This window comes from Nocardia sp. NPDC003963 (assembly GCF_053605105.1).
Window position 1 is genome coordinate 1 of record NZ_JBSGIP010000008.1, and the last position, 57,671, is coordinate 57,671.

51 protein-coding genes (1 of these 51 running past the window's edge) are annotated in these 57,671 nt (G+C 68.1%); 21 read left to right on the forward strand and 30 right to left on the reverse strand.

The features are described 5' to 3' along the window. Positions 1 to 97 precede the first annotated feature (97 nt). Positions 98 to 283: a YegP family protein gene (locus ACWEWT_RS16685; protein WP_452559826.1), complete on the reverse strand. Its 186-nt coding sequence runs from the start codon at positions 281 to 283 to the stop codon at positions 98 to 100. A gap of 140 nt (positions 284 to 423) precedes the next feature. Between ACWEWT_RS16685 and ACWEWT_RS16690 the strand changes: the two genes are divergently transcribed. Continuing rightward, positions 424 to 1,350, forward strand: a complete 927-nt coding sequence (locus ACWEWT_RS16690) for an LLM class flavin-dependent oxidoreductase (RefSeq protein WP_452559828.1) — start codon at positions 424 to 426, stop codon at positions 1,348 to 1,350. Between the two features lie 39 nt (positions 1,351 to 1,389). On the opposite strand, the gene ACWEWT_RS16695 is transcribed toward ACWEWT_RS16690, so the two are convergent. Beyond that, positions 1,390 to 2,241, reverse strand: coding sequence for an alpha/beta fold hydrolase (locus tag ACWEWT_RS16695; protein WP_452559830.1), 852 nt, complete (start codon positions 2,239 to 2,241; stop codon positions 1,390 to 1,392). 53 nt (positions 2,242 to 2,294) lie between these two features. Here ACWEWT_RS16695 and ACWEWT_RS16700 point away from each other — a divergent pair, with 53 nt between their 5' ends. Continuing rightward, on the forward strand, positions 2,295 to 2,915 hold the full coding sequence (locus ACWEWT_RS16700; protein WP_452559831.1) for a TetR/AcrR family transcriptional regulator: 621 nt from the start codon (positions 2,295 to 2,297) through the stop codon (positions 2,913 to 2,915). 91 nt (positions 2,916 to 3,006) lie between these two features. On the opposite strand, the gene ACWEWT_RS16705 is transcribed toward ACWEWT_RS16700, so the two are convergent. From ACWEWT_RS16705 to aztA, 5 genes are all read right to left on the reverse strand, one after another. Then, positions 3,007 to 6,348 (reverse strand): carboxyl transferase domain-containing protein, encoded by a 3,342-nt coding sequence (locus ACWEWT_RS16705; RefSeq protein ID WP_452559833.1) that lies wholly within the window; start codon positions 6,346 to 6,348, stop codon positions 3,007 to 3,009. Between the two features lie 94 nt (positions 6,349 to 6,442). Further along, entirely contained in the window at positions 6,443 to 7,720 is a 1,278-nt protein-coding gene (locus ACWEWT_RS16710; RefSeq protein WP_452559835.1) for an acyl-CoA dehydrogenase family protein, read from the reverse strand. A gap of 8 nt (positions 7,721 to 7,728) precedes the next feature. After that, on the reverse strand, positions 7,729 to 8,730 hold the full coding sequence (locus tag ACWEWT_RS16715; RefSeq protein WP_452559837.1) for a phosphotransferase family protein: 1,002 nt from the start codon (positions 8,728 to 8,730) through the stop codon (positions 7,729 to 7,731). Further along, positions 8,727 to 9,023: a DUF6285 domain-containing protein gene (locus ACWEWT_RS16720; RefSeq protein ID WP_452559839.1), complete on the reverse strand. Its 297-nt coding sequence runs from the start codon at positions 9,021 to 9,023 to the stop codon at positions 8,727 to 8,729. The genes ACWEWT_RS16715 and ACWEWT_RS16720 overlap by 4 nt, the downstream gene beginning before the upstream one ends. A 228-nt stretch (positions 9,024 to 9,251) precedes the next feature. Beyond that, positions 9,252 to 9,923, reverse strand: a complete 672-nt coding sequence (gene aztA, locus ACWEWT_RS16725) for a zinc ABC transporter ATP-binding protein AztA (RefSeq protein ID WP_452559841.1) — start codon at positions 9,921 to 9,923, stop codon at positions 9,252 to 9,254. A gap of 60 nt (positions 9,924 to 9,983) precedes the next feature. Here aztA and aztB point away from each other — a divergent pair, with 60 nt between their 5' ends. The 3 genes from aztB to aztD are packed head-to-tail and all read left to right on the forward strand — an operon-like array spanning position 9,984 to position 14,153. Further along, positions 9,984 to 12,029: a zinc ABC transporter permease AztB gene (gene aztB / locus ACWEWT_RS16730; protein WP_452559843.1), complete on the forward strand. Its 2,046-nt coding sequence runs from the start codon at positions 9,984 to 9,986 to the stop codon at positions 12,027 to 12,029. Further along, the gene (gene aztC, locus ACWEWT_RS16735; protein ID WP_452559845.1) at positions 12,026 to 12,943 is read left to right on the forward strand and encodes a zinc ABC transporter substrate-binding protein AztC; all 918 of its coding nucleotides are present in this window, start codon (positions 12,026 to 12,028) and stop codon (positions 12,941 to 12,943) included. Before aztB ends, aztC begins: the two co-directional genes overlap by 4 nt. A gap of 58 nt (positions 12,944 to 13,001) precedes the next feature. Continuing rightward, positions 13,002 to 14,153 carry a zinc metallochaperone AztD gene (aztD, locus tag ACWEWT_RS16740; protein WP_452559846.1) on the forward strand — a complete coding sequence of 384 codons (1,152 nt, stop codon included), beginning with the start codon at positions 13,002 to 13,004 and terminating at the stop codon, positions 14,151 to 14,153. A gap of 142 nt (positions 14,154 to 14,295) precedes the next feature. Here aztD and ACWEWT_RS16745 read toward each other — a convergent pair whose 3' ends face one another. Further along, complete coding sequence (locus ACWEWT_RS16745) at positions 14,296 to 16,404, reverse strand: hypothetical protein (protein WP_452559847.1); 2,109 nt, start codon at positions 16,402 to 16,404, stop codon at positions 14,296 to 14,298. 337 nt (positions 16,405 to 16,741) lie between these two features. On the opposite strand from ACWEWT_RS16745, the gene ACWEWT_RS16750 reads away from it, so the two are divergent. Beyond that, a complete protein-coding gene (locus tag ACWEWT_RS16750) occupies positions 16,742 to 18,106 on the forward strand; it encodes a TerD family protein (protein WP_452559849.1) in 1,365 nt (454 codons plus the stop codon). Between the two features lie 123 nt (positions 18,107 to 18,229). After that, positions 18,230 to 19,033, forward strand: coding sequence for a FadR/GntR family transcriptional regulator (locus ACWEWT_RS16755; protein ID WP_452559850.1), 804 nt, complete (start codon positions 18,230 to 18,232; stop codon positions 19,031 to 19,033). Here ACWEWT_RS16755 and ACWEWT_RS16760 read toward each other — a convergent pair whose 3' ends face one another. The 13 genes from ACWEWT_RS16760 to ACWEWT_RS16820 form a co-directional block, all read right to left on the reverse strand. Then, complete coding sequence (locus ACWEWT_RS16760; RefSeq protein WP_452559852.1) at positions 19,034 to 19,936, reverse strand: acyl-CoA thioesterase; 903 nt, start codon at positions 19,934 to 19,936, stop codon at positions 19,034 to 19,036. Next, the gene (locus ACWEWT_RS16765; RefSeq protein WP_452559853.1) at positions 19,933 to 20,334 is read right to left on the reverse strand and encodes a DUF427 domain-containing protein; all 402 of its coding nucleotides are present in this window, start codon (positions 20,332 to 20,334) and stop codon (positions 19,933 to 19,935) included. Before ACWEWT_RS16765 ends, ACWEWT_RS16760 begins: the two co-directional genes overlap by 4 nt. Next, positions 20,334 to 20,993, reverse strand: a complete 660-nt coding sequence (locus ACWEWT_RS16770) for a carboxymuconolactone decarboxylase family protein (RefSeq protein WP_452559855.1) — start codon at positions 20,991 to 20,993, stop codon at positions 20,334 to 20,336. Before ACWEWT_RS16770 ends, ACWEWT_RS16765 begins: the two co-directional genes overlap by 1 nt. Before the next feature lie 96 nt (positions 20,994 to 21,089). After that, positions 21,090 to 21,641 (reverse strand): nuclear transport factor 2 family protein, encoded by a 552-nt coding sequence (locus ACWEWT_RS16775; RefSeq protein ID WP_452559856.1) that lies wholly within the window; start codon positions 21,639 to 21,641, stop codon positions 21,090 to 21,092. A gap of 25 nt (positions 21,642 to 21,666) precedes the next feature. After that, positions 21,667 to 22,548, reverse strand: a complete 882-nt coding sequence (locus ACWEWT_RS16780; protein ID WP_452559857.1) for an SDR family NAD(P)-dependent oxidoreductase — start codon at positions 22,546 to 22,548, stop codon at positions 21,667 to 21,669. After that, positions 22,541 to 23,071: a nuclear transport factor 2 family protein gene (locus ACWEWT_RS16785; RefSeq protein WP_452559859.1), complete on the reverse strand. Its 531-nt coding sequence runs from the start codon at positions 23,069 to 23,071 to the stop codon at positions 22,541 to 22,543. Before ACWEWT_RS16785 ends, ACWEWT_RS16780 begins: the two co-directional genes overlap by 8 nt. Before the next feature lie 15 nt (positions 23,072 to 23,086). Continuing rightward, entirely contained in the window at positions 23,087 to 24,523 is a 1,437-nt protein-coding gene (locus ACWEWT_RS16790) for an aldehyde dehydrogenase family protein (RefSeq protein ID WP_452559861.1), read from the reverse strand. Then, complete coding sequence (locus ACWEWT_RS16795) at positions 24,523 to 26,229, reverse strand: thiamine pyrophosphate-binding protein (RefSeq protein ID WP_452559862.1); 1,707 nt, start codon at positions 26,227 to 26,229, stop codon at positions 24,523 to 24,525. Before ACWEWT_RS16795 ends, ACWEWT_RS16790 begins: the two co-directional genes overlap by 1 nt. Then, the gene (locus ACWEWT_RS16800) at positions 26,226 to 27,146 is read right to left on the reverse strand and encodes an SDR family NAD(P)-dependent oxidoreductase (protein WP_452559864.1); all 921 of its coding nucleotides are present in this window, start codon (positions 27,144 to 27,146) and stop codon (positions 26,226 to 26,228) included. The genes ACWEWT_RS16795 and ACWEWT_RS16800 overlap by 4 nt, the downstream gene beginning before the upstream one ends. Before the next feature lie 29 nt (positions 27,147 to 27,175). Then, the gene (locus ACWEWT_RS16805; RefSeq protein ID WP_452559866.1) at positions 27,176 to 28,999 is read right to left on the reverse strand and encodes a flavin-containing monooxygenase; all 1,824 of its coding nucleotides are present in this window, start codon (positions 28,997 to 28,999) and stop codon (positions 27,176 to 27,178) included. A gap of 42 nt (positions 29,000 to 29,041) precedes the next feature. Further along, on the reverse strand, positions 29,042 to 30,415 hold the full coding sequence (locus tag ACWEWT_RS16810) for an aromatic ring-hydroxylating oxygenase subunit alpha (protein WP_452559868.1): 1,374 nt from the start codon (positions 30,413 to 30,415) through the stop codon (positions 29,042 to 29,044). Between the two features lie 123 nt (positions 30,416 to 30,538). Further along, complete coding sequence (locus tag ACWEWT_RS16815; RefSeq protein WP_452559870.1) at positions 30,539 to 31,384, reverse strand: SDR family NAD(P)-dependent oxidoreductase; 846 nt, start codon at positions 31,382 to 31,384, stop codon at positions 30,539 to 30,541. Positions 31,385 to 31,391: 7 nt separating this feature from the next. Then, on the reverse strand, positions 31,392 to 32,999 hold the full coding sequence (locus ACWEWT_RS16820) for an SMP-30/gluconolactonase/LRE family protein (RefSeq protein ID WP_452559872.1): 1,608 nt from the start codon (positions 32,997 to 32,999) through the stop codon (positions 31,392 to 31,394). 715 nt (positions 33,000 to 33,714) lie between these two features. Here ACWEWT_RS16820 and ACWEWT_RS16825 point away from each other — a divergent pair. Continuing rightward, the gene (locus ACWEWT_RS16825) at positions 33,715 to 34,380 is read left to right on the forward strand and encodes a pentapeptide repeat-containing protein (protein WP_452559874.1); all 666 of its coding nucleotides are present in this window, start codon (positions 33,715 to 33,717) and stop codon (positions 34,378 to 34,380) included. Between the two features lie 3 nt (positions 34,381 to 34,383). Here ACWEWT_RS16825 and ACWEWT_RS16830 read toward each other — a convergent pair whose 3' ends face one another. Continuing rightward, a complete protein-coding gene (locus ACWEWT_RS16830) occupies positions 34,384 to 34,953 on the reverse strand; it encodes a TetR/AcrR family transcriptional regulator (RefSeq protein WP_452559876.1) in 570 nt (189 codons plus the stop codon). A gap of 131 nt (positions 34,954 to 35,084) precedes the next feature. Between ACWEWT_RS16830 and ACWEWT_RS16835 the strand changes: the two genes are divergently transcribed. Further along, positions 35,085 to 37,544: a 2Fe-2S iron-sulfur cluster-binding protein gene (locus tag ACWEWT_RS16835; protein ID WP_452559878.1), complete on the forward strand. Its 2,460-nt coding sequence runs from the start codon at positions 35,085 to 35,087 to the stop codon at positions 37,542 to 37,544. 126 nt (positions 37,545 to 37,670) lie between these two features. Here the strand turns inward: ACWEWT_RS16835 and bla are convergent, their stop codons facing one another. Next, a complete protein-coding gene (gene bla, locus ACWEWT_RS16840) occupies positions 37,671 to 38,618 on the reverse strand; it encodes a class A beta-lactamase (protein ID WP_452559879.1) in 948 nt (315 codons plus the stop codon). A gap of 163 nt (positions 38,619 to 38,781) precedes the next feature. Here bla and ACWEWT_RS16845 point away from each other — a divergent pair, with 163 nt between their 5' ends. Next, positions 38,782 to 39,657, forward strand: coding sequence for a LysR family transcriptional regulator (locus tag ACWEWT_RS16845; protein WP_452559881.1), 876 nt, complete (start codon positions 38,782 to 38,784; stop codon positions 39,655 to 39,657). Beyond that, complete coding sequence (locus tag ACWEWT_RS16850; protein ID WP_452559883.1) at positions 39,654 to 40,550, forward strand: serine hydrolase; 897 nt, start codon at positions 39,654 to 39,656, stop codon at positions 40,548 to 40,550. The genes ACWEWT_RS16845 and ACWEWT_RS16850 overlap by 4 nt, the downstream gene beginning before the upstream one ends. 78 nt (positions 40,551 to 40,628) lie before the next feature. Here the strand turns inward: ACWEWT_RS16850 and ACWEWT_RS16855 are convergent, their stop codons facing one another. The 3 genes from ACWEWT_RS16855 to ACWEWT_RS16865 form a co-directional block, all read right to left on the reverse strand. Next, positions 40,629 to 41,057, reverse strand: a complete 429-nt coding sequence (locus tag ACWEWT_RS16855) for a hypothetical protein (RefSeq protein WP_452559884.1) — start codon at positions 41,055 to 41,057, stop codon at positions 40,629 to 40,631. A gap of 173 nt (positions 41,058 to 41,230) precedes the next feature. Further along, entirely contained in the window at positions 41,231 to 42,067 is an 837-nt protein-coding gene (locus ACWEWT_RS16860; RefSeq protein WP_452559886.1) for a mycofactocin-coupled SDR family oxidoreductase, read from the reverse strand. A 64-nt stretch (positions 42,068 to 42,131) separates the two neighbouring features. Next, positions 42,132 to 43,400: a cytochrome P450 gene (locus tag ACWEWT_RS16865; RefSeq protein ID WP_452559887.1), complete on the reverse strand. Its 1,269-nt coding sequence runs from the start codon at positions 43,398 to 43,400 to the stop codon at positions 42,132 to 42,134. Between the two features lie 357 nt (positions 43,401 to 43,757). Here ACWEWT_RS16865 and ACWEWT_RS16870 point away from each other — a divergent pair, with 357 nt between their 5' ends. After that, positions 43,758 to 44,342: a TetR/AcrR family transcriptional regulator gene (locus ACWEWT_RS16870; protein WP_452559889.1), complete on the forward strand. Its 585-nt coding sequence runs from the start codon at positions 43,758 to 43,760 to the stop codon at positions 44,340 to 44,342. 19 nt (positions 44,343 to 44,361) lie between these two features. On the opposite strand, the gene ACWEWT_RS16875 is transcribed toward ACWEWT_RS16870, so the two are convergent. After that, on the reverse strand, positions 44,362 to 45,078 hold the full coding sequence (locus ACWEWT_RS16875; RefSeq protein ID WP_452559890.1) for an enoyl-CoA hydratase/isomerase family protein: 717 nt from the start codon (positions 45,076 to 45,078) through the stop codon (positions 44,362 to 44,364). A 109-nt stretch (positions 45,079 to 45,187) separates the two neighbouring features. On the opposite strand from ACWEWT_RS16875, the gene ACWEWT_RS16880 reads away from it, so the two are divergent. The 5 genes from ACWEWT_RS16880 (at position 45,188) to ACWEWT_RS16900 (ending at position 51,688) form a co-directional block, all read left to right on the forward strand. Then, positions 45,188 to 46,801, forward strand: a complete 1,614-nt coding sequence (locus tag ACWEWT_RS16880) for an AMP-binding protein (RefSeq protein ID WP_452559892.1) — start codon at positions 45,188 to 45,190, stop codon at positions 46,799 to 46,801. A gap of 35 nt (positions 46,802 to 46,836) precedes the next feature. Continuing rightward, on the forward strand, positions 46,837 to 48,033 hold the full coding sequence (locus ACWEWT_RS16885; protein WP_452559894.1) for an amidohydrolase family protein: 1,197 nt from the start codon (positions 46,837 to 46,839) through the stop codon (positions 48,031 to 48,033). A gap of 70 nt (positions 48,034 to 48,103) precedes the next feature. Further along, positions 48,104 to 49,531, forward strand: a complete 1,428-nt coding sequence (locus ACWEWT_RS16890) for a FadD3 family acyl-CoA ligase (protein WP_452559896.1) — start codon at positions 48,104 to 48,106, stop codon at positions 49,529 to 49,531. Between the two features lie 334 nt (positions 49,532 to 49,865). Beyond that, positions 49,866 to 51,125, forward strand: coding sequence for an amidohydrolase family protein (locus tag ACWEWT_RS16895; RefSeq protein ID WP_452559897.1), 1,260 nt, complete (start codon positions 49,866 to 49,868; stop codon positions 51,123 to 51,125). Between the two features lie 32 nt (positions 51,126 to 51,157). Beyond that, positions 51,158 to 51,688, forward strand: coding sequence for a hypothetical protein (locus ACWEWT_RS16900; RefSeq protein WP_452559899.1), 531 nt, complete (start codon positions 51,158 to 51,160; stop codon positions 51,686 to 51,688). Between the two features lie 142 nt (positions 51,689 to 51,830). On the opposite strand, the gene ACWEWT_RS16905 is transcribed toward ACWEWT_RS16900, so the two are convergent. Next, complete coding sequence (locus ACWEWT_RS16905; RefSeq protein ID WP_452559900.1) at positions 51,831 to 53,063, reverse strand: erythromycin esterase family protein; 1,233 nt, start codon at positions 53,061 to 53,063, stop codon at positions 51,831 to 51,833. An 80-nt stretch (positions 53,064 to 53,143) separates the two neighbouring features. Here ACWEWT_RS16905 and ACWEWT_RS16910 point away from each other — a divergent pair, with 80 nt between their 5' ends. Next, positions 53,144 to 53,941, forward strand: coding sequence for a TioE family transcriptional regulator (locus tag ACWEWT_RS16910; RefSeq protein WP_452559902.1), 798 nt, complete (start codon positions 53,144 to 53,146; stop codon positions 53,939 to 53,941). An 88-nt stretch (positions 53,942 to 54,029) separates the two neighbouring features. On the opposite strand, the gene ACWEWT_RS16915 is transcribed toward ACWEWT_RS16910, so the two are convergent. Beyond that, on the reverse strand, positions 54,030 to 55,466 hold the full coding sequence (locus tag ACWEWT_RS16915; RefSeq protein ID WP_452559903.1) for a glycosyltransferase family 39 protein: 1,437 nt from the start codon (positions 55,464 to 55,466) through the stop codon (positions 54,030 to 54,032). A gap of 420 nt (positions 55,467 to 55,886) precedes the next feature. On the opposite strand from ACWEWT_RS16915, the gene ACWEWT_RS16920 reads away from it, so the two are divergent. Further along, positions 55,887 to 56,180: a hypothetical protein gene (locus tag ACWEWT_RS16920; protein ID WP_452559905.1), complete on the forward strand. Its 294-nt coding sequence runs from the start codon at positions 55,887 to 55,889 to the stop codon at positions 56,178 to 56,180. Between the two features lie 155 nt (positions 56,181 to 56,335). Here ACWEWT_RS16920 and ACWEWT_RS16925 read toward each other — a convergent pair whose 3' ends face one another. Next, positions 56,336 to 56,773 (reverse strand): TIGR03667 family PPOX class F420-dependent oxidoreductase, encoded by a 438-nt coding sequence (locus tag ACWEWT_RS16925; protein ID WP_452559907.1) that lies wholly within the window; start codon positions 56,771 to 56,773, stop codon positions 56,336 to 56,338. Positions 56,774 to 56,981: 208 nt separating this feature from the next. Here ACWEWT_RS16925 and ACWEWT_RS16930 point away from each other — a divergent pair, with 208 nt between their 5' ends. Together ACWEWT_RS16930 and ACWEWT_RS16935 are read left to right on the forward strand one after the other, a co-directional pair. Then, on the forward strand, positions 56,982 to 57,236 hold the full coding sequence (locus ACWEWT_RS16930; protein ID WP_452559909.1) for a hypothetical protein: 255 nt from the start codon (positions 56,982 to 56,984) through the stop codon (positions 57,234 to 57,236). A gap of 168 nt (positions 57,237 to 57,404) precedes the next feature. Further along, on the forward strand, positions 57,405 to 57,671 hold the 5' end (the start) of the coding sequence (locus ACWEWT_RS16935; protein ID WP_452559911.1) for a hypothetical protein. The gene runs 744 nt beyond the window's last position; 267 of the gene's 1,011 nt are visible here — the first part of the coding sequence; its start codon is at positions 57,405 to 57,407; its stop codon lies off the right edge, out of view.

Here is a 57,671-nt window from a genome sequence, read left to right on the forward strand (position 1 = left end):
GGCCTTCACCCTGAAGTGCAGCGACGCAGGCCGCTCCGGCAGCATCGATCCGATCGTTCTTGCGTCGGCCGCCGCGAGACAGCTCACGCAGCCGCCGTCAGGAGCCGGCGACCTCGACGATCGCCGCGCTCGGCGCGTTGGTCTGCACTGAAGCGATGCCCTTCTTGGCGGCATCCCGGGTGGCGTAGGCCTGGCTCTGGGCGATCGTCTCGCCGTTACCGGCCTTGAGACGCCAGCGGAATTTATCGCTCGCGTCGGTGAACAGTTCGAACTTGCCTGCCATGACTCACCTCGTCTCGACGTACGAGAATGTGATGTGCGGACCAGCGCAGAATACGTCCGCCGAGGTGCCCGCCGGACCGGATGACCGGAAGTCGACGCGAACCGGTGCCGTACCGGTGACCGGACTGTTAGCTTCGGAATGTGGAATTCGGGATCTATGTACCGCAGATCGTTTCGGAATTCTCGTCCCTGCTCGATATCGCCCGGACGGCCGAGCGCACCGGATTCGATCAGCTCTGGCTCTTCGACCACCTCTGGTCGCCCGGGCTGCCCGAGCACCCCTCGCTCGAGGCCTGGACCACCGCGACGGCGCTGCTGACCGCGACCGCCACACTCCGGGTGGGCGCGCTGGTGCTCTGCAACAATTTCCGGCACCCCGCGCTTCTGGGCCGGATGGTCACCACGCTGGATGTCATCTCCCGGGGCCGGGTCGAGTTCGGGCTGGGCAGTGGATCGATCCGCGATGAGCACGTCAGGACCGGCCTGCCCTGGGGGACGGCCGCCGAGCGCGCCGGGCGGCTCGGTGAAGCGCTGGAGATCATCACCTCGATGTTCGCGCAGGAGCGCACCTCGTTCGCGGGCGAGCACTATCGCGTCGACGAGGTCCCGAATCTGCCCGGCCCGGTGCAGCGTCCCCGGCCGCCGATCCATATCGGCGGCACCGGCCCGAAATACACGCTGCCGCTGGTCGCCCGCTACGCCGATGTCTGGAACCTCCCCACCTACGGCCTACCGGATCAGCGGCGGCTGTCCGATCTGCTGGATGCCGAATGCGCACGGATCGGCCGCGATCCGGCCGATATCCGCCGCTCCCATCAGGCCGTTCTCGCCCTCGCCGCCGACGAGCGCGAACTGCCCGAGGTCGCGGCCCGGGCCCGGCGCCGTTTCGGCGCGGACGCGTTCGCGCTCGACGAGGGTTATGTGGGCACCCCGGCCATGGTGGCCGACCGGCTCGCGGAACGCGCCGCGCAGGGGCTCGACGCGGTGGTCTTCATGGTCGGCGCGAAACAGGCGGCGGCGACCATGGAGCTGTTCGCCGCCGAGGTCGTCCCCCGGTTGCCCGGCTGACGCCGTCGTCCGGGCCGGTGGCCGCGAGGACCGATGCGGTCACCGCCCGTGCCCGGCGCGATCCGCCGTCAGGAATTCGGCCATGGCCGATGCCACGGCGTCGGGCCGGTCCAGCATGGACAGCACATAGGCGTCGGGGATCTCGACCAGCCGGCCGCCGGGGACGAGTTCGGCGAGCCGGCGGCCGTGTTCGCGGGGCATCACCTTGCCCGCCGACGACCAGAGGATCAGGGCGTCACCGGTGAACCGGCTCAGCGCTTCGGTATTCGCGATCAGCTCCCGGGTGCGGAAACCCGACCGGGTGTAGGCGAGCAGGTCCCGGCGGATGCGGCGGTCTCGGAGCCCGGGTTCGGTCCAGCCGCGCACCAGGTCGTCCGGGAGCGGTTCACGAGCCATCCAGCCGAAGAGCGGCGGCAGTGCGCGCAACCGGGCGATCCGCAGCTGCCGCAAGGCCAGCACCACCCCGCCCGGCAGATAGCTCGCCAGCATCGACGCTTTACCGGGCAGGCCGGGCGGGAAGTTGTCGAAGGCCTCGCAGGGCAGCACGATCAGCCGGCCGACCCGTTCGTCGAGTCCGTACGCGGTGAGGAACAGCGCACCGCCCCAGTCACTGTGGACCAGCACCACATCGTCGAGGTCCAGGGCCGCGAGGAAATCGGCGACGAGGCCGTTCAGTCCGCGCAGGCTCAGATCGGTACCCGGTTCGAGCGGGATCGGATGCGCGCCCAGCGGTAGGTCGGGCCGGATATAGCGGAATCCGGGCGGCAGCAGTTCGAGGGTCGTATCCCAGATCGTGTGGTTCATCAGCAGCCCGTGCAGCAGGACCACGGGTGGGCCTGCTCCCTGTTCCACGTAGTGCACCCGACCTGCGGGAAGCTGAACCGTCGGCATTCACTGACCCCTTTCGAGCGATCGCTCTAGAGTGATTGCTCTATTCTGGGACCGTGGCCGAGAAGCTGTCAACCAGCACCCGCGACCGGTTGATCACCGCGACCGTCGAACTGCTGCGCGCCCGCGGCTACAGCGGAACCGGTGTCAAACAGATCACCGTGGCGGCGGGCGTTCCGATGGGTTCGCTCTATCACCACTTCCCGGGCGGTAAACCCGAACTCGCCGCGGCCGCGTTGCGGGCGGCCGGCACCGCCTACGGCCGGCTGATCCCGCTGCTGCTCACCCCCTACCCGGACCTGCGCGAGGCGCTTCCCGCGACATTCGCCGCCGCGGCCGAGCAGATCGAGCAGACCGGGTGGATCAATATGTGCCCGGTGGGGACGGTCGCCGGTGAGGTCGCCGATGCCGAACCCGGCCTACGGGAGGTACTCGCCGAGATCGTCGAGGCCTGGATCAGCGACGGGACAACGTATTTCGTCGGGCGCGGACTGACGCCGGATACCGCCCGGGAACTGATCCTGGGTATCGTCACCGCGCTCGAGGGTGCGTTCGTCCTGAGCCGCACCCTGCGCTCCACCGAACCGCTGCTGACCGCCGGACGGGCCATGAGCGCACGCCTCGCCGAACTGCTCGCCACCGCGGAATCCACCGCGGCTGTACCCGTCGATACCTAGATCGCGACCGGCCGGGACAGGTCCACGATCGCCGGCGGATACCGGAAGACAGGCGGCTCGGCACTCGGCACCGGCGCCGCGAGTCCGCTGTTCACCAGGTATCGATACCCGTACTGCGCGCACTGTTGCGCCAGCCGGTACGGGGCGGGCCGGGCTGCGCGAGCAGCGCCGCGGACAGTACTGCACGGGTATCGGCCGGATCGATCACATCGTCGATCTCCAGATGCGCGGCGGTGTTCACCGCGCTGCCCTGCGCGTAGGCCAGAGCGACCAGCTCGTCGAACCGGCGCGCCCGCTCGACCGGATCGGCGATGGCCGCCAGTACATCCCGGGCGGCCAGGTGCACCGCGCCCTCCAGCCCCATTCCGCCGAATTCACCGGTCGGCCAGGCGACGATCATATCGGTGTTGTGGAAACCGCCCCCGGCCATCGCCAGCGCGCCGAGCCCGTACCCCTTGCGCAGCACGACCGTCACCAGCGGCACGGTCAGATGGCCGCCGAGGACGAACAGGCGCGGGAAATGCCGGACCGCGGCCTCCCGTTCGGAGTCCGGACCGACCATGAAACCCGGTGTATCGCACAGGGATACAACCGGCAGTCCGTAGGCGTCGCACAGCTGGAGGAAACGCGCGAGTTTATCGGCACCGGCCGCATCCACCGCACCGCCGAGCAGCGCGGGATTGTTCGCCACGACCCCGACCGGAGCGCCCTCGATCCGGGCCAGCGCGGTGATCACGGTCGGCGCGAAATCGCGGCGGAGTTCGAGGACCGAGCCGATATCGAACAGTGTGTCGATCACCGTCCGGATGTCGTAGACGCGTTTGCGGTCCTCCGGAACCAGCTGCCGCAACGTCCGCTGATCGGCCACCTCGAACCCGGGCACATTCCCCTGGAAGTACCCGAGATAGCGACGCGCGACCTCGGTCGCCTCGGCTTCGTCGGCGACGACGATATCCACCACGCCGTTGGCGCGCTGCACCTCGATCGGACCGACTTCCTCCGGCGTGTGGACACCGAGTCCGCCGCCCTCGATCATCGCCGGACCGGCCATGCCGATAGTCGAGCTCTCCGTGGCTATCACGACATCGCAGATCCCGAGCAGGGCCGCGTTCCCGGCGAAGCACCGTCCGGCGGCGATACCGATGGTGGGCACCACACCGCTGAGTGAGCCCATCGTGGTGAAGGTCGGATAGTGCAGGCCCGCCACCATCGGCGGATCACTGTCGCCGGGCCGCCCGCCACCGCCCTCGGCGAACAGGACCACCGGATAGCCGCGGGTACGGGCGAGTTCGAGCAGCCGGTCGGTCTTCTGATGGCTGAAATAGCCCTGGGTACCGGCCAATACGGTGTAGTCGTAGGCGAGGACGGCACAGGTGCTGCGCTCGGCGGGGAACAGGTCGCCGTTGATCCGCCCGAGGCCGGTGACTATACCGTCGGCCGGAGTACGGGCCTCGAGGTCGGCGAGATCGCGGCGCCCGCGCTGGGCGGCGACGGCGAAACCACCGTATTCGACCAGGAGGCCCTCATCGGTGAGCGCGGCGATGTTCTCCCGGGCGGTGCGCATACCGAGCCGGTGCCGCCGGGCGACCGCCTCGGGGCGGGATTCGTCGGACAATCGGGCCCGGCGCTCACGTAGTGCGGCGAGATCGGGACGGATCCGGCCCGGATCGGCGATATCTGCCACGGCTCGGGTAGCCGATCCGGTATCAGCGGCCGGGGTCACCAGTACGACCGCGGTCCCCTCGGGGAGATGGTCACCGATCCGTACGGCGATCGCCGCGACGGTTCCGGCTCGGTCGGTGCGCACCGGATAGTGCATCTTCATCGCCTCGACGACGACCACCGTCGCACCGGCGGCGACGTCCTGTCCCGGTTCGGCCTCGATCGCTACCACCACTCCGGCGGTGCCGGTGCGCACCACTTCGCCGGTACGGCCGTCGAATGCCGCCGACGCGGGCAGCGCGGCCGGGTGGCCGCCGCCGGTGTATCCGGCGAACGCGCTCGGCGCAGCACCGGAGCGGGCGGGCGGATCGGCGGCGGTACCGGGCTCCAGTTCCCGCGCGCGCTCGAGCAGTCGCCCGATTTCCCGATCGACCCAGGTGGTGTCGTAATCACCGGCGGCGAACGCGGGATCGGCGAGCAGTGCGCGCTGGACGGCCAGATTCGTGGGTACACCGACGATCGCGGTCTCGGCCAGCGCGCGAACCGCCAGCCGGTGCGCCGCGGTGAATCCGTCACGGTGGTGGACCACGATCTTGGCCAGCAGTGAATCGAACCGCGGATCCACGGGCATACCGGTCCGCGCGGCCGTATCCACCCGTATCCCCGCACCGGTCGGCATCTCGAACCCGGTGACCGTACCGGCGGCGGGCACCACGGTTCCGTCGGACCGGGCGGTTTCGGCGTTCACCCGGATCTGCACCGCCGCACCGGTCGTGGCCGGTACCCGGTCGAGCCCGAGTTCGGTGAGCGTGGCACCGGCCGCCAGGCGCAGCTGGACCAGCACGAGATCGACCCCGGTGACCAGCTCGGTGACCGTGTGCTCCACCTGGATTCGCGGGTTGACCTCCAGGAAGTAGAACGTACCGTCGGGCAGCGCGAGGAACTCCACGGTCGCCACCCCGCGCAGACCCGCGGCGCGGCCCAGCCGCACGGCCGAATCCAGCATCCGGGCGCGGGCGTCCGGCGGTAGTGTCGTACTCGGCGCGATCTCCACCAGTTTCTGGTGGCGCCGTTGCACGGTGCAGTCCCGGTCCCACAGATGGCAGACCGTTCCGGTGTGGTCGCCCACCAGCTGGACTTCCAGATGCCGGGCACCGGTGAGCAGCCGCTCGGCGTAGAGATCACCGGCCCCGAAAGCGCCCAGCGCCTCGGCCCGGCACTGCGCGTACGCCTCCGCCAGTTCGTCGGCGGATCGGACCACCCGGGTACCACGCCCACCACCGCCGGCGAGCGCCTTCACCATGATCGGCGCCCGTTGCGCGGCCAGGAAATCCGCCATTTCCGCCTGCGAGGTCGGCCCGGTGGTGCCGGGCAGCACCGGTACCTCCTGCGCCACCGCCGCGCGCCGGGCCCGGCCTTTGTTTCCGAACAGCTCCAGTGTCCCCGCATCGGGACCGACGAAGGTGATCTCGGCGGCGGCGCAGGCAAATGCGAAATCGGCGCGCTCCGAGAGGAATCCGTAACCGGGATGGATCGCGGTCGCACCGGTGGCGGCCGCCGCGTCGAGGATCGCACCGGAATCCAGATACGCGGCCGGGCCGGTCCCGGGCAACACCACCAGTTCATCGCACCGGGTCGCGTGCGGGGCGTCGTGCTCGTCGGCCGCCCGCAGTCCCACCGTATCGATACCCAGTGCCTGCGCCGCCCGGATTACCCGCACCGCGATCTCACCACGATTGGCGATCAGGACCTTCTTCGGCTGCGCGCTCATCGGTGCTCCTGTCTCCGACCCGGCGCATCAACGAGCGCGCCGGCACTGTTCCACCGCCGCGTCCGCCGCGGCGCGGGAGATTTCGCGATACCCGCTAGGACGGTCCGGCTCCGACGCCCTTCACCACGGCGCGATCCATGAACCCGAACAGATAACCCGCCACCCGGCGCATCTGGATCTCCTCCGCGCCTTCGGTGATGCGGTACCGGCGGTGATGGCGATAGATGTGCTCGAACGGGGTGTAACGCGAATAGCCGAGGCCACCGTGCACCTGCATGGCGCGATCGGCTGCCTCACAGCACAACCGGTTGGCCCAGTAGTTGCACATCGAGACCTGTTCGGAGACCGCGAAAGTGCCGTAGGTATCCATCGACCAGGCGGTCTTGTGCACCAGCGCGCGCAACATCTCGCACTGGGTGTGCAGTTCGACCAGCTGGAACTGGATGGCCTGATTCGACGACAGCGGCTTGCCGAACGGTTTGCGTTCGTTGGCGTAGGCCACCGCGCGATCCACGCAGTACTGGGCGGCGCCGAGACTGGATGCGGCCTGCCGGATGCGGTTCTCGTTGAAGAAATGCTGGACCACACCCAGTCCGCGGCCTTCCCGGCCGAAGATCGCCGAATCCGGGACCCGTACCTCGGTGAGCGAGACCCGGGCATGGTCGGTGGGCATATTGAAGGTCCACAGATATTCGTCGACCCGGAAGCCCGGCGTATCGGTGGGTACCAGGAAGGCGGTGATACCCCGGCCCTCCCCGGCGACACCGGAGGTGCGGGCGAAGATCAGATCGGCATCGGCGATATGCACACCGGTGTTCCAGGTCTTGGTTCCGTTGATCACCCATTCGTCGCCGTCGCGGACGGCGGTCGTCTCCATATGGGTCGCGTCGGAGCCGTGTTCGGGTTCGGTGATCCCGAAAGCGAAGAAGCGGGTCCCGGCGGCGAGACCGTCCACCCACTGCGCCTTCTGCTCGGCGGTCCCGTATTCCAGCATCAGCAGCAGGCCGACATTGTTCGCGACGATGGCGTGCTCGTTCTGCAGATCGCAGTGCAGGCCCAGGCCACGGCGGGCCAGATGCTCCCGGATCACCGCCATCCCGAGGTTGGTGCCGTCCCGGCCGCCGAACTCCGCGGGGAACGCGTAGCGATAGTGACCGGCTTCGTCGGCGCGGCGCCGGGATTCGGCCAGCAGTGCCTCCCAGTCCGCGGTGGGCAGGCCGCCGCGGTCCCAATCGGTCCGGGCGTCCTCACGGCGGTGGTCGAAGAAGCGGATGTTGTCGTCGGCTTGTTCGAGCGGCCGGATCTCGCGTTCGATGAATTCGTCGAGTTCGGTGAGATAGGCCGACAGGTCGGCGGGCAACTCGAAATCCACGATCTCTCCTATGCTTTCGCGCGGGGACGGATCTGCATGAGCAGATCCCATTCGATTTCCGATACGCGGCGCCCGCTGGCGGCCATGACGATATCGCGGACGGTGCCGTCGAGATGGGCGGCCGCCTGCTGGGCCAGCCCGACCCCCCAGTACAGCGTGCCCATCACCTTCCACCAGCGGAAACGATCCAGATCGAAGATCCCACCCGCCTCCTCGTAGGCGCCGACGAAGGTCGCGCGATCGGCGAAACCGCCGAATTCGCGCGCGTCCTCCCGGAAACGCCACATCCGCAGGGCGGGCCAGGCGATATCACGCATGGGGTCACCGAACCGCTGGGTCCCCTCCCAGTCCAGTACCGCGCGCAGACCGTCGGCGCCGATGATGAGGTTGCCGTTGCGCATATCGGTGTGCACCAGCGCGGGGGCGGGCGGTGGGCCGGGCAGCCGTTTCTCCAGCCAGCGCAGGGCGAGGGAGAACACGGGCCGGTCCGACAGCAGCGCGCGGGCGCCGGCCTCGACTTCGGCCAGATGTCCGGCCGCCGGATCGGCGCCCGCCGCCGGAACCGATTCCGGCGCGGCGGCCGGATCGATACTGTGCAGCCGGGCCATGGCCGCGCCCCACTGGCGCGCGGTCTCCGTCGCGTTACCGGAGGCGGCGAGGGTCCGTAACACCCGGCGCGGCACGGTCTCTCCGTCGATATGCGCGGAGACGACGAAGGGTTCGCCCACATAGGCGGTATCGGTACAGACCGCGACGACGGCCGGTACCGGTACACCGTGTGCCCGGGCGAGTTCGCGTACTCCGGCCTCACCGTCGACCGGCATCAGTTCGACGGCGGGCGGCACAATGGTCGCGACCAGGCGGCGCGGTGTTCCGCCCGCCGTGGCGGTGAACGCGATATTGCGCCGCCGCGCTCCCGCCGAGAGGAACTGGAAATCGGTGATCGTGACCGGTTCGCCGAACACACCGGTCAGATAATCGGTCAGGCCGCGGACCGGATCGCCGCTCATTCGCCCTCCCAGCTGTCGTAGCCCGGTTTCGCGATGGCGAGGTCGGCGCGGACCACTTCGGTGAGCGCCTGCCACAGCGCCTCGTCGTCGCCGACGGGTACCGCCGCGAGCAGTTCCTGCTCACGCAGTGCCGCCGCGGGCCCGAGTTCCACCTCACGTCCCAGGATGCGGGCCAGATTCGCGCCGACCCGGGCGCGGTGCTGCAGATCCGCCGGCAGCGCCGGCAGCAGGGTGTCCTCCAGCAGTTCGGCGAGTGATTCCAGCAGTTCGGCTGCGGTCGGGCGGTTCTGCACTACGGCTCCCCTCGTTCGATTCCGGCTCGCCGGACAGGGCCGCCGGCGGTGTGGGCAGCGGGCGAGCGACCACGATCCGACCTCCTTGTCGTCCCTACCGGCGAGCGGTGAGACAAACAGTAGAGGATGTTCTCATCGTCGCACCAGGGTTCCGGCGACGCTCCGGGCCCAGCAGGTCACTCCGCCCGGGAAACTCCCGGTGGCAGGCGCGGAGGCAGCCGGCGGCGATCAGGCGGCCGCGGCCAGTACGGTCCCCGGCTCCCCCTGGGCGACCACCCGTCCGTCGCGCAACAGCAGGCAGTGGTCGGCGTCGCGCGCCTCGACCGGATCGTGCGTCGCGTGCACGACGGTGACCCCGGCAGCGGCGGCGTCCCGGATCGCCGCGCCGATGGCTGTCCGCGCGGCCGCGTCCAATCCCGTACCGGGCTCGTCGAGCAACAGCAGTTCGGACTGCTGGGCCAGCGCGCGGGCGAGCAGGACGCGCTGACGCTGGCCACCGGAGAGGGTGTCGAGCCGGCGGTCGGCGAGATCGGTGATATCCATCCGTGCCAGGCAATCCGCGACGATCGCGCGGTCGGCCCGGGTGATGCGGCGCCACAGGCCCCGATGCGCCCAGCGACCCATGACGACCGTTTCGCCGGCCGTGATCGGCAGGGTCGCGGGTACCGCCTGCTGCTGGACCACCAGCGCCGGGCGGGATCTGCCGAGCCCGGTGACCGTGCCGGCCAGCGGCGTCACGATACCGCCGAGCACGGCGAGCAGGGTCGACTTCCCGGAGCCGTTGGGCCCCAGCAGCGCGGTGACCCGGCCACCCGGTATCCGCGCGCCGACCTCGTGCAATACCCGATTTCCCCGATAGCCGGCGGATAAGCCGGTGATCTCGATGTCCGCCGTGCGCATACTGTGACTCCCGCAAAACAACTTGTAATGACAATCGTTATCAGTTTAGTCTCTGTATTCATGGATTGGCTGATCGCCCCGTTCGAAGTCACCTTCGTACAACGAGCTCTCTGGGGCGGACTGCTGGTCTCCTGCCTGTGCGCGCTCGCCGGAACCTGGGTCGTGGTGCGCGGGATGGCTTTCCTCGGCGAGGCCATGGCGCACGGCATGCTGCCGGGGGTCGCGGTCGCCGCCCTGCTCGGCGGCAACCTCCTCCTGGGCGCGGTGGTGAGCGCCTCGGCCATGGCGGCCGGGGTCTCGGTGCTCAGCCGGAACCGGCGGCTGTCCACCGATACCGGTATCGGACTGCTGTTCGTGGGCATGCTCGCGGCCGGAGTCATCCTGATCTCGCGCTCCCGATCCTTCGCGGTGGACCTGACCGGATTCCTCTTCGGCGATGTCCTCGCGACGCGGCCGCGCGATCTGCTCTTCCTGCTGGCCGCCCTCGGCGCGGCCGCGGTGATCACGGTGCTGGGGCATCGGGCATTCCTCGCCCTCGCCTTCGATCCGCGTACCGCGCAGACGCTCGGATTGCGGCCGGGCCGGGCACAGGTCGCCCTGCTCGCGCTGCTGACGCTGGCCATCGCCGCGTCCTTCCATATCGTGGGGACCCTGCTGGTGTTCGGCCTACTGGTCGCACCGCCCGCCGCCGCCACCTATTGCACGCACCGGATACCGCGGATCATGCTGCTGGCAGCCGTTTTCGGAGCGCTGGCCACGGTCGGCGGCCTGCTCGTCTCCTGGCACGCCGGTACCGCGGCGGGGGCGACCATCGCCGCGGTCGCGGTGGCGATCTTCTTCACTGTCGCGATCGGTGCCCGCCTCCGCGCGGCACTACGCGGTAGGACGCGGGGCGGGCCGGGTACCGGTCCGGACGCCGGTAGTCCGCGTAGTGGAAAGAACCGGACCGGCCGGGCGATCGGGGCCGTCACAGCCGCGCTGCTCCTCGTTCCGGTAGCGGCCTGCGGCAGCGAAAAGAACGAATCCACCACGGAATCGGTACCGCACGGCTACGTCGAGGGCGCCGAGGAGAGCGCGAGCGCCCGATCACGACTGGTGATCGCCGAGCGGGCCTCGGGTACGGTGCGGATCCTCGATCTGGTGACCGAGGAGGTCGACAGCGCGGATCCGGTCCCGGGTGTCGCGCATATCGCGGACGACGGCCGGTACGCCTACCTCGCGACCGGTACCGAGACCACGATCCTCGACAGCGGGAGCTGGGTCGTCGACCACGGCGACCACGTGCACTACTACCGGGCCCAGCCCCGCCGGGTCGGAGTACTGCCGGGATCGGTCCGCACCGCGCACAGCGATACCGCGCTCGCCGCACCGGTTCTCGACAACGGTTCGACGGCACTGGCCGACCGGGCGGCACTCGACGAGGGCACGCTCACGCCCGGCCCGGTGCTCGACGGAGCCGCCCTCCCCTACGGCGGTAAGTTGCTGGTGCCGGAGCGCGGTACCGGGCGCATCCAGATCCGCGACCGGGCGAACGCGCCGGTGCAGACCCTGGAACCACCGTGCGCGCACCCGGGGGGGCACGCGCTCACCCGCCGCGGCGCCGTATTCTCCTGTGCCGACGGCGCGCTCCTGGTGACCGAACGCGACGACCGTTTCACCGCCGAGAAGCTGCCGTACCCGGCGGGCATCACCGGCAGCACACCCCGGTTCTTCCACCGTCGCGGCAGCGATGTGCTGGTGGCCGTCCGGGATTCGCGCGTGCTCGTCCTCGATATCGGGCAGCGCGGCTGGCGGCCGATCGCGACCGGGCCGGTCACCGCGGCGACCACCGCGGGCGCCGGGACCGATGTCCTCACCCTGGACCCCGGCGGTGTCCTGCACTCCTACGACCCGGAGACCGGAGCCGAAACCGCGCGGCGTCCGGTACTGGCCGGGCCCGTGGATCCCGCCACACCACCTGTCCTCCTGGTGGACGCGGAACGGGCCTATGTCAACGATCCGGCCGGCCGGCGGATCCACGAAATCGACTATGCCGACGATCTGCGCATCGCCCGCACCTTCGACCTCGAGATCACGCCCGACCTGATGGTGGAGACCGGACGATGAACACCGCACTACGACTCTGCGCGGCACTGCTCGTCGCGATCGCGCCCCTCGCCGGCTGCGGTGTCACGGATTCCGGCGGCGCCGGCGTCGTGGTCACCACCGATATTCTCGGCGATATCACCCGTGCGGTGGTCGGCGACGCCGCGCCGACCACCGTGCTGATGCCGCCGAACTCCGACCCGCATTCCTTCGCGCTCTCGGCGCAGCAGGCCGCGGTACTCGGCGATGCCGATCTCATCGTCGAGAACGGGCTCGGGCTCGAAGAAGGCCTGGCGCGTCATGTGGCGGCCGCCGCGGACGCCGGAGTCGCGACCCTGCCGGTGGGCGCCGAGATCGAACCGCTCCCCTACCGGGCCGGTGACGCCGCCGGACGACCCGATCCGCATTTCTGGACCGACCCGCGGCGGGTGCACCGCGCGGTGGAGGTGATCCGCGACCGGGTGATCGACACGGTGCCCGATATCGACGCCGGCACGGTACGCGCCAACGCCGACCGCTATCTCACCGAACTCGACCGGTTGGGGCAGTGGATGTCCGATCAGTTCACCGGTATCGCGCCCGAACGCCGCAAACTGGTCACCAATCATCATGTCTTCGGTTATCTTGCGGCACGTTTCGACTTCGAGGTGGTGGGCGCCGTCATCCCGGGCGGTACCACCCTGGCCTCGCCGAGCGCCGCCGACCTCGCGGATCTGGCCGCCGCCGTCCGCACCACCGGGGTACCGGCGATCTTCGTCGATTCCGCCCGCCCGGACCGGCTGGCCCGGGCCCTCGCCGAACAGGCGGGTGTGCAGGTGCGCATTGTCGGATTGCACTCGGAATCACTGACCGCGCCCGGCGAAGGCGCGGCCACCTACCTGGAAATGATGCGCGCCAACACCACCGCCATGGTCGAGGGTCTGGCTGCCGCGTAACCCCGGGACAGCTGCGATATCTCGCTGCCGCAGCCAGCACAACAGAATGAGGGAGCTCATGCATATTCGGACCGGCCCGAAACGGGCCGCGGCCCTGTCCGGCCTGCTCACCGCGGTCGTCGCACTGAGCGGCTGTGGCGGTGACACCACGGCGGAACAGGCGATCGCCGAACCACTGGCGGTGACCTACGACGGCGGTATCCATCTCCTGGACGGCAATACCCTGGTCCGGTCCGGCGGCGTCGAGCTCGCCGGATTCAACCGGATCAACCCGGCCGGCGACGACCGGCACATCATCGTCTCGGTCTCCGACGGATTCCGGGTGTTCGACGCCGTCGGCGGGCAGTTCACCGATATCGAGTTCCCGGGTCCGAAACCGGGGCATGTGGTGCGCCACGCCGGACGTACCGTGCTGTTCTCCGACGGCGCCGGCACCGTGACCTCGTTCGATCCCGCCGACCTCGCCGCGGGCGCCCCGCCGACCTCCGAATACCGGACGCCGGAACCGCATCACGGGGTGGCGGTGGAACTGGAGAGCGGTGAAATGGCCGTCACGCTCGGCACCGCGGAGGAGCGGGTCGGGCTGGCGATCCTGGACGCCGGGCGGCAGGAGATCGCCCGCAGCGAACAGTGCCCCGGAGTACACGGCGAGGCCACCGCGGCCGGCGACACGCTGGTCGTCGGCTGCGAGAACGGTGTCCTGGTCTACCGCGACGGCAAACTCACCAAGGTCACCAGCCCGACCCCCTACGGCCGGATCGGAAATCAGGCCGGCAGCGAGGAGTCGCCGATCGTCCTGGGCGACTACAAGAAGGATGAGCACGCGGAACTGGAACGTCCCGAGCAGATCTCGCTGATCGATACCGAATCGGGCACCATGCGCCTGGTCGATATCGGCACCAGCTACACCTTCCGGTCGCTGGCCCGCGGACCCGGAGGCGAGGCCCTCGTCCTCGGCACCGACGGTGGGCTGCGCGTGATCGATCCGGCGAGCGGCGAGATCGTGCGGACGATCGAGGTGGTCGATCCGTGGCAGGAACCGATCGATTGGCAGCAGCCGCGCCCCGCGCTGTATGTGCGCGGCGGTATTGCCTATGTCAGCGATACGGCGAACAAGCAGATCCACCGGATCGATCTGGCCTCCGGCGCGGTGACCGCGTCGGTGACACTCGACGAGGTGCCGAACGAGATCAGCGGCGTCGAATCCTGAGCGCTGTACCGATCTGCTCGCCCGGCACGGCATGAGGGGCCGGGCGAGCGCCACACCTCGCGGCAGGCGGTCCGGGAAATCGGGCCGCCTGCCGTCGGGTGATCCGGGCACCGTGTGGCCGGGTGAACCGGGCCCGCACTGTTCAGGATTGCCACGGGTCCAATCCCTCCGCGGGATCGAGATGATCCAGATTCGCCACGCGCATCGCCGAGCGCATGAGCAGGAGGCGGTTGGCTTCCGTCGGATCGTCGTAATACCGCTGCGCGGTGGCGAGGTGCGCCGTCGCGAGCCGGCTACCGATCGACCAGCGGGTATCGCGACCCACCGAATTCCATTCCGCGGGGGTGATCGCGGCACGCAGCGCACGTCCGGAATCCCAGTTCCGCTCGACCCGCCGGATGAAGTCGTGATCCAGGACGGCGTTCGCGGTGGGCGCGTTGCTGTGCCGTGCGAAACCCTCCGCCGCCACCACGGCCTGCGCCGCGAAGGCCCGCGCACCGGGCTCACCGGCCCGGTTGTTCGCCGCGTAGGCCGCCGCGACCGTCTTCTGCAGGGGTAGGAACCCGTAGGGCCCCTGCGATCTGGTCGCCTCCTGTACGGCGAATGCCTCCAACGCTCCCGCGATCAGGTGATCGGACGCGCCGATCGCGCGCAGCACCGGCGCCAGCTGTGAGTCCGGGATGCGGTTGTCGCGCATCATCTTCAATGTCCGCGCCACACCCATCTCACTGCCCGCGCCTCCGAATCGCTCGGCTTCCCGGAGCGCGACCAACCGCCAGTTGTGGCGGGCCAGATCGCTCCAGCGGTAGGACTCCTCCATACTCGCGCTGGATACGGCAGCCGCCCGCTGCACGCGCCGGGCACCGCGGGCGAGCGGGTGGAACGGATGTACGGTACCGGCCGCGATCCACGCCACCAGCGGTGAATTGTCCAGCGTATTCACGGCACCGAGCGTGCCGATGAGGCCGGGTTCGTGCCCGCCCGTGGTTCGGCCACCGGCGCCGCCCCCGCCGCCGGGGCCCGGGGCCGACCGGCCCTGTAAGGCCGTACCGATTCGCTCGGTCACCTGCCCGGTCCCCCTGGTCAGCGCACGGCGGAGCCGCGCCAACTGGGAGATCGCAACGATCTCGACGAGCGCGGCGACCACGATCACCGTGACCACCTGCCCCGGCGCCTGATCGAAGAGGTTCCCCAGGAACAGCAGGTAGATACCGAGGAACACGGTGAAGGCGCACATCCGGAACGCGGCGAAACCACAGGTGACGAGATTGCGGACGAGAAAGGTCTGCGTCGGCCCGTAGACATAGCCGCCGGCGACGAGCCCGAAGATCGCCAGGATCCCGTGGTAGACCGTATCCAGTGCGCACCGGACCACGAGGCAGGCCAGCGTGACGGCGAAAACCAGCAGGACAGCGCCGCACAACAGCAGGAGCAGACCGATACCGAGCTGACCTGTCGTGGGGTGGGCGATTCGCGCGGCGGCGGCGGTATCGCCGCAGCCGGCCATATGCGCGCGCAGGCCGTCGGCCGCGCCCTCGGCGACCCCCGCGTTCCACACGGCGGCGCACCGGCCGTCGAGCACATGCCCGAAGTTCCACACCTGCACCGGATTCCGCGCGAAATCGTCCGAGATATCCGCCGACAGCGTCTCGACGAGACGATCCGGTTCCGAACCGTTCAGCCCCGCCGCGACCGCGAGACCCACATCGCGGCCCTGGGCCGGCCACCCGTCGGGCGACAGCAGATCCGGCGCCGGGCCGAACAGCAGCAGTCCGCCGAGCACCGCCACCGCGGTCATGGTCACCATTTGCCGCGCGGCCCGTGCCGGGCTGCCGCGAATTATGAACCACGCCACTATAAATGCGCCGATCGTCGCCGCGGTGATCGATATCACCGGATCGGCGAGCTGCCGGGATATCGCCTCCGCCACACCGTGAACGGCCGACGAGAACAATTCCATCCATTGGAAACTCAGGGCATATCCGATGAACCATATCGCCGTGGTCACGATAACCATGTAACCGACGAATTCCAGACCGAGCAGCGTCCACAAAACCGTGTCACCGGGTCCGGACAGCCCACCCCGGTCGATCAGGAACGAGTAATCGGCCAGCGGGACACCACCCGAGTCGACCACCCCTGTCCAGGACAAACCGTCCATCCGTGAGACCGGGTGCTCCGTCCGGCCGGGCTCGGCGGCCACCGCCACCGCGCCGATTCCTCCCGGCAGCACGAGAATTCCGTAAAACAATGCCGCACAATATCTCCCGCGCCGGAACCATCTGCCCGCGGCAGAGATCCACCCGTACCGGGACGGGAATTCCGGTCCCACTCCGGTCAACGTCCGAGAAGAACTGACACCATATGAATACTCTTTTCCACAATCTGGACCGGATTCGGCGTACCGATGGATTATCCATTTCGTATCCACGGCGGCAAGGAATGAATTCTCGCTGGTGAAAATAGTTGTCCGATCAACCACACACCGGAAACGAGCAGCGTCGGCCGCGACCGGCGCACCGGGCTCCGGAACGAACGCCCGGCCCTAGTCTGGACAGGACAACAGAGTCGAGCGCGCCGGAGTACAGATGTCCCGAGTGATCAGTAAAGGCGGCAACGTCAGCGTTACGGGTGGGCAGTTGCGGGTCTCCGCCACGCCCAGCACCATCGATCTGACCGCCCTGTGCCTGCGGGCGAACGGCAAGGTCGGCGGCGACGAGGATTTCGTCTTCTACAACCAGCCGGTCTCGCCCGACGGCGCCGTCCGGCTCGTCGAGGGTGCGATCGAGATAGATCTCGCGGGGATCGCGCCGGACATCGACCGGCTCGTGGTCTCCGCCTCGGTGGACTCGGGCACCTTCGGCGGCCGCGAGCTGCACGTACGCATCGACGAACGCCCCGGAGCGGGCTACGACCTGCCCATCACCGGCCTCAGCACCGAGACCACCGTCGTCCTGGCGGAGGTGTACCGGCGGGCGGGCGCGTGGAAGATCCGCAATGTGGGGCAGGGATACGCGACCGGGCTGGCCGGGCTGGCAACCGATTTCGGGATCACGGTGGACGACGCCCCGTCCCCGCCACCCACGCCCGCCGCACCGCCGCCCGCCCCGTTCGTTCCACCGGCGCCCCAGCAGTGGGCCCCGCCCACCGCACCGGCACCGCCCGTTCCGCCGGAACCACATCCACACCCCGTACCCACCACGCCGGTTCCCGGAGCCCCGCCCTACCCCGCGCCGGCACCGGCGGCCGCGGGATTTCCGGCCACCGGTTCCGTGCCACCGCCGTCCCACCCCGCCCCGGGCGCTCCCGCGCGGCCGCCGGCACCCGGGGTGAATTTCACCAAGGGCGCCGTAACTCTCACGAAGGGCGCGCCGCCGGTCCTGCTCGAGAAGGCCCCGCTGGTCCGGCTGCGGGTGGCATGGGCGAGCGGTACCGACTACGAGGCCTATGCCCTCGTCGTCCTGGCGGACGGGAATGTCGTACACGTGGCGACCTTCCCGGCCGCCGGTATCCCGGCGAACCCGCAGCACGGCGATCTGGTGCGTCATCTCGGCGACCGGGGTCGTGGTGATGTGCAGCGCGGCGGCGGCCGGACCGAGGAGATCATCGAGGTCCGGCTCACCCCGCAGATCCTCGCGGTGATCCCGGTGGCGTATTCGGCGATCAACAACGGCACGGGTTCGTTCCACAAGTACCGGGTCACGCTGTCGATCGAGAACGGTGCCGACAGTGTGTCCATCCCCGCCGACCAGGCGAAGAAATCCAGCTGGATCTTCACCTGCGTACCGGGCATCGTCTACAACCGTCCGGAGGGCGTGCTCATCGAACGACTGGAGCTCTACAGCCGGCGATTCTCCGAACACCGGCCCACGGCGATCCTGCACCCGGACGGACGCGTCGAAGTACGGATGGACAAAGGTCCGGTGAACCAGTTCAAACGGGACAACACCTGAACCCACGGCCGCTCGGTACGCCCGCATCGGCCATCTTTACAACCTTTGCAATCTTTTAAGAACTAACAGGTTCACTGATAAACTCCCGGGTATGGCGCATTTCTGCGATCGGGAGCGGTCCCGGTGACGGCCCCCCGGCGGGGCCGGGTCACCCAGCACCGGGTGGCCCAGACCGTGGCGGCCGAATTACGGACCCGGATCCTCAACGGCACCGACGACTACCGGCTGCCCACCCAGGATCAGCTGGTCCAGGAATTCGGTGTCTCCTACCCGTCGATCCGGGAAGCGATCCGGATCCTGGAGACCGAAGGTCTGGTCACCGTGCGGCGCGGGAACGTCGGCGGCGCGGAGGTGCACCGGCCGGACGAGACCTCGGCCGCCTATCATCTCGGCCTCGCTCTACAGGGCGGCCGGGTGACGCTGCGGGATCTCGCCACCGGACTGCAGATGCTCGAACCGATGTGCGCCGCGGAATGCGCGCGCCGCGCGGATCGGCTCGAGGCAGTGGTCCCGGTACTCGCCGCGAACGTCGAGAAATCCATGGACCTGATCGACGACGGTGTGGCGTTCACCCAGACCGCCCGCGAGTTCCACGATCTGGTGGTGTCGTTCACCCCGAACGCGACGGTCCGGTATGTGGTGAGCAGCCTGGTCGCCCTCTGGTCGGCCCAGGAGGAGGCGTGGGCCGAAGCACTGACCGGGCGCGGCGAATACCCGTCGCCGGAACAGGCCCGGGCCGCGGTCCGCACCCATCAGAAGATCGTGGACGATATCGCGTCGGGGCAGGCCTCGGCGGCCGAGCATATGGCGTGCGCTCATCTGGCCGCCACACAGTCACTGCTGTTGGAACGGTTCGACGACGGTATCGTCAACGCGTCGTCGACCCTGGCCCAGCAGGCGATCCGCTCCGGCCAGGGCCGCCGCTGATCACAGGCGGGCCGCGCTGGGTATCTCGTTCACCGGCCCGCTGTCGAACGCGCGGATCATGGCGTCCTGGGTGAACGAGGCGATCAGCGCACCGTCGCCGGTGCTGATCTGACCGCGGATATGCGCGGTCCCCGCACCGACGAAGGTGGCCTCGTGGTGGTAGCGCAACCACCCGTCCCATGCCACCGGGTCGTGGAAGGTGATACCGATACCCATCGGCGCGGTCGACAAGGTGTGATGGGCCTGGGCGGTACCGAGACCCGCGTGCGGCCGCAGTGCGGTGGAGATCCCGAGATGACCGGTGAAATGGGCGAGGACGGCGCGCCGGAGTTCGTCGGCGGTGGGGACCTCGTCGTAGCGCAGCCACGCGTCGACCACGGGCGGCCCCACTTCGTCCGGGTCGTTGATATCGGCACAGTCGATGATCCGGACCTCGCGCCCCGGCAAGGCCAGACTGCCTTCCGGCCCGGCGGTTTCGGGGCCCGCGACCGGCAGGCCGGCGGGCCGGTCCCGGCGCACCAGGTCCGGTTGCGGCGAATCCAGCAGTACCGTACAACTCGTCCGGACCTTCGAACCCTGCCGCACGGTCACCGTGGCACTGGCGAAACTCCGGCCGGACCTGATCGGTGTGACGGTGAAATCCAGCGGGATATCCGGATCGGCGGCCGAGACGAACAGCGCGTGCGCGGTGCGGGCGGTCCGGCCGGGTTGGGCCCGGGTCGCCGCGACGATGCTCTGGCCGAGGATCTGGCTGCCGTCCACGACCCTTCTGCTTCCGCCGTCGCTGTCGCCGGAGAAATGCGCGGGTTCGGCCGGATCGGCCCGTACATCGAAGATCTCGACCATCCGCGCCATCGACGACTCGGGGATCCCGGTGTGTTCCGGGTCGGGCCGGCCGCTCACGACCGGACCCCCGTATAGCGGCCGGCGCCGACGGTCACGGCGACCACGCTCTGATCGAAGGCGATATAGCTCGCGAGCCGGGCGACCGGCGGGTGCGGATGCGGATAGGTCCAGGCGATCCAGGGCCGTTCGCTGCCGGGCACGGTCCAATAGGACGCTTCACCCTTGAACGGGCAGACGGTGTGCAGGTCGACGGTTTCGAGCTGGGTCAGGTCCACCGAGTCGCGCGGGAAGTACACGACCAGACCGTGATCCTGTTCGTCCACCACCAGGCAGGCATCGCTGACGGCCAGCTGCCGCGAACCGAGGGTCGCGGTCATGACATTGGTGCGGGCGAGCAGGTCCACGCGGTAGTCGGGACGCTGCCGGTAGCCGGACGGAACGGGTTCTTCGCTCATCACTGCTCCGAATCTTCGCTGCTTCGGGTCACGGCCGGGTCCACCGCGCCGGATACGGGACTCCGCATACCGAACGCATCGGGTACCGGCAGATACGGGGCCAGGTCCGGTTCGGGGCGGACCCCGAAGGAGCGCAGAGCCATGGCCAGCATCGCGTAGGTGCCCACAGTGAACACTATGTCCATCAGCTGCTGTTCGTCGAACGTCTCGGCCAGCGCCTGCCAGGTGCTGTCATCGACCGCGCCGGTATCGCGCAGATCGTCGGCGGCCCGCAGCAGCCCGGCCTCCTCCGGTGCCCAGCCGGGAGCGTCGGGCCCTGCCCCGATCCGGGCGATCTCGTCGTCGGTGAGCCCCGCGTTGCCACCGAGTACTACGTGCTGGGCCCATTCGTAGTCGCTGTCCCACAGGTGGGCGACACGCAGGATGAGCAGTTCCCGTTGCCGGTCGGTGAGTTTCGTGTCGTAGAGGAAATGCCCGTTGAAGGACAGAAAGGCCATGGTGAGCGCGGGATAGCGGGCCAGCGTGCCCAGCAGGTTGGTCCCGGACCGGGTATTCGCCGGGGCGGGGCCGCCGTGGTGCACCCGGGACCGGAAACCGGCGAAGAAGGTCCGTAGTTCCGCCGGCCAGTCCCGGGGTTTCAGCGGGAATATCCGCTCCATATCCCTCTCCTTCTCGTCCGTGTTCGGAATCTCCCGGTACCGCCCGCGGTCCGTGATCGGATTCGTTGTGCGCCGGTGCGGGGCCGGGCAGTGCCGTCAGCCCGGGATATTGCGTGGCCGCCGATTGCGCAATGGGCGCGTGTAGGACGGGTCAGCACCGCTGCGCGCGGGAGCACCGTCGGCGAACAGGTCCGCCACCCCGGCGAACGGAAGCGGCAGGGTCGGGACCGTCCCCGACCATTCGACGACATTGGTGCGCAACGCGATCCGCCACTCGCCGTCCCGGCGCTCCAGCCGGTCGAGGTACCGGCCGCCGGCCAGCCAGTTGGTCTCGTCCCGGTTGCGCGCCGCGAACAGGTAGTAGGTCTCGGTGTGCGCGGTATCGCCGTCGATATCGCAGGTGTGGTTGAGCAGGTTGTGCTGGGTGGCCGACTGGCCCTGTTCGTGCATGGGCGCGGCCCATTCGTAGAGATCGCCGGGGCCGCCGACGAACTCTCCGGCGGCGATGACCGCGTCGGGATGGAACGCCGACAGGAACAGCACGCGATCGAATCTGTCCATTCCGCGGCTGAACCGGGTCAGGCAGTCGACGATGTCCTGCCGGTCCAGCAGTGCGGCGAGCCGGTCCTGCCGGTCTGTGGTGGTCATGGTGTCCTCGGAGGTCGGGTGCTGGTCAGGTGACAGGTGTCCAGATCGGTGCCCCGCGGATATCCCGCAGCGAGGGGATCTCCCGGCCGTCGATATCGGTGATGCCGTACTCCCGCCCCAATTCCGCGGCGATGAAGGTACCGCCGCTGCGGTTCATGAGCGTGGGATCCGTGGCGAGCGCGGTGATCACCCGTCCGGGATACTCCGGCGAGCAACCGTGGGCGGGTGTGGTGGCCGCCTGCGCGGAAAGCCCGGGAACGGCGGCCAGATTGCGCTCGGCGCGTTCGGTGAGCGTCAGCCCCTGCCACAGGGCGACCGAGGCGATACCGGTGGATTTCAGCTCGATCGCCATATCCCGGGCCATCCGGTCGACCGCCGATTTCGCGGTGCCGAATACGACACCGTAGGTGTAGGCGACACCGGTATAGCCGGAGATCGCGACGATCAGCCCGGAATTCCGCGGGAGCATCAGGGGTACGGCGCAGCGGGCGGCCACGAAATTCGACCGGACCCCGACATCCACCATCTCCCAGTTCGACAGCGGCTTCTCCCAGAAGGGTTCCGGATCGGTGAGATCCGCCGGCAGCGCGAAGGCATTGTTCACCAGGATGTCCAGCCGGCCCTGCTCGGCGGCCACCTGGTCGAAAAGCGCCGCGACCTCGTCGTCGGCGCGGTGATCGACACGTACCGCGATCCCGCTACCACCCCGGCGCGTGCATTCGGCGGCGGTTTCCCCGATGGTTCCCGGGAGTTCGTGATCGCCGGACTCCACGGTCCGGCCGGTCGCGTACACCGTCGCGCCGTTCTCGGCGAGCGCCAGCGCGATCCCTTTGCCGATCCCGCGACTGGCACCGGTGACCACCGCGACTCGCCCGGACAGCGGGCCCGGCGCCGGATACCTACTCACCGAAGAACTTCTCGCTGTAGTCACCGTGCGCGCGCCCGATGAACCGGTCCTCCCGCAGCGGCGCGCCCAGGACACCCCGCGACCAGTCCACCGAGACGCCCTGGTCCTGCACCCAGTCGTAGAGCATGATGCGTTTACCGATCCGCCACCGGTCGTCCCGTCGTTCGAACCGGTCCAGGTAGCGGCCGCCGAGGACCGAATCCCGGTGTTCGGGGCCGGTATCGAGCCGGTGGTAGGCGATCACCTGGGTTTCGGCGAGCGCCACCGTGTCCCGCAGGTCGATGGAGGTCTGCCCCAGCAGGTGCTGGGTCGCCACCACCGCCGGGGCACCCGGGACGACCCAGTTCAGGTACTGGTCGAAGGTGCCGTCGAAGATTCCGAAATCCACGGTGGCATCGGGCCAGAACGCATCCTTCAGCAGGGTGGCGTCGCGCCGGTCCTCGCCCCGCGCGAGCCGGACGATACGGTCCCGGATCCGTGCGTGGGCGAGGATCGTGGCGATCTCGGTGGTGTCATCGTCCATGGCCGTGACCGCGACCTAGGCTTCGGCCGCGTCGGGCGCGTACCCGAGGATGCCCTTGAGTTCCAGGTACTCGTCGAAGCCGGCCGCACCCCATTCGCGTCCGTTCCCGCTCTTCTTGTAACCGCCGAACGGGGCGGCGAAGTCGAAACCGCCGTTGATGGCGATCGACCCCGCCCGCAACCGGCGGGCCACGGCCCGCGCCCGATCCAGATCGCGGCCGGCGACGAACCCGGCCAGGCCGTATTCGGTGTCGTTGGCGATCCCGACCGCGTCGTCGATGCCGTCGTAGCCGATGATCACCAGGACCGGACCGAAGATCTCCTCCCGGGCGATGGTCATATCGTTGGTGACATCCGCGAACACCGTCGGCCTGACGTAGAAACCCTTGTCGAGCCCGTCGGGCCGGCCGGGGCCGCCGGCGACCACGGTGGCGCCTTCGTCGATGCCCTTCTGGATGAGTGCCTGGACCCGGTCGAATTGCGAACCCGCGACCACCGGCCCGAGGGCGACGTCGCCCGTGGGATCGCCGACGGTGATGCCCTCGGTGGCCGCCCGCGCCGCGGCCACGGCTTCGGCCATCCGGGCGGTGGGGACCAGCATCCGGGACGGTGCGCTACAGGTCTGGCCGGAGTTGCCCATCATATCGGCCACGCCCTGACCGACATTGGTGGCGAGATCCTCGTCGTCGAGGATGATGTTGGGGCCTTTACCGCCGAGTTCCTGGGCGACCCGCTTCACCGTGGGTGCCGCATTGCGGGCGATATCGATACCGGCCCGGGTGGAGCCGGTGAACGAGATCATATCCACGCCGGGGTGCGCGGACAGCGGTACGCCGACGCTGGGACCGTCGCCCTGAACGAGGTTGAACACCCCGGCGGGCAGGCCGGCCGCGTCGAGCACCTCGGTGAAGATCTGGCCGGTGAACGGGGACCGCTCGGACGGTTTGAGCACCATGGTGCATCCGGTGGCCAGGGCGGGGAACACCTTCACCGCGATCAGCGCCATCGGCCAGTTCCACGGGGTGATGAGACCACATACTCCGATGGGTTCCTTCACGACCAGGGTGGCGCCGCGCTGTTCCTCGAAACGGAACTCGCGCAGCACCTCGGTCGCCTGCTGGAGGTGCCCGAGCACCAGATCCACCTGGAACCCCCCGGCCAGGCCGCTGGGCGCACCCATCTCCTCGGTGAGCGCGGCGGCGAGATCCCCGGTGCGCTTCCGATATTCGGCGCCGACGGCACCGAACAGTTCGAGCCGATCGGCGACCGAGGTCGCGGCCCAGGCCGGAAATGCCGCCCGGGCCGCGGCCACCGCGGCGTCCACATCCGCGGCGGATCCGGCGGCGACCCGTCCACAGACCTCTTCGGTGGCGGGATTGACCACCTCGAAGGACCGATCGGCCGCGGGCTCGGCCCACCGCCCGCCGATATAGAACTTCAGGTATTCGCGCATCACTGCATCCCTTCCGCGTACCAGGTGCGGAACTCGTCGTAGCTGGGCATTTCCTCCGAGTTGGCCTTCGGGTCCACCGCGACGTGGATCACGCCCGGTTTACCGCTGGCGAAGGCGCGTTTGATGGCAGGCGCGATCTCGGCATCGGTTTCGACGTATTCGCCGTAGCAGCCGAATCCCTCGGCGACCCTGTCCAGCCGGGTGTCCTTGCTCCAGTGCACCGCGGTCTCCCGGGAGCCCTGGCCGAAGGTGCGCTTGTACACCCCGACCTCGAGTCCCCACGCGTAGTCGACGGCGACCACGCAGACCAGCGGAAGGTTCAGCCGCGCCGCGGTTTCCAGTTCGGCGATCTGGAACTGGAAGGAGGAGTCGCCGGTGATCATCAGCACCGGGCGTTTCCCGCCGTCGGCGACCGAGGCGCCCACCGCGTAGGGCAGGCCGGTACCGAGGTGGCCGAAGTTCTGGTTCCAGATCACATCGTGCGGTTTGCACTGGGTGTAGGTCCAGCCGAAGATCGTGGTGGCGCCGCCGTCACGGACCAGGATCCCGTCGGCCGGGAATTCCTTGGTGGCCTCCACGACCAAGCGGGCGGGATGGACCGGCGTACTACCCGACGGGGCGTTCTCGGCGAGTTCGGCGAGCCGGGAGGCATCCTGTTCGATCCACTGCGCGAGTTCGGGGGTCGCGGTACGCGGAGTGTTACGCAGGGCCGCGGTGAGTTGCGGGACGATCGCGCGCAGATCGCCCACCAGGGGTACGTCGATCGGCCGGTTGACCCCGATGGCGGTGGGGTCCTGTTCGACCAGGATCCATTTCCGCTCCTCCTCCCCCGCGACCCAGTGCCGGCCGCGCCCGTAGTGCACGGGTTCGCCGAGTTCGGTCCCGATGGCCAGACACAGATCGGATTTCACCACGGCGTCCACCGCCGAGGGGGAGAAACCGTAGGGGAAGGTGCGGTCTTCGAGACCTTCGATGAAGGAGGTACCGCCGGAGGTCTGGATCACCGGGCAGGCCATGAGATCGGCGAGGGCCTTGACCGAGGCGCCGGCCCGGGTGGTGTGCACACCGTGCCCGACCAGCAGGATCGGCTGCTTCGCCTGCCGGATGAGATCGGCGGCGGCGTCCACCCTGTCCTGGCCGGCGGTCTGATCCACCAGCCGGTACCGGTGTGGCGGCAGTGGTGCGGCGACGTCGAGTTCCTCCTGGATCACATGGGAGGGATATTCGATGTAGACCGGGCCCGGGGTTCCGTTCAGCGCCTTGCGCAGGCCCTCACGGATGATTTCGTCGGTCTGGTCGGCGTACTCGATACTGGCGGCGTACTTCACCGACGGTTCGAACAGTCCGGACTGTTTCACGAACTGGATCCGGCCGCGGCGCACTCGCTGTTCGGTGATCCGGGCCCGCTGCCCGCCCAGGAAGACCACCGGCGAATTCTCCACCTTGGCGCACATCATGGCGCCCGCGAGATTGGCGACACCGGGACCGAGGGTGCCGATGCACAGGGCGGCTTTCCCGGTCATCCGGGAGACGGCTTCGGCCATGAACCCCGCCGATTCCTCGTGGTGCGGGGACACCACATTCCAGCCACGTTCGTCGGCGAGGTGGAACAGGTGCACGAAATTCGGGTCCGGGATGCCGAAGAGGGTGTCGATACCCTCGGCCTCGAAGAGATCCAGAATCCGTTCGTAGACTTTGACCGTCATACTCGTTTACCTCCCATGGCCATTGCGAAACTCCGGCCGATATGGTCGCTGTGGGCCGACGGAACGACCGGCAGCAACCATGAATCCTTGATGTCACGTATTTCGTCGATACGGGCCCCGATATCCTCGATGGACCACTCCGGCTGGTAGACGCCGGGGGTTTCCGCGATATAGGCCCGTGCCACCCGGCCCGCCAGCGCCACCAGCATTTCCCCACTGACCGAGCACGATTCGTGCGCCAGCCAGGCCACCGCGGGAGCCACCAGTTCCGGCTCCATCGGCGGATATTTCGAAGTATCGATACCGTCGGCGAGCCGGGTGACCGCCGCGGGCACGATCACATTCGACCGCACCCCGAATTCGGCGCCCTCGAGCGCCACCACATTCGACAACCCGATCACGCCGGCCTTGGAGACGGCGTAATTGGCGACGTTCTGATTGCCGTACAGACCGCCGATGGAGGAAGTCAGCACGACCCGTCCGTACCCGGCCTCCCGCATCACCGGAAAGGCCGCGCGGACTACGTGGAACGCGCCGCGCAGATGTACGTCGAGGACGGAATCGAAATCCTCGTAGGTCATTTCGGTGAGCGGCGCGTAACGCACATTGCCGGCATTGTGGACGAGCACATCGATCCGGCCATAGGTGGCGAGCGCGGTGTCCACGATCGCCCGGCCACCGTCCGGGGTGGCCACCGAATCGGCATTGGCGACCGCCTGCCCGCCGGCGGACACGATCTCCTCGGCCACGGCCCCGGCGACCCCGATATCGCTGTCACCGCCCGGGATACCGCCGCCCACATCGTTCACCACGACCCGGGCGCCCCGGGCGGCCAGCAGCAGGGCATACGCCCGGCCCAGGCCGCGACCGGCCCCGGTGACCACCGCGACCCGACCGTCGAACCGCATCTCGGACAACGCTTCTCCTAACCCTTCGCCGCCGCGTGTCATTCGCCGAGCGCCAAACCCTCCAGGCCGCCCGTCTCCCGCCAGCTCTGCAGGATGTCCTCCAGGGCATAGAAGCCCGGCCAGTACGGTTCGCCGAGATGGGAGCGGATGTTCTGCTCGCCCTCGTTGTTGTAGTAACCGGGCGTGCATTCGCGCTGGAAGTTGCTGTTGTCGACCGCGGTTTCCCGGATGGTGGCGCACCAGCCGGCCACGGCCTCGGCGGTCGGTTCCACCGTTCGCGCATCCCGGTTCAGCGCCTCGCCGATGATGTAGGCGGCGTGGGTGGCCTGCTGATCGAACATATCGGTGGTGCTGGCGGTGACACCGCCCTGGATGAAGCCGGTGAAGAAGATATTCGGGAAACCGTCGCTGGTGAGCCCGTGCAGCGTGCGGTAGCCCTGTGACCAGTGGTCGTACAGCGAGAGCCCGTCGCGGCCGGCGAACGGATGGATACCGTAGCGGCGGTCGAGTTCGGTGGTGATCTCGAACCCGCTGGCGAAGATGATGCAGTCGACCTCGTGTTCCACCCCGGCCGCGACGATCCCTTTCGCGGTGATCCGTTCGACGCCCTTGGTGGCCGACACATCGACCAGGGTCACATTGTCGCGGTTGTAGGTCGGCAGGTATTCATCGTTGAAACAGGGCCGCTTGCAGAGGAATCGGTAATACGGTTTGAGCGCCGCGGCGGTCGCGGGGTCCGCGACGATCTCGTCGACCCGCTGCCGGACCCGTTCCATCGCCCGGTAGTCCTGGTGCTCCCGGATCTCGACGAATTTCTCCGGTGTGACCTCGGCCCAGAGGTTGTTCTCGTCCAGATAGGACTGCACATTACGGCTGACCTCGGTCCAGCCGTCGCATACCAGATCCGGCTGGCCGGGCGCGAACGCCTCGAACGCGGCGGTGTGGAAATTGCGGCGGCGCTGCAACTGCCAGCCCGGCTGCAGCGATTTCGCCCATTCCGGATCGGTCGGCACGTTACCGCGCTCGTTGATATAGGACGGTGTGCGCTGGAAGACGTAGAGATGCTCGGCCGAGCGGGCAATATGCGGGATCACCTGGATACCACTGGCGCCGGTGCCGATCACCGCGACCTTCTTGTCCTCCAGGCCGGTGAGCCCGCCCCGCATATCACCGCCGGTGTAGTCGTAGTCCCAGCGGGCGGAGTGGAACATATGGCCGGTGAAATCGTTCAGGCCCGGGATACCCGGCAGTTTGGGTTTGTTGAACGGTCCCTGCGCCATCACCACGAACCGGGCGCGGATATCGTCGTCGCGGTTGGTGCCGATCCGCCACCGCTGGATGGATTCGTCCCACTCGAGGGACTTCACCATCGTGGAGAAGACCGCCTTCTCGTAGAGCCCGAAATGTTTGCCGATCCGCTGGGCGTGCTCGAAACATTCGTCGCCGTAGGCATATTTCTGGGTCGGGATGTATCCGGTCTCCTCCAGCAGCGGCAGATAACAGTAGGCGTCGGAATCGCATTGGATGCCCGGATACCGGTTCCAATACCAGGCGCCACCGAAATCCCCGGCCAGTTCGACGACGCGGAAATCCTCGACGCCGGCCTGTACCAGCCGCGCGCCGGCGGTGAGCCCGGCCCACCCGCCACCGAGGACCGCGACGTCGATCTCTTCGTTCAGCGGTTCCCGGGGCACCACCGGGGTGTAGGGGTCGCCTTCGAAGAAGTCGGTGAACCCGTCCTCGGACGCCACGTACTGCTTCTGTCCCTCCGGCCGCAGCCGCTTATCGCGTTCGGCCAGATACTTCGCCCGGAGCGCGGCACGGTCGATCTCGGGGGTCTGCGTGGGTGCGCAGTTGTTCATTCGGATTCCTCGGTGGGGTGGATCGGGCCGGCGGCGCCGGGGTCAGGTGAGGTCACGCGGTTCGCCGGTGCCCATGTACTTCGCGAGGTTGTGGTGCAGGTTCACGACACTGCGCTCGCGATACGGATTCGGTTTCGGGCCCGAGAAGCCCAGGGTCTTCATGCCCTGCTGCACCGCGGCCATATTGTCGAAGTCCTGCGGCAGGACCGTGCGCCAGGCCGGATCACCCTCCGGGGTATGGATCCACTCGGTCTCCGGCGCCTCGCCCTCGGGGAACAGCTCGTAGACCGCGGCCTCGAAAATGCATTTGTCGGGGTCGTAACCGTAGGGTCGCGCGCTGTAGCAGAGCATATTGTTCACCGCGTGCCCGATCTGGAAATTCGGGAAGATCTGCCACGCGGTACCGGCCGCCGCGACATCGGCCGGGGTGACCGTCGGCCAGACGACACCGCGCTTCTCGTCGTCGGCGCGGGCCGCGGCCAGCCAGTGCGCCATCACCTCCGGCCCCGGGGTGCCCTCGGGCAGTTCGTCGACCAGCCGGCGCGCCGCCTCCACCATGGTCCAGGTGGTGTTGGTGTTGGCGTTCTCCCAGGTGAAGTTCTGCAGTTCGATGGTGGATTTCCGAGCGTCGGGTCCGTGGCCGAGGCGGATCTTGCCCTGGCTCTCCTCCTGACCCTTCGGCGCGTCGTAGCCGATATTGCTGTGTTTGCCCTGTGCCCGCGCCCAGCCCAGGAACATGCCGAAGTTCATGAACTCCGGATGGGTGTAGGGGACGTGATAGGTCTCCATGAAGGCTTCGAGGGCGACTTTCCAGTTGCAGTCGAACACCAGCCAGCGCCGCCACCGGTAACGCATGTTCTCCAGCTGGAACGGGTTCAGCAGTGTGGCCGCGGGTTCGAGGTATTCGCGCAGGGTTTCCGACGGATTCGGGTCCGGGTTGACGAAGATCCAGCCGCCCCAGGTATCGACATGCACATCGACGAGCCCGTCCCTGCCCTCGGTGAGACCGCACGGCCAGTCCTCGCGTTCGGGCACGAAGGTGTTGCGGCCCTCGAGGTCGTAGCGCCAGCCGTGGAATCCGCAGACGAACTGTTTCTTCTGCCCGTGGGCATTACGTTCGCCGGCGGGAGTGTCGACGAGGCGCCGGCCGCGGTGGGCGCACACATTGTGGTAGGCCCGGATCTTGTCCGGCGCCGTCCGCACGATGATCAGCGAATCGTCGAGGATCTCGTAGGTGAGGTAGTCGCCGACCCGGGGGATCTCCTCGACCCGCCCTACCTGCTGCCACACCTTGCGCCACAGTTTGTCGCGTTCGGCCTCGACGTAATCGGGACTGAGGTAGGCCTCCACCCCGATCGTCATCGGCGTGGACAGCGGTTCGGTATTCGTGGCGATATCGTCGACGGTGTCGCTCATGCCTCCGCTTCGCTCCGGCACGAGCGAGGGCTCGGCTGTGTCGATTGATCGCTCGCTACGCTCACTCATGGCGTTCTCCCACCCCGGGTCCGGGGAAAGTCGGTGTCGGTGCAGTGCATTCGGTCAGCTGGTGATGGCGGCGCGGAATCCCTCGTCCTTCAGGAACAGCGAGGTGTTGTCGGCACCCAGATGGGTCCATTTCAGATTCAGTCCGCCGTCGACCAGGAGTGTCTGGCCGGTGATATAGGACGACAGCTGCGAGAGCAGGAACAGCACCGCGCCGGCCTGTTCCTCGGGGCGGCCGCGGCGGCCCATGGCGATGGCCGTCCGGTCGCGTTCGGGATCCTCGTCCACATAGGTGCCCGAAGCCGGGGTCTCGGTGACGCCGGGCGCGATCGCGTTCACCCGGATATCACCGAGCGCCAGTTCGGCCGCCAGCGTCCGGGTGGCCGCCACCAGCGCGGCTTTCGCGGTGCCGTAGGCGATATGGAACGGGGCGGTGTTCATCCCGCTGATGGACGACAGCGAGACGATCGACCCCGCGCGGCCCGCTGCCCTGATCTCCGCGGCCACGGCCTGGCTCATGAAGAACATGGATTCGAGGTTCTGGTGGAAGAGGGCCCGCCAGTCCGCGCGTGTCACCCGGGTCGCGGGCATCCAGGTGGCGGGCGCGGCGCCGCCGGCGATATTCACCAGACCGTAGAGCTCGCCCTCGGCCTGCCGGGCGGCTGCCAGGACGGTGGCGATTCCTTCGTCGGTGGCCGCGTCGGCCTGCACCGGAATCACCTTCAGCCCCTCCCCCGCAAGAGGTTCCACATGCTTCGCGAGATTCTCGGCACCCCGGCTCACCCCGAGCACGGTCGCTCCGGCCCGCGCGACCAGCCTGGTCACCGCGGTGCCGATACCGCCGCCGCCCGCCCCGGACACGATCACCACGCGTCCGTCGAGCCCGAAGAAGTCGTCGGTCATCTGTTCCTCACCCGTCCTTCCGGAACGCGAGCACACTGCCTTCGGCGTCGGCGGCGATATAGAGGGTGCCGTCGGCGGCCGCGGCGATACCCGCGAACGGCCCCTGCGGCCCCGAGAACGGCGGCATGCCCAGTAGCGGTTTCGGTGTCACGCCCGGCGGCGCGCCCACCGGCAGGTTCCAGGCCAGGACCTCGCGCGCTTTCGTCTCCAGATCGACCGAGACCAGAGTTTTGGCTCCGGAGTCCACGACCAGCAGCTGCGACCCGCGAACGAGGATGCCCTGCGGGGTGTCGAGACCGTCGACGACGGTGTCCACCCCGGCGGGCGTGACCGAGACGATCCGGCCGGCACCGGATTCGGCGACCAGCAGGGTGCCGCCCCCGGTGAAGGCCACGCCGAGCGGTTTCCGCAGCCCCGACGCGAGCACATCGACGCCGCCCCCGCTGTGCACTCCGAGTACGCGTCCGGTGCCGAACTCGGTGGTCACGATGATCCCGCCGGGGCCGACCTCCACGCCGTAGAGCTGATCGAACGGAGTTTCCGCACCGGCCAGGAACTCGCATTCGCCCGCCGCCGGCCGCCAACGGGCGATCTGCCCACCCGCGGTGGCGACGACGAATTCGCCCGGCCCGGTGGCGGTCACTCCGCGAGTGAACCCGGGATAGCCCGGGCTGAACAGCATGCCCTGGGTTTCCAGCCCGTCCGCGCCGACGGCATAGAAGTAGGTGCCGTCGGCGACGAAGAGGGTTCCGTCGGGGCCCACGGTCAGATCCAGCGGCCAGTTCAGCCCGCCGGGCAGGGTGGTGCGGGTTTCCCCGCCGGCGAGGATCTCGGTGATCTCACCGGTGAAGTTGGAGACGAACAACCGCCCGTCCACCAGGGTGCAGTTGTCCAGCCCGGGGTTCAGCTGGGCCAGCAGGGTCTTCTCCCCGCTTCGCGGGTCGATCCGCAGGACCTGACCCGAGGCCACCTGGGTGGAGACGATGAAACCGTCCGCGTCGAACTTCACCGAGTCCGGTACTCCGAGATCGCCCGCGACGCGCTCGGGCTCGCCGCCGTCGGGATGGATCCGCCAGATCTCGTTGGTGCCCATGACCGGGTAGTAGAGGAGTCCGTCGGGCCCTACCTCCATGGCATTGGGCTGTTCGATGTTCTCCAGCAGGATGCGGGGGGCGCCCCCGTCGAGCGGGAGTTCCATCAGCCGGCCGCCGGGCCGGCATTCGTTGACGAACAAGCGGCCCCGGTGGACGGTGATGCCGTTGGCGCTGGGCAGATCCGCCCGCAGCAGCCGGGTGGTGCCGTCGGGGTGCCGGGCGCTGACCCGGCCGTCCATCACCTCGGTGGCGTAGAGAGTGCCGTCCGGATGGAAGGCGCAATCGTCGGGGGCGATGATATCGCCGCCTTTGGCGCTGACGGTTTCGATTGCGCCGGTGTCGATATCGAGTGCGCTGATCTGGCTGCCGGTCACCTGGGCGATGTAGATCCGGCCGTCGGGGCCGGTCCGCAACCCGTTGGCGCCGAACAGCCTGCTGGGCGCGGTGACCCGCCGCCGGCTCCAGCCCGCCGCGAGCCCGATCGACTGGCCGCCCTGAAAGCGAGCCCCTTGCTGCAACATTCCGACTGACTCCCAACCGACCCGGCCGATAGCGCTGATCCGCCTCGATGTCGAGGACTTGTAAGGAATCTAACGCCCCATCCAGGCAAGCGCAATAAGTATTGCAATCTTTGTAAGGATAGATCCGGGTGGGCGAGGGCGTGCTCGATCACCCCCTCGCATCGCCCGGTATCAGCGACCGGAAGCACGTCCCTTTTCTGCGAGAATACCATTCTCTATTTGGGAAACGCGTAAGTCCGGCCAGATCGGTCGGCAGACTTTCGCGCAGGTCAACAAGGATGCCGCAATAAAATCGACCGCTCGCCGGTCACCCCACCGACCGACCGGTGAGCGCGATACCACCGGCTCCACCGCCGGACGCCGTCACCAGGTGAGCGACCTGTCACCACCCCTGGGCGACAGACGTCGCACCCCATACCGATCCATTCGTCTCCGGACCACGCCGGCACCGAACAGGTCCCGGCGGCATGCGCGGTTCCGAAAAGGAATCGCGCTGATTCGATGCCGTGAACACCTGCGCACACCGGGATACGTTGCGTGGTCGGAGGGTTCGTTGCCGGACGGAAGCCTGCAACTCGAGTGCGAAACACAGTGCGTAGCAGCTCGCGCATGGTCCTCGACCCGAGCGAGAGAGGACCTTCAGGACACGACGGTGAGCTATCGCCCTGTCCCCGGGCGGGTGTAGCGTCTCGGACGAAGTCCACCGAGTTGTCGATTGCGATCTCGTGAGGGTGCCGTGCCGCGGGAACTGACCGATCTGCCGTTCGCGAACCTGCTGGAACCGGCGGGCCCGATCGGCGCCGAAGGCGAATACGACTGCCTGCGTTTCGACGATACGGTCCTGTCCGATCCGGATGCGCGCCACACCGTGTTCGACCAGTGTGCGTTCCGTGGAGTGCGGCTGGACGGCGGTTCGGCACGGAGCGCGCGCTTCGGCGAGGTCTGGTTGCACGGGGTCCGGATCACCGGAACCGATATAGCGGACGCGGTCTGGATGGACGCCGAGATCATCGAGGGCGCGTGGTCGGGCGTCGAGGCCGGCGGTGCCGAGTTGCGCCGGGTGGAGTTCCACAACTGCAAACTCGATTCGGTGAACTTCCGGGGCGCGAACCTGCTGAAGGTCCGGTTCGTCGACTGTGTGCTCCGGCATGTCGATTTCGGTGGCGCGAAACTGAACGAGGTCGATTTCCCGGGTTCGGAGATCTCGGCACTCGCGATCCGGAACGCGCGGCTGACGAAGGTCGATTTCCGCGGGGCGCGGGCATTACGGGTCGACGAGGGTATCGATGCCCTGCGCGGCGCGATCGTGACCCCGGGCCAATTGCTCGATCTCGCCCCGGCCTTCGCCGCGTCGGTGGGTCTGCTCGTCCGGCCCGAGTAGCCGTCAGCGCCCGGCGCGGGTGATCGCCCTGGTCACCGTCGCGGCGACTTCGTCGTCGGTGAGGGCGCTGTCCTGGATCAGCGCGTGCGAGAGCACCGTCCGGACCACGACTTCGGCCGCGTGCCGGGGCGGCAGCGCCAGGTGTTCGTCGTCGCGACCCGCGATCAGGGGCTCGGCGATCGCGGCGACGGATTCGACCAGGTTCAGTTGCGCGTTCCCGTGTTCGATGGCCACGGTGAGCAACCAGGCGGGCTCGTACACGCGCAGATAGTTGAAGGCTCGGTGTTCCCGCAGATAGCGCAGTGCGAACAGCGTGGCCGTGCGGGCGATTTCGCCGACCGTGGTGTCGAGTTCGAGTACGGCGAACGCGGCGGCGACCATTTTCGCCACCTCGTGCCGCCCGACCGCGGAGACCAACCCGTCCTTGTCCCCGAACTCGCGGTAGGCGGTGGCTCGCGACACCCCGGCCCGGACGGCGACGGCGCTGTGGGTGAGCCCGTCGAGACCGCTCTCGCCGATGAGTTCGACCGCCGCGTCCAGCAGCGCGTCCGATGATCGGGTCGAGGAGGTCATGGCTCTTTGTACCGCGCGGCGGACCCGGCTTGCCACATCCGCGCTACTGAGACTAATTTGTCCAATAGTCTCAATCGCGCCGCTGGGCTCCGGTGGACGGAGACCGCGGGACAACGATGTCGGAGGCGAAGATGACCGGTACCGGATACGCGGCAGTACCACCGCCGCAGCACCGGCGGGCCGTGGTGCTGGGCGCGAGTATGGGCGGACTCCTGGCCGCGCGGGTGCTCAGCGAAAGCTTCGCCGAGGTCACCGTGATCGAACGCGACGATCTGTCGGCCCCGGGGGATCGGCGGGGAGTCCCCCAGGGCAGGCATGTCCACGCGCTCCTGGCCCGCGGACGGCAGATCCTGGAGGAACTGTTCCCCGGTATCACCGCCCAACTGCTCGCCGAGGGCGCGGTGGAATGCCGCTCGCTGACCGAGATGCGGATGACGATCGCCGGGCATACGCTGCGGCAGTCCGATTCCGGATACTCCCTGCTCCAGGCCGGCCGCCCGTTCCTCGAATGGCGGGTGCGCGAACGCGTGCGCGCCCTGCCCGGGGTGCGATTGGTCGACAACACCACCGCGACGGAACTGCGCACCGACGCCGCCCGGACCCGGATCACCGGTGTCCGGGCCGCGGGCCGGGATTTCCCGGCGGATCTGGTGGTGAGCAGCCTGGGACGGCAGGGCCCGATCGGCGACTGGCTGGACGGGCTCGGCTATCCACGCCCGGCCGAGGAGGGGGTTCGGATCGATATGAAATACGCGAGCCGCTACCTGCGCCTGTCCACCGGATCCACACCGGCCGACAAGGAGATCGTGGTCGCGAACCAGAACCCGGCCCGGGGCCTGGCACTGTTCGCGGTGGAGGAGGGCAGGCATATCCTCACCCTGATCGGCTACGGAAAAGATCATCCGCCCACCGATCCGGACGGTTTCTGGCGCTTCGCGGCGTCGGTCGCACCCCCGGACGTCCGGGCCGCCCTGCTCGACGCCGAACCCCTGACCGATATCGCGACCTACCGGTATCCCGCCAACCGGCGCCGTCGTTACGAACGGCTCGACCGGTTCCCGGCGGGTCTGCTCGTATTCGGTGACGCGGTATGCAGTTTCAGTCCGGCCTTCGGGCAGGGAATGACCGTTTCGGCCCTACAGGCCCTGCAGTTGCGCGCCGTCCTCGCGGCCGGCGACCACGATCTGCCCCGCCGGTGGTACCGCGCCGCGGCATCCGCCGTCGACGACGCCTGGGCGATCACCGCACTGTTCGATCTGGCCATGCCGCATGTGGATGCGTCCGGGTGGCCCGTCATGCGCGCGCTGGGCCCGGTGGCCGGGCTGGCGATGGCGGTCGGCGAACGCGACGCGGCGATCGGCCGGCAGATCTCACGTATCGCCGGGTTGCTGGAACCACCTACCGCGATATTGCGCCCGGACCTCGTCGCCCGGACGGCGCGCGCGCTCGGCGGTATCGCGGTCCGCCGCCTTGTCCGGCCGGGTGCGAATGGGACCCGGCCGAGCCCGCCCGCCCTGTTCGATCCGCAGCCGCACGGCCCGGCGCGCGGATTCCACCGGCTCACCGTGCGTTCGGTGGTCCGTGACACTCCCGACAGCGCGATCGTCGAGTTCGAGGTCCCCGCGCGACTGCGCGCCCGGTTCGATTTCCGGGCCGGTCAGCATGTGACGATCCGCGGCACCCGGTACGGCGAACCGATCCGCCGCAGCTATTCACTGTGCGATCCCGCCGGATCGGATCGCCTGCGTATCGCGGTGCGGCGTCCGGAGTTCGGCGCTTTCGGTTCCTATGTCCTCGACCATCGGATCACCGGCACGGCACTCTACGTCTCCGAGCCGTCCGGAACCTTCACCCCGGCCCCGGATCCCGCGGCCCGGCGCCGCTACATCGCCGTCGCGGCGGGCAGTGGAATCACCCCGATCGTATCGATCGTCGCCACTCTTCTCGAAGCCGAACCGCACAGCCGTATCACTCTGCACTACGGCAGCCGAGATAACGCGCACATCATGCTCGCCGCCTCTCTCCAAGAGCTGGCCGGCCGCTACCCGGGGCGGCTGGATATCGTGCACCACCTGTCCCGCCGGCGCACCGGATCGCGGATCGACCCCCACGGCCCGGCCTACCGGTTCGCTCGGATCGATCCGGCCGAGATCGCCGGCCACGAGGCCGACGAATGGTTCCTGTGCGGGCCGAAAGCCCTGGTGACCGCTACGGTCACCGCGCTGGAGGCCCGCGGTGTCGAACGGACCCGGATCCGTACCGAACTGTTCGAGACCCGGCGACCCGAACCTGCGCGGGCCGACGGCGCGCCGAGCCGGATCACCCTCACCGGATACGGCGAACCGCTGGAGTTCGAGATGCCGCGCGACCGCCCGATCCTGGACGCGGCCCTCACCCGGCGGGAGGACCTCCCGTACTCCTGTCTCGGCGGCTCGTGCGGAACCTGCCGCGCCACACTCGAACACGGCAGGGTCGAGATGGACGACGATCCGCTGCTCGCGATCACCGCACAGGATCTCGCCGCGGGCCTGGTGCTCCCGTGCCGGGCCAGGCCGGTCACCGCGGAGGTGACGCTGCGTTTCGCCGGGTGATCACGCGGCCCGCGCACTCACCGCGCCGGGCCGCCACCACCGGTTCATCGGCGGCCACTCGACCGGTCGGCAGTTCTCGCGGATCCGCTCAGCGGAAGTGACACAGGGAGATCCGGTGCGCGGATCTCACTGCGACATGGTGCCCAGAACCGCTGCCGTCGCGTCGGCGACCGCGGCATCGGCCCCCGCGGCCATCGGATAGCCGGTCGTCGAACGGCTGAAGATCACCAGCACCAGCGAAGTCCCGGTCGGACTCCACACCACCCCGGCGTCGTTGGCCGTACCGTAGGCACCGCTACCGGATTTGTCCGCCGCCACCCAGCCGATCGGCAGACCCTTGCGCAGCCGCTCCCGCGAGGTCACGCTCGAGCGCATCCAGCTCGTGAGCATGCGCCGGTACTCGGTACTCAGGCCGTCGCCCAGGACCAGTTTGCGGTATCCGGCGGCGAGCGCGGACGGCGTGCTGGTATCGCGCGGGTCACCGATCTGCGCCTCGTTGAGTTCCGGCTCCCAGCGGTCCAGCCGGGTCTGCACATCACCGATCGAGCGCGCGAAATCGGTGACGGCGCCCGGCCCCCCGAGCCGGCGCAGCAGCAGGTTGACCGCGGTGTTGTCGTTACGGACCAGCGCCGCCCGGCTCAGGTCGTAATAACTCATGAGTTCACCGGCGTGGTAGCTGGTGACCGGTGAACTGATCACGAGGTCCTGCCGGGTGATCAGTACCTTGTCGCTCAGGTCGAGTTCCCGGCGTTCGGCGAGCCGCAGAATCGCGGCCACCGCGTACACCTCGAAGGTCGAGGACATGGCGAATCGATCGTCGGCGTTCCACTCGAAGGTGCGCCCGCCCCGGGTATCGACGGCGGCGATCCCGAACAGCACGTTGTACCTCGACTGCAACGTCATGAGAGTGTTGCTGAGGTCGGTGGTCTGCTGAGTACTGACCGACGCGGAATCCGCCGGCGTACCGGTATCCCCGTCACCGCACGCGGCGGCGGCGAGCGCGACCGCGGTCAGGACGAGCGCCAGTGATCGCCGACTCGACGGAATGCGATGAGCGGATCGGTTCGGTTTCACCCTGGCAGCAGACACCCCATGCTCGGCGGCCGCCAATATCCGACACTCCCGTACACCAGTCGCATTTGATATAAGACCAGTTGGAAGCGGGTTTCATTGCTCGAAACGGCCGGTTGAACCGCTGTTCGGCGGCGGTCTCCGGCGGCGCTGGTTCAATATCGCTATGGACCTGATCCGCCACCTCGGCTATTTCGTCGCCATCGCCGATGAAGGCCACTTCGGACGGGCCGCCACCGTACTGGATATGACGCAGCCCCCGCTGTCCCAGGGGTTGCGGCGCCTGGAGAACCGGCTGGGCGTCGAGCTGGTCCACCGCACCCGGCAGGGCGCGGTCCTCACCGCGGCGGGCCGGCAACTGTTACCCCGGGCCCGGCTCCTGGTGGACGACGCGGAACGCCTGCTCGCCGAAGCGCAGCGGATCGCCCGCACCCGCGGCACCGTGCACTGGGGCGCCACCTCCGCGCTGCCCGACCGGATCGTCACGGCCTGTGTGACCGTGCTCCGCACCGGCAGTTCCTCCGGCGAGGCGGTATCCACCGATATGGGTACGACGGTGGATCTGGTGACGGCCGTCCGGTCCGGGTTGTGCGATCTGGCGGTGATCGAACATCCGGCCCTGGTCGACGGTGTGGAGGCCCGCTCGGTGGTGAAGCTGCCCCGGTGGATCGTCGTCCCGGCCGGCCACCGCAGTGCCGCCACCGAGCGACCGGCGTTCCCGATGCTGGCCGGCCTCACCTACGCCGCCTACCCGCGGGCCGCGAATCCCCCGGCCTCCGATACGGTCCGGGATCTGCTGCGCGAACGCGGCCTCGATGTCCAGACGGTCACGGTGCACGACGACCGGGCCGTACTCGCGGCGGTGGCCGCCGGAACGAGTTTCGGGCTCACCACCACCGCGCCGTCCGATATTCCGGGTGTCGCCTGGTTGCGGATGGCCCCGCAGGCGGTGGCGTTGCGTTGCCGGGTGATCCATCGCGCGGGCGCCGAGGAGCAGGCCGACGCGCTGGACCGCCTTCTCTACCGGGAGCGCCTGCGATGACCACGGCCGATCGTATTCGCGCGGTATTCGCCGACGCGGGGTGTACCGGGCGGTTGCACGCGCGCCGGTGCGACGGCGACGGCCCCGAGGTCGCGGTCGGCGGAACCGAACGGGTGGTCACCGCCTCGGTGTACAAACTGCCGCTGCTCCTCGCGTACTGCCGCGCGGTGGACGCCGGTCGTCTCGACCCGCTGTCGCGGCTCACACTCACCCCCGCGGAATGCACGCCCGGCCCCACCGGGATCTCCGCCCTGCACGACCCGGTCACCATGAGCCGGCGGGATCTGGCGACCTCCATGATGACGGTGTCCGATAACGCGGCCGCGGATCTGCTGCTCGGCGAGATCGGGCTGGGCGCAGTCCACGAGCTGCTGGAATCGCTCGGGCTCGACCACACCCGGCTCGTCGGCGGCACCGCCGATATCCAGCGCAGTCTGGTACGCGATACCGACTCCCACAGCACAGCCGAGGCATTCGCCGCCCTGGCCGACAACGACGAGGCCTGGACCGTATCCGCCTACGACCCCGCCTATACGAGCGCGACCACGCCGGAGGAGATGACCCGGCTGCTGTCCGCCCTCTGGCGCGGACAGCTGCTGTCCCCGGCGCAAACGGATTTCGCCTGCTCGATCATGCGGCGGCAGGTCTGGCCGCACCGAATCGCGGCCGGATTCCCGCACCGGGGAGTGGCGGTGGCCGGGAAGACAGGAACCATCGGCATCATTCGCAACGAAGTCGCCGTGGTGGAGTTCCCGGACGAATATCCGGTCGCGGTGGCCGTTTTCACCCGGGCCGCCCGCGCCGATCCCGCGCTGCCCGCGGTCGACGCGGCGATCGCCGAGGCAGCACGGATCGCGGTCGCCGAACTGCGCCGGGCGCTGCCCACCGAATGACCGAACCCGTCCGCCCGACACCGATTTCGAGGAAGAGACAGGCGCCGGGACCGGAAATCACGTCCACCGCGTTCCGGATCAGGACTCGGTGACCAAGAGGTCCGCGCGGTACTCGGCAGCCGGGACCACCCCGTCCGCCGGCCGTGACGGGCGCAGTGCAACGAGTTCGATCCGATAGCCACCGACCGTCGCACCGGTGGCGAACCGCCGGCTGGTGTGGAGTTCCGCGGAAGACCGCTGCTCCCCGACGCTCACCGCGGCGACCACGATCGCATCCCCTTCCCAGACGCACTGCGCGCGGGCCGGGCATCGGCTGTCGGCGGATACGCCGTCGAACGACACCGTCAGCCGGTCACCGTCCAGCCGCACCGTATCGCCCGGCGCCAGGGTGAACTCGGTACCGAGCCGCGGGGAGTCCGCGGGTGGCCCGGCCGGCGCACCACATCCCGCCGCGACCGCGCACAACCCCGCCACAACCAGACCTCGGCCGATTCGCATGGCATCCATGGCGGCCGATCATGACATACCGGCGGCCGCACCCGGCCGGGTATCCGGGCGCAGCCGTTCCGCGTCCGATCGGTCGCGTCCGCACAGGCGGGGGCCTCCGGCACCGGAGGAATCAGTAGTCGTGGGCCCGGACGGTGCCACCGTCCGGGCCCGGGTCCACGAGTTCGCCTCGGCTACTTGAGCATCGACCCGCAGTCGACCGGCAGTGTGACACCGGTGAGATAGCGGGCCTCGTCCGAGGACAGGTACAGCACCGCGTTGCTGATATCGATCGGATCCACCCACGGCACCGGCAGGGTGTGGAACATCTGGCAGATCGGCGCCATATCGTCGGCGGTCGGATTCTCCAGATCCGGACGGAACATGGCGAAGGTCTTCTCGTTCATGATCATCGCGGTGCTCACGTGTGTGGGATGCACCGAGTTGACCCGGATCGAATGCTGGCCGAGCTCCACCGCGAAGGCGCGCATCAGGCCGACCACACCGTGTTTGGCGGAGACGTAGTGCCCGGTCTGCGGGTAGGCCTTCAGACCACCGACCGAACTGGTGAGCACGATCGAGCCGCCGCGGCCGCCCGCCAGGATGTGTGGGACACCGGCTTTCACCGATTTCCACACCCCGCTGAGGTTCACGTCGATCATGTCCTGCCAGACCTCTTCGTCGGTCTCGGCCAGGGTGTCGCCGCCGCTGGCGATTCCGGCGTTGGCGACGATGATGTCGAGCCGGCCCAGCTTCCCGACAGCTTCCGCCAGTGCGGCCTTCAGCGCGGCCGAATCCCGGACATCGACCTCGGCGGTGACGATCTTGCGCCCCGTGGCTTTGACCAGTTCCTCGGTCTCGACGAGATCGTCGGGGGTGGCCAGCGGGATCTCGACCGTATCGATCGGTTTGCAGATATCGATGGCGATGATGTCGGCGCCCTCTTCGGCCAGCCGCACCGCGTGGCTGCGGCCCTGGCCCCGGGCCGCACCGGTGATGAAGGCGACCTTGCCCTCGACCCGTCCGGTCATGACTACCTCATTTCCTCGTTCCACCGGTCGCGACCGGCTGGATTGTGCTGCGGTGAAGGTTGTTTCAGGATTTCGGCGTATAGGTGATGTGCAGGTCGGTCAGGCCGCGCAGGATGAAGGTCGGCTCGAAGTTGAAGGTCGGATCCGTGAGCGAACCGTGCTTTTCCGGATCGAGCCGGATATCGAGCATCCGGTCCAGGATCCGTTCCAGCGATACCCGGCCCTCGACCCGCGCCAGCGGACTGCCGGGGCAGGTGTGCACACCGCGTCCGAAGGCCATGTGCTCCCGGAAATTCGGGCGGTCGAGATCGAAGACGTGCGGATTGTCGAAGCGGCGCGGATCGCGATTGGCCGCGCCCGGGCAGACCATCACCAGCGATCCGGCGTCCAGCGCGACGTCACCGACCTCGACCGGCTTCTTCGCCAGCCGGAACCCGCTCTTCACCGGCGACTGCATGCGCAGGGTCTCTTCGATGAAAACGGGGATGCGGCTGCGGTCGGCGCGCAACGCGTCCTGCAGATCGGGGCGGATGACCATGAACTGCATGGCACTGCCGAGCAGTTTCGCGGTGGTCTCCTGGCCCGCGCCGAAGAGGAAGGTGGCGGTACGCACCACGTCGATGACCTCGGGGGTGGAGCCGTCCGGGTACTTCGCCTGGGCCAGCGAGGTGAGCACATCGTCGCGTGGATTGGACCGCCGGTCGGAGATGAGTTCGCTGAACAGGTTGTCCAGCCATTCCAGCGGATTGACCGGCACGATCTCCTTGTCGATCGAGCCCACCGTCGGCCCACCGGCCAGGTTGATCCGCAGTTCCTCGTGGTATTCCTCCGGCACGCCCAGCAGATCGGCGATCACCAGCAGCGTGAAGACCTTGGCGTAGGCGGCGAGGAATTCGCATCTACCGTCGTCGATGAACTCGTCGAGCTGTTTGTCGGCGAGTTTCCACATGAACTCCTCGTTCTCCTTCAGCCGGGAGGGAACGAGTAGTTTGTTGAGCAGCGACCGCGCGGCGGTGTGGTCGGGCGGATCCATGGTGACCATGTGTTCGTGCATCGGCAACTGCTCCCGATGCGCGGCGATCTGACCGGTGATGTCGTCGCCCTCCGGGGTGAAGGGCAGCGGCGGGAACGGGCCGCCGACGGCGATGCACGAGGAGAAGGTGTCCGAATCGCGCAGGACGTCGATGGCTTCCTCGTATCCGGTGACCGCCCAGACCCCGTAGTTGGGTTCCTGAGTGACCGGGCATTTTGCGCGCAGATGGTCGTAGTACGGATGGGGATCGGGTACCAGCGCGGGATCGGTGAAGTAGTCGACCGTATCGAAATCGGTCACGGGAACCTCCTGATATCAACAGAATCTTGTCGCCGACCGTGGATCACGGGTTGATACGGCTCGTTTGCTCCGCGGCCCTCGGGGACTGTCGCCGCCAAAAGCCTTACGCGGCGCGCGCTGCTGCTCCGGGTCGCCCACAGCCGCCTCCTCGCGCCGCCACACACTCCATCCGAGGCCACAGCCGTATCCCGGTAGCGATGCGGGACGACCCTTGCTGAGCGAGCGCTCAGATGTGATGCTGAGCACATGCTTAGCATGGGCGGAGGGAGCGCGTCAACAGTCGTCACCGGCGGGATACGATCCCCGGTGATCCCTTGACCGGCGTGGTAATACGGAAACCCCAGAGGAGGCCGAAACATGTCATCACCCCGCCGGCTCGGCGCACCCGAGGCCAAGAACCGCGGTGTCCTGATGGACGCGGCAGAACGGCTGATGCTGGAACAGGGCTGGGCCGCGGTGACCTCGCGCCGGGTCGCCGAATACGCCGGCCTCAAACCGCAGCTCGTGCACTACTACTTCCGGTCCATGGACGACCTGTTCCTGGACCTGTTCCGCCGCCGGGCCGAACAGGGCCTGGAAACCCTGGCACAGGTGCTGAAATCCGACCGGCCGCTGCACGCGCTGTGGGAGTTCAGTACCGATACCACCGCGGCCCGGTTCACCATGGAGTTCGTCGGACTCGCCAACCACAAACCGGCGATCCGGGCCGAGGTCGTGCGCTACTCCGAGCAGTTCCGTGCCGCGCAGACCGAAGCGCTGGGCCGGCTGCTCGACGCCTACGGGGTCGATACCGGCCGCTTCCCCGCCGATGTGCTGTCGGTGCTGATGACCAGCGCGGCCCGGATGGTCGTCCTCGAACAGGCACTCGGCATGACGGCCGGGCACGCCGAAACCTTCGCGTTCGCCGAACGCGAGATCGGCTTCCTGGAGAACGGGGCGTAACCGGCGGCTCATCCGGGCCTCATTTCCCGCGATTCATCACCCGGTCGGCGGCCACCCAGTGCGCGTCGGCCACCCAGAGCTCGGCGAAGGCCGCCACGGCCGCTGCCGGACTCGCCCCGTCGACGACGCGTTTGATCGCTTCCGCCGAGGGGTTGGCCAGGGCACGGGCGAGCACCCGCCAGCCCTCCTCGAATTCGGCCCGCGGCAGCACCCGGTCCACCAGGCCGTGACGTTCGGCGTCGGCGGCCGAGAGGATCTCGCCCGAACCCGCCAGCAGCAGTGCGCGGCCGCGCCCGACCAGCCGGGACAACCGTTCCGCGCCGCCCCACGCCGGCATGATCGCCAGCGCCACCTGATTGAAGCCGATCTTGATATCGTCCGCGGCGATCCGGATATCCGCCGCCACCGCGACCTCGGCACCGCCGCCCAGCGCGTGGCCGTTCAGCGCGGCGATCACCGGGCCCGGGAACGCCGCGATCTTGTCGCAGACCTCCCGCATCCGGTTCGCCATGGCGGCGGCCTGCTCCACGGTACGCAGTGCGGCCAGCTCCTTGAGATCTCCGCCGGAGACGAAGGCCCGGTCCCCCGCACCGGTGATCACCAGGGCCCGGGCTCCGGCCGCCCCGTCGATCGCCTTGTCCAGCTCGTCCATCGTGTCCAGGGCAATGGCGTTGCGAGCTTGTGGCCGGTTGATGGTGACGACGGCCAGACCGTCCGCCAGTTCGAGCTCGATCACGACTTGTTCTCCTCGACGGAAATATGATTCTCTTGTCTAGAGAACCATATACTTTCCCGCTGGTTTCCGACGATCGGATCGGGAGTTCGATATGCACCAGCCACGGCGTATGAGCGAGGGCCCTACGTGGTCGCGCTCCACCTCCGGGCCCGAATCGCTCATCCGCGGCGTTCCCCCCGAACTGGCCCTTCGCTATCGCGAAGCCGGATGGTGGACCGACGAGACACTCGGTGAACTCCTCGCCCGCGGCCTGGCCGACGCCCCCGGGACGGCCTTCCGCGTGCACTCCCGGATCCGGCCCTGGTCGGGAACCTTCGCCGAGGTCGAACAGATCGCGCGGCGCCTGGCCGCCGGCCTGCGGCGCCGCGGGGTCGGGCCCGGCGATATCGTCGCGTTCCAGCTGCCGAACTGGATGGAGGCGGCGGCCACCTACTGGGCCGCGACCCTGCTGGGCACCACGGTGGTGCCGATCGCGCACTTCTACGGGCACCGAGAACTCGGCTACATCCTGGAGGCCGTCCGGCCGAAGGTGTTCATCACCTGCGAACGCTTCGGCCACAAAGAATTCGACCCGACTCTGTGCGCGGACGTACCGGTGGTCGGCGTGGTGGACCGGGATTTCGACGAATTGCTCGAACCGGAACCGCTGGACGGCGTCCTGCACACCGACCCGGACGGGCCCGCGTGTATCGCGTTCACCTCGGGTACCACCCGGGCACCGAAAGGCGTCGTACACAGCCACAACACCCTGGGTTACGAAGTGCGGCAGCTGGCCGGTATGTACCCGCCCGACCGCGGCGACCAGCTCACCTCGGCGCCGGTCGGCCATTTCATCGGCATGCTCAACGCCCTGCTCATCCCGGTTGTCGACGGCGCGCCGATCCATCTGCTCGACCTCTGGGACCCCGGCTGGGTGCTCGAACTGATGGAGCGCGAGAACATCTGCGTGGGCGGCGGCGTGAGCTATTTCGTCACCAGCCTGCTCGACCACCCCGGCTACAAGCCGGCGCATCTGGCCCAGCTGCGCTACGCCGGCCTGGGCGGGGCCGCGGTACCGGCCGCGGTGAGCGTGCGCCTCGAACAGCTCGGGATCACGGTATTCCGTTCCTACGGCAGTACCGAGCATCCGTCGATCACCGGGTCACTGTCCACCGCACCGGCCGATAAGCGCCTGTTCACCGACGGCAATGCCCTGCCCGGCGTGGAATTCCGGCTGAGCGAGGACGGGGAGATCATCAGCCGCGGCCCCGATCTGTGCCTGGGCTACACCGATCCGGAACTCACCACCCACGCCTTCGACGCCGACGGCTGGTACCACACCGGTGATATCGGCGTCCTCGACGCCGACGGCTATCTCACCATCACCGACCGCATATCCGACATCATCATCCGCGGCGGCGAGAACGTGAGCGCGCTCGAGGTGGAGGAGGTGCTGCTCACCCTGCCCGGCGTGGCCGAGGGCGTCGCGGTGGCGGTACCCGATCCACGCCTCGGCGAGCGCACGGCCGCGGTGGTGCGCTGTCTGCCCGATCGGCCCGCCCCCGATATCGAGGCACTGCGCGCGCATTTCGCGCAGGCGGGTCTGGCCAAGCAGAAATGGCCCGAGGAACTGCATATCGTCACCGACTTCCCGCGGACCCCCAGCGGAAAGATCCAGAAGTTCGCCATCCGGCGTGATCTGGCCGCAGCGCGCGACGAGGCCGTTGCGACCGAGCGCTCATGAGAATACGATTCTCATAAATAGCCAAGGAGGATTCCATGAGTAAAGTCGAGCTGCCGTATCAGCTCTTCGACGCGGACAACCATCTCTACGAGACCAAGGAAGCGCTCACCCGGCATCTGCCCGAGAAGTACAAGGGCGCGATCCAGTACGTCGAGATCAACGGCCGCACCAAGATCGCGGTACTCGGCCAGATCAGCGAGTACATCCCCAACCCCACCTTCGAGGTGGTGGCCCGCCCCGGCGCCATGGAGCAGTACTTCAAGCACGGTAATCCCGAGGGCAAGAGCCGGCGCGAGATCTTCGGCAAGTCGATGAAGGCGATCGACGCCTTCCGCAACCCCGAAGCGCGGCTGAAGGTCATGGACGACCTCCAGTTGCAGCGCGCATTGATGTTCCCGACCCTGGCCAGCCTGGTCGAGGAACGGATGCGCCACCATCCCGAGCTGATCCACGCAGTGATCGAATCGCTGAACCGCTGGATGCTCGAGGACTGGGGCCAGGACGGCAACTTCGTCCACTCCGGCCGCATCTTCACCGTCCCGGTGATCACCCTGCCGATCGTCGAACGGGCGATCGCCGAATTGAACTGGGCCGTAGTGGAACACGGCGCCAAGGCCATCCTCGTACGCCCGGCCCCGGTGCCCGGGTTCAAGGGCATGCGATCGTTCGCGATGCCGGAATTCGATCCGTTCTGGAAGCGCGTCGTCGAACTCGACGTCCTGGTCACCATGCATTCCTCGGACAGCGGCTACTCGCGCTTCGACGCCGAATGGGACGGCAACGATACGGAGATGCTGCCGTTCCAGACCAACACCTTCGCCATGACCAACCAGTGGCGTCCGGTCACCGACGCGGTCGCGTCCTGGGTGTGCCACGGCGCGCTGAACCGGTTCCCCGAGCTGAAGATCGCCGTCATCGAGAACGGTTCGGCCTGGCTCGAGCCGCTGCTGCAGCAGCTGTCCGATGTCTACAAGAAGGCGCCGGAGGGCTTCGGTTTCCGCGATCCGATCGAGGCGATCAAACAGAGCCTCTACGTGAGCCCGTTCTGGGAGGAGGATCTGGAACGGCTGTCGCAGGTCATGGGCGCCGACCATGTGCTGTTCGGTTCCGACTGGCCGCATCCGGAGGGCCTGGCCGAACCGGCCCGCTACATCCACGAGATCAAGGACATGCCGCTGGAGAACCAGGCCAAGATCATGGGCGGCAACCTCGCGCGGTTGCTCGAGGTATGAGCGGGTCGGGCCCGGCGGTGGTTGTGCGGCGTCACCACACAGGGCCCTCGCTCGAATCCGAGGACACAGCATGACCTGGGAAACCATCCCGCAGCTCGCCCTGTCCACCGCGGACCGCTTCGGTGATGCCGAAGCGGTGGTGGACGGGGAACTGCGGTGGAGCTACACCGAACTCGTGGACCGGATCCGCCGGGCCGCGGGATCGTTCGCCGAATCCGGTATCGGCACAGGTGACCGGGTGGCCGTATGGGCGCCCAATTCGGCGGAATGGATCGTCGCCGCCCTCGGCCTGATGACCGCGGGCGGCGTACTGGTACCCGTCAACACCCGGTTCAAGACCGAGGAGGCCGCCGATGTCATCCGCCGCAGCGGAGCCAAGGCCCTGCTGGTGCAGAAGGGTTTCCTCGGTGCGGACTATCCGGCCCCACCCGGGGTACCGGTCTACGATCTGAAATCCGATTTCCTCGGCAGCGGGGCACCTTTCGAACGAGAGGTCGCGGGCACCGATATCGCCGACATCATCTACACCTCGGGCACCACCGGGCGCCCCAAAGGCGTGATGATGAACCATCTGCAGACGCTGCGGTTGTATTCGGAATGGTGCGATCTGGCCGATCTGCGGCGCGGCGACCGCTATCTGATGGTCAACCCGTTCTTCCACACCTTCGGCCTGAAGGCGGGGATCGTGGCCGCACTGGTCCGCGGCGCGACCATGCTGCCGGTACCGGTTTTCGATGTGGACAAGGTGATCGAACTCGTGGCGACCGAACGGGTCACCATGCTGCCGGGGCCGCCGACGCTGTACCATTCGCTGCTGGAATACGAGGGCGCGCGCGATATCTCCTCGTTGCGCGCCGCGGTGACCGGGGCGGCGGATATCCCGGTCGACCTGATCCGCCGGATCCGGGAGGAACTCCCGTTCCGGTCGATCATGACCGGGTACGGCCTCACCGAGGCCGGTACCGCCACCGCGTCGCGACCCGGGGATACCTTCGAACAGATCGCGACCACCGCGGGCAGCGCCTGTGCCGGTATCGAACTGCGTATCGCCGACGACTCGGAAGTACTCATCCGCGGGTACAGCGTGATGCAGGGCTATCTCGACGACCCGGAGGCCACTGCCGCGGCCGTCGACGCCGACGGCTGGTTGCACACCGGAGATCTGGGGAGCCTGGACGAGGGCGGCCGGCTGAAGGTGATCGGCCGTAAGAAGGATATGTACATCGTCGGCGGATTCAACGCGTATCCCGCCGAGATCGAAGGGTTCTTCCTGGAACATCCGGCGGTCGCCCAGGCCGCGGTGATCGGGGTCCCCGATGATCGGCTGGGCCAGGTGGGCAAGGCATTCGTCGTGGCACGCACGGAGATCGGCGCAGCGGACCTCATCGCCTGGGCGAAGGAGCGGATGGCGGGGTACAAGGTGCCGCGGTCGGTAGTTTTCCTCGACGAACTACCGCTCAACGCCACCGGAAAGGTGATGAAGGATCAGTTGCGCTGAACGCCGACAGCGGACCGAATCCCTCAGCCGGAGCCACGACCGGCCGCCGGATCGGCAGGCGCTCGCGTGGTCGTCCCGCACTGCACCACGGATGCTGTGATCGCGATACCCACTCCGCCCCCGCGTATCTCGCGGTGGCGGAGTTCGGCGTGCCCGCCGGGCCGTACGCGACCGCCCTCCGGCACGAGGATCCGACCCCGGTGATCATCTCGACCCGGGCACCGGCCACGGTGTATCGTCGAACACAACCGAGAGTGAGATTCTCATCTGAAGAGATTTTCGATCTCCTAGTCCGGGCCGCGCCCGGCGTCGACCATGAACAGCGAGGAGTCCGGTGAATATCGACGACATGATTCTGGTGAGCATCGACGACCACGTGGTCGAACCGCGCAATATGTTCGACAACCACGCGCCGAAGAAGTACGCCGAATACGTACCGAAGGTCGTCGTCGACGACACGGGTATCGATCGCTGGATCTACCGCGACCGGCCCACCGGTGTCACCGGCCTGAACGCGGTCGTCTCCTGGCCGGCCGAGGAGTGGGGCTACGACCCCGCCGGATACGCCGAGATGCGCCCCGCGGTCTACGACATCCACGACCGGGTCCGCGATATGGACGCCAACGGCGTCCTCGGCTCCATGTGCTTCCCCACCTTCACCGGTTTCAGTGCCGGGCATCTGAGCCGCGGCGGCATGGACGAGATCACCGTCGCGATGATCTCCGCCTACAACGACTGGCATATCGACGAATGGGCCGGCGCCTACCCGGGCCGGTTCATCCCGATCGCGATCCTGCCGCTGTGGGAGCCGCAGCTCGCGATCGACGAGATCAACCGTGTCGCCGCCAAGGGCTGTCATTCGGTGACCATGCCGGAGCTACCGCATATCGACGGTCTGCCCAGCTATCACGATCTCGACTACTGGGGCCCGGTGTTCCAGGCACTCTGCGATAACGACACTGTGATGAACCTGCATATCGGGCAGGGCTTCGGCGTCCTCAAACTGGCCCCGAACGCACCCATCGACAATCTGATGGTCCTGGCGCCCAGTATCTCGCTGATCGCCACCCAGGATCTGCTGTGGGGCCCGGCTTTCCGTAGCTACCCGAAGCTGAAGGTCGCGCTGTCCGAAGGCGGTGTCGGCTGGATACCGTTCTTCCTGGATCGCTCCGACCGGCACTACACCAACCAGCGCTGGCTGCGCCGCGATTTCGGCGGCAAGATGCCCAGCGAGGTGTTCCGGGAGCATGTGCTGGCCTGCTACGTCACCGATCCCACTTCGCTGAAACTGCGGCACGAGATCGGTATCGACAATATCGCCTGGGAATGCGACTATCCGCATTCGGATTCGCTCTGGCCGGGCGCCCCGGAATTCGTGCTGAACGAACTCGAGGGAGCCGGCGCCGACGATTCCGATATCGACAAGATCACCTGGCAGAACGCCTGCCGTTTCCTGAACTGGGATCCGTTCGCGCACACTCCCCGCGAGCAGGCGACGGTCGGCGCGCTACGCGCAAAGGCCACCGATGTCGATCTGTCGACCACGACCCGCGCCGAATACGCGGAGCGCTACGCGGCCAAACACGCGAGCTGAGGAACCGCCCGGCTGTTGGCATGATCGAGTACATGCCAACAGCCGACCCCGTGGGGGAACCCGAATCCGCACCGAGTTTCGACCCCGAGTGCCGCCTGGTACCCGAGTCGAGCAGGTACGCGAAGAAGGTTGTCCGAGACCTGCGCTATAACGGCGGCGACCTCACCATCGCCATCCAAGGCCCCGGATTCTCCTTCGCCCATGTCGTATTCCGTGAGCTGATGGGGTTCCGGGTGCTGGACGAGGGCGACCTCATCGAGTACTGGAACACCTACAGCGAACCGCACGGTTGGCTGTGGGAAGTCGAGCGGGGCGGCTGGCTGGATCTGGAGCGGCAGCGCCCCACCTTCTGGAGCGGCGAGCAGGACAGTATCCGCGAATACTTCATCGCCGACGACCATTGCATCAATGTTCTGACCTGGACTCCGCCTGAAATCATCGATCTCGGAACCGATCCGGCGCAGTCCGGGAATCGAGCCTCGAACTCCCCGACCGGCGCGGCCGAACCCTCGGGTCCAGCCCGCTCACCGATACCGCGGACCTCGCGACGTCAGCTCCGGTGAACAGGGTCCCAGAGCAGCTGAACCTGCCGCACAGAACCACTGGCCCCCGGCTCCGGCCCCGCGCTCGGCGACGCCGTGGAACGCACCCGGTGAGATGTGTTCCGATAGTCACCGGCGAGTACCGCCCGCCCCGCGCGCCGGTTCACGAGCGGTCGGGGAACTCCGCGGTCGACCCGCCCGCGTGTGACCGGACCGGGTCGGGTTCGGATCGTGCCCGGTCGCGCTGCCGCCGGCCCCGGACGGTGGCACCGTCGTGGATGTGCAGGATCAGGTCGGCGGCGTCGACGGCCGCTCGGTCGAGCGCGAAATAACCGTGCGCCGGAGTGTGATCCGTGCGGGAACGCGCGGTGGGGATATCCGCGGGCCGGACGAACCCCCGGGCGGCGACCCGGGTCTGCAGAAACCCCTCGTAGGTATCCGCGCCGGGCTCGGGCAGATCGATGGTCTCGTCGCGACCCAGCGAGCCGATGACCACCGTGTACCGCGTACCCAGCAGCGACGCGACGACAGCGCCCGCACTGGACCAGTCGAGCTGCATATCGCCCATCCGCATACTGCTCGGGTTCCGTTGCAGATGGAGGTTGTGGGCGAATACCAGGGTCGGGCCCCGCCCGGCCTCGATACGCCGGATATCGAGCAGGTTCTGTGCCATGAGCGCGTCGCGGACGGCGCACATCCGATTCCAGCGGGCAGCCTGTCCGATGGGCTGGGCCGCCTGTTTGTGATACCGCAGCAGGCCGAGTCCGGCGGTGAGATACGTTTCGGCACGCAACCATGCGGTGCGCGAGGTGCGCTCGACGAGTTCGGGCGCCCGGGTGTAGAGGGTGGTGCACATATCGTCGGCGAGTACACGCAGAGTGTCGGCCGCACGGGTCGCCCCGACCGATACCGCCGGATCCAGTACCGCCTCGGTGCGGTCCCACTGATCGTCGGCACCGGCCAGATCGGTCAGACCGAGATCGAGACCCAGGTAGTCGGCGGTGTATTCGAGATAACGGCGCGGACTGGGCGCGCTCATCGTCTCCAGCGAGGCATCGAAGCCGTGGAAGGCCAAGTGCTCCCCCGGCGAGCGGGTCTCGTTGTACTCCCGCATCCAGGAGACCAGATCCCGGTTGGCCGGGAAGTCGCCGAAACCGTGCGAGAAACCCGCTGCCGTGGCCGTATCGAGCGTGCCCACGCCGTACCGGACGTAATCGTCCACGACGAGGGCGGCCACGCGATCGGTTTCGAGAGCTATCGAGCGGAAGCCGCGATCCGCCGCCGCCACGAACAGGTCGTTACGGGTCCAGGCGAAGGCCGGTTCCAGATGGGTCGGTTCACCGAACGCCAACAGGTCGGCGGGCCGGTTGAGGACGCTGTCAGGGAAATCCTTCATTTCTTCGATCTTATCTTTGAAACTTCGGTTGAGACTTTCCGCGCTCCCAAGCGTTATATCTGGTGTAAAGTCTCAAAACAGTGATCACACTGCGACCGACCGATCTGGCCCGCGCGCACGGACTCTCCACTCAGGCCGTCCGCAATTACGAGCGGGACGGGTTCCTACCGCCCGCCGAGCGCACCGACAGCGGCTACCGGATCTACACCGAAGTGCACGCGGCGGCTCTGCACGCCTTCCTCGCCCTCGTCGCCGCGTACGGGCACGCACTCGCCGGGCGGATCATGACCGAGATCCACGGCGGTGAGATCGATTCCGCGCTGAACCTCATCGACCGCGGCCATCAGCGGTTGCTCCGCGACCGCGAAACACTCGATACGGTCCGGCGGGCGATCGAGCACCTCCCCACCGGGCACGACATGCTCCCCGCGCGAACCTCCGCCACTACCCGCACCATCGGCGAAGTGGCGAATCATCTGCGCGTCACCCCGGCCACGCTGCGCGCCTGGGAGACCGCGGGGATCCTCGGCCCCCTACGAGACCCGGCGACGGGTTACCGCGTCTACACACCCGCCGATATCCGCGACGCGGAACTCACCCATCTCCTGCGGCGCGGGGGCTACGGACTGGACCGTATCGCCACGGTGGTCGAACAGATCAGGACTGCCGGCGGCACCGAGCAACTGAGCGGCGCGCTCACCGACTGGCAACGCAGGCTCACCGAGCGCGGGCTGGCCATGTTGGACGCAGCCGGCCTGCTCGGACAGTACCTACGCCGGATACCCCCCGCCGATCCGGGCGACCCCCGGCCGGCCGAGGACGGTCCCGGTAGCGCCCGATACGCCCTCGACACCCCCAGCCCCGGAAGGCCCCGCTAGAGAGACCTCGGTCGAGTCGTGCCTACGCGCCACAACTACACATCGAATCGAACCCGCACCTCGACCGCACAGGCTTCGATGACGCTCTCTAGCCCAGTTGCCGTTGCGCCGGCCACAGCTGCGCCCAGGGCGCACGTACGGTACGGCACACGTACATCGCCGCCCCTTGTTCGTCGTTGTCTATTCCGAGCCCGTTGTCGATTCGGCCCGCCGCTTCGGGAACGGAATCGGCGCAGAATCGCGCGACTTCCGCGCGGGTGAGGCCGACGGTGAGGATCGGCCGGGAATCGACCGGTGGCCCCCACCACCAGTAGGCATTGTGGCCACTGTGCGGAACCGGGAGGCCGTACGGAGCGCCGAAACGCTCGATGGCAGCGGCTTCGCCGTAGTTGTCCGTGAGTATTTCCGCGTTCGGTGCCAGACGGGCTCTGACCTCCGCGATTCGGTCGGTGAACCGCGGCCAGCCGACCGTTTCTCCGGCGTCGTAGTTCACGGCGAGAATCGGCGAATCGCGCAGGGCGGTCACGGGCAGAACCGGCAGGAACAGTACCGCCGACACCATCGCGTTCAGGGCAAACACCGTGACCGTCGCGGTACGCCGCCGCCAGGTGCGGGTCAGTGCCGGTGCCAGGGCGGTAGCGCCGGCGGCCAGCAGCACCGGGTACATTCCGCCCAGATAGTACGCCTTGCCCCCGGCGACCAGGTACGCCACGAACAGCAGGACGTAGGCGAGCGCGAAAGCGCGGTAGCGGCGGCACCGGGCCAGCCACCACAGACCCGCGGCCCACAACACCACCATGAGTGGCCCCATCAGGCCGAACTGCAGCAGCACGAAGCCGAGCGGGCCGTCCGACGTTCCCGAGGAGCCACCCGCGATGGCCCGGGCTGCCTCGGCCTGCGGCAGCCCGTTGCGCACCTGCCACCACAGATTCGGCGCCCAGAGGACCGCGGCGATCCCGAGTGCGACCGGGAAGTACCCGGTGGCGAACACTTTCCGGGGGCCGAGCAACAGAAGTGTGCAGGCGAGAACCAGCAGCGGTAACGCCAGCAGCGTCTTGTTCTGCAAACCGATACCCGCCAGCACTCCGGCGAGCAACCACCAGCGCCGATCCGATTCCGGCCGCAGCAGCCGCAGGACCGTCACCACTACGGCGGACCACACCGCCAGGTCGAAGATCACGGTGCCGAGTTGATGACCGGCGCCGAGCAACAGCGCGGAGGAAGCCACCGCGGCCGCGGCAAGGGTCTGCGCCGCCCGGCCGCCGCCCAGTTCACGGACCGCCCAGCCGGTGCACACGACCACGGCGGTGGCCGCCACGATCGCCGGAAGTCGCAGGAGGATCAGCGAATCCGCGTCGATCGCAGCCATCGCTCGGGCCAGCAACGGCACCAGCGGCGGCTGGTCGGCGTATCCCCAGTCGAGGCGCCGACCCGCGGCCAGAAAATACATCTCGTCCCGGTGATACCCGTACCGGTCGGCACACACGGTGAGCGAGACCGCTAGAGCGCCTGCCACCCAGTACATTCCGCCATCCACTCGATCACGGCGGCGGGCCGGGATGCCGCTGCTCCCGTGTCGATCCTCGCACGGGCCCCGGCCGTTCGCTCGGTATCAGCCGGTTCGTGGAAAACCATCTCGCGTGCGACGGCCACGGCAGGCCGCAACGTGGTCGAACGCTGCTTCGTCCGGCTCGAACAGTATCGGGCGATCGCCACCCGCTACGACAAACCGCCACTTCTCACCGTGGGATGCTCGACCTGGCCATCGGCCCGCGGATCGGCGGTGAGATCACCTGCCGCGATCTCACCGGCGCGTCGTGACACACCGAAAAGAAGCTGCTGACCCGCTGAGCACATCGCCTGCCCACAGTTCGGCGCGCTGTGGAGAATACTGCGAACCCGTGCACGAGTAGCCGTCCATTCCCCGATTCGAGAGGAACAGCGAGTGCGACGAATCATCGACACCGTGGGCATCCTCATCGCCGGAACGGTGATCATGCCGGCGACCCCGCTCAGCGCCCACGCCGACCCGGGCGACTTCGTCTACATCGGGCAGAACGGTGGCCGCGCCGTATTGAGCGATCCCGTACCCGACCGGTGTCACAACACACCGGGAGCAGCCGGGGTCGTCACCAACGATACGGAACTGCGGGTCGCCGCGTTTCCCGGACCGAACTGCGAAGGGGCACCCGCGGCCCCACAGCGCGGGTCGGCGTTCGAGAGCGTGGTATTCCATTAGCGACGCCACCACCCATGGGCTCCGGCCTGGGTCCGTCCGCTCTGTCCGGCCGACTACCGGCTGATCGGCACATGGATGCCCGGTGGCTCCGGCGGGTCGATACCGGCTTCCCGTTCCCGATCCGGACTGCGTGGTCCGACCTGGAATTCTGAGGTTCAGAACCCGCGCAGACGGTCGGGTACCACCCGGATGGGCACCGAGTACTCCGCGCGGAACCGGTCGCCGGTCATGGACAGCCCGGCCAACCCCGCCGCGTACTTGTCGAGGTACGCCGCGACCTCTTCGGGGTCGACGGTGGCCTCGACCCGGGCGGCGCCGCCGAACACCACCACTTCTCCCCCGGTCTCGGTGCTGTTGAAATGCAGGGCCACCCGCGGATTGCGCGCGATATTGCGAAGTTTCGGCCGGTCCGGCTGACTGAAGACGAGGAAGGAGCTACCGTTCCAGCGGAACCATACGGGGCTGGGTTGCGGGGTCCCGGTGGGTCCGGCGGTGGTCAGCCATACAATCTGCTCGCGTTCGAGCCGTTCGGCTACGCGGGCACCGAAATCCGTTGCGGGATCGATCAATTCGTTCACGCTGGGTGTCGTCATGAGCGGCCTCCGGGATATGCGGGCGGGATGCGCCCGGAACAACACCGGGGCCACCGCGACGATTCCCGGCCGAGAGCGCGGTTGCCCGGCGATCGGATAAGCATCCGGTAACGCTTTTTAGAGGTCACTTTTCCATTAAAAAGAGGTCGACCGGGCACTGACCGTGCGAAACTTCGGCGATTCGTCCTCTTCACCGAAGGAAGCCTCGATGAGAACCCTGTCGATCCTGGGCGCCGCGGCCCTCGCGACCGCCTCGTTCGGCCTGGCGGTTGCCGCCCCCGCCCGGGCCGTACCGGCCGGCTGCCACCCCTCCTACGATCCCTGCGTCCCCATCACCAGCGATGTCGACTGCGCAGGCGGTAGCGGGAACGGCCCCGCCTACACCGGCCGGGTCCGGGTGATCGGACCGGACGAGTACGACCTGGACCGCGACGGCAACGGAATCGGTTGCGAGAGCAGCTGATCTACCGTACCGAAGGGTGGTGGTCGATGATGCGCGGAATGCGGGCAACACAATTCCGGGCATCATCTCCACCGGCGGCCGGATAGCGCGCCACCTGCCACGATCGGGAATCTGCCGCCGGAGATCCATGCGATGGTGGACGTAACCGGAGACCGAAGTGAGACGTCCGTGAAATTGCTCGTATCCCAGGCCGTCAGCGGAGCCGCCCGCAAGGCCGCCGCGCGTTCGGCCGCGCTACTCGGCAGCGCGGCGAAGGGCACCTCCACCACCTACAACCGTCTCGCCGGGGGCATGCGCAGCGGCACCGACGACCTGGCACGAACGAATAACAGGTCCGGCCTTTCGGTCCGCCATGTGGTGATGGCGGGTCTGGGCGGGCTGGCGTTGGGACACCTCATCGACGACGCCGACCGCGAGGACAGCCCGACAGGCCGG

Excerpts from the sequence above, each read along its gene's own strand:
- ACWEWT_RS16890 (WP_452559896.1), top strand. The coding sequence starts at position 48,104 with ATGACCTGGGAAACCATCCCGCAGCTCGCCCTGTCCACCGCGGACCGC.
- ACWEWT_RS16900 (WP_452559899.1), top strand. The coding sequence starts at position 51,158 with ATGCCAACAGCCGACCCCGTGGGGGAACCCGAATCCGCACCGAGTTTC.
- ACWEWT_RS16810 (WP_452559868.1), bottom strand. The coding sequence starts at position 30,415 with ATGAGCGACACCGTCGACGATATCGCCACGAATACCGAACCGCTGTCC.
- ACWEWT_RS16850 (WP_452559883.1), top strand. The coding sequence starts at position 39,654 with ATGACCACGGCCGATCGTATTCGCGCGGTATTCGCCGACGCGGGGTGT.
- ACWEWT_RS16785 (WP_452559859.1), bottom strand. The coding sequence starts at position 23,071 with ATGGACGATGACACCACCGAGATCGCCACGATCCTCGCCCACGCACGG.
- ACWEWT_RS16775 (WP_452559856.1), bottom strand. The coding sequence starts at position 21,641 with ATGACCACCACAGACCGGCAGGACCGGCTCGCCGCACTGCTGGACCGG.
- aztC (WP_452559845.1), top strand. The coding sequence starts at position 12,026 with ATGAACACCGCACTACGACTCTGCGCGGCACTGCTCGTCGCGATCGCG.
- ACWEWT_RS16820 (WP_452559872.1), bottom strand. The coding sequence starts at position 32,999 with ATGTTGCAGCAAGGGGCTCGCTTTCAGGGCGGCCAGTCGATCGGGCTC.
- aztD (WP_452559846.1), top strand. The coding sequence starts at position 13,002 with ATGCATATTCGGACCGGCCCGAAACGGGCCGCGGCCCTGTCCGGCCTG.
- ACWEWT_RS16860 (WP_452559886.1), bottom strand. The coding sequence starts at position 42,067 with ATGACCGGACGGGTCGAGGGCAAGGTCGCCTTCATCACCGGTGCGGCC.
- ACWEWT_RS16770 (WP_452559855.1), bottom strand. The coding sequence starts at position 20,993 with ATGGAGCGGATATTCCCGCTGAAACCCCGGGACTGGCCGGCGGAACTA.
- ACWEWT_RS16905 (WP_452559900.1), bottom strand. The coding sequence starts at position 53,063 with ATGAAGGATTTCCCTGACAGCGTCCTCAACCGGCCCGCCGACCTGTTG.
- ACWEWT_RS16855 (WP_452559884.1), bottom strand. The coding sequence starts at position 41,057 with ATGGATGCCATGCGAATCGGCCGAGGTCTGGTTGTGGCGGGGTTGTGC.
- ACWEWT_RS16695 (WP_452559830.1), bottom strand. The coding sequence starts at position 2,241 with ATGCCGACGGTTCAGCTTCCCGCAGGTCGGGTGCACTACGTGGAACAG.
- ACWEWT_RS16925 (WP_452559907.1), bottom strand. The coding sequence starts at position 56,773 with ATGACGACACCCAGCGTGAACGAATTGATCGATCCCGCAACGGATTTC.
- ACWEWT_RS16765 (WP_452559853.1), bottom strand. The coding sequence starts at position 20,334 with ATGAGCGAAGAACCCGTTCCGTCCGGCTACCGGCAGCGTCCCGACTAC.
- ACWEWT_RS16830 (WP_452559876.1), bottom strand. The coding sequence starts at position 34,953 with ATGACCTCCTCGACCCGATCATCGGACGCGCTGCTGGACGCGGCGGTC.
- ACWEWT_RS16930 (WP_452559909.1), top strand. The coding sequence starts at position 56,982 with ATGAGAACCCTGTCGATCCTGGGCGCCGCGGCCCTCGCGACCGCCTCG.
- ACWEWT_RS16685 (WP_452559826.1), bottom strand. The coding sequence starts at position 283 with ATGGCAGGCAAGTTCGAACTGTTCACCGACGCGAGCGATAAATTCCGC.
- aztA (WP_452559841.1), bottom strand. The coding sequence starts at position 9,923 with ATGCGCACGGCGGACATCGAGATCACCGGCTTATCCGCCGGCTATCGG.
- ACWEWT_RS16790 (WP_452559861.1), bottom strand. The coding sequence starts at position 24,523 with ATGCGCGAATACCTGAAGTTCTATATCGGCGGGCGGTGGGCCGAGCCC.
- ACWEWT_RS16835 (WP_452559878.1), top strand. The coding sequence starts at position 35,085 with ATGACCGGTACCGGATACGCGGCAGTACCACCGCCGCAGCACCGGCGG.
- ACWEWT_RS16815 (WP_452559870.1), bottom strand. The coding sequence starts at position 31,384 with ATGACCGACGACTTCTTCGGGCTCGACGGACGCGTGGTGATCGTGTCC.
- ACWEWT_RS16705 (WP_452559833.1), bottom strand. The coding sequence starts at position 6,348 with ATGAGCGCGCAGCCGAAGAAGGTCCTGATCGCCAATCGTGGTGAGATC.
- ACWEWT_RS16915 (WP_452559903.1), bottom strand. The coding sequence starts at position 55,466 with ATGTACTGGGTGGCAGGCGCTCTAGCGGTCTCGCTCACCGTGTGTGCC.
- ACWEWT_RS16880 (WP_452559892.1), top strand. The coding sequence starts at position 45,188 with ATGAGCGAGGGCCCTACGTGGTCGCGCTCCACCTCCGGGCCCGAATCG.
- ACWEWT_RS16885 (WP_452559894.1), top strand. The coding sequence starts at position 46,837 with ATGAGTAAAGTCGAGCTGCCGTATCAGCTCTTCGACGCGGACAACCAT.
- ACWEWT_RS16805 (WP_452559866.1), bottom strand. The coding sequence starts at position 28,999 with ATGAACAACTGCGCACCCACGCAGACCCCCGAGATCGACCGTGCCGCG.
- ACWEWT_RS16845 (WP_452559881.1), top strand. The coding sequence starts at position 38,782 with ATGGACCTGATCCGCCACCTCGGCTATTTCGTCGCCATCGCCGATGAA.
- ACWEWT_RS16870 (WP_452559889.1), top strand. The coding sequence starts at position 43,758 with ATGTCATCACCCCGCCGGCTCGGCGCACCCGAGGCCAAGAACCGCGGT.
- ACWEWT_RS16750 (WP_452559849.1), top strand. The coding sequence starts at position 16,742 with ATGTCCCGAGTGATCAGTAAAGGCGGCAACGTCAGCGTTACGGGTGGG.
- ACWEWT_RS16795 (WP_452559862.1), bottom strand. The coding sequence starts at position 26,229 with ATGACGGTCAAAGTCTACGAACGGATTCTGGATCTCTTCGAGGCCGAG.
- ACWEWT_RS16715 (WP_452559837.1), bottom strand. The coding sequence starts at position 8,730 with ATGAGCGGCGATCCGGTCCGCGGCCTGACCGATTATCTGACCGGTGTG.
- aztB (WP_452559843.1), top strand. The coding sequence starts at position 9,984 with ATGGATTGGCTGATCGCCCCGTTCGAAGTCACCTTCGTACAACGAGCT.